Here is a 57671-nt window from a genome sequence, read left to right as displayed (position 1 = left end):
GGCATAGATCCAGGGGCGACCGATGAGAACACCTTGAGCGCCCAGCGCCACGGCCTTGACCACATCAATACCGCTGCGAATACCGCTGTCGATATAGACTTCGCACTGGTCGCCGACGGCCTGAGCAATCGCTGGCAGCTTGGTGATACTGGATGCGACGGAGTCGAGCTGGCGACCGCCATGGTTGGACACCACAACGCCGTCGGCACCGGCGTTGACCGCTGCCTGAGCGTCTTCCACTTCCATCACGCCCTTGATGATCAACTTGCCCGGCCAGATGGACCTCAGCCAGGCGATATCCTCCCAGGTCACACTGGTATCGAACTGGCTGTCGATGAACGCCTTGTACTCATTAAGATCGTCCGGGTCGGGAACCACTTCGCTCAGGTTGCCGATGGTATGCGGCTTGCCCTTGATGCCCACATCCATGATCCAGCGCGGGCTGTAGGCCAGCTGGGCAGTCTTGGACAACTTGCTGCACAGGTTGGTGCCGATCATGCCATTTCGGTAGTCGCGCAGACGCATGCCAGGCAGCGGCAGGTCAACGGTGAAGAGCAGCGTGGTGACACCGGCTGCCTCGGCCCGCTTGAGCAGGGACTGAATAACGTCCCGGTCACGCAGCATATAGAGCTGAAACCAGATCGGCTTGCCGGTGGCGGCCGTAATTTCCTCTACCGAGCAGATGCCAAGCGTTGAGCAGGTAAAGGGAATACCCTGGGCATCAGCGGCGCGGGCACCTTGAGTTTCACCACGCCGGGCATACATGCCGGCCATGCCCACAGGGGCCAGCGCAACCGGCATCGCGGCATCGAAGCCCGCCAGCTTGGTTGATGTATCGATGTTGTCGACGTTACGCATCACTCGCTGCTTGAGTCGGTAGCGGTCAAAGTCGTTGACGTTGGCCGCCAGGGTGGCTTCGGCATTAGCGCCGCCATCCAGATAGTCGAACAGGAAGCGCGGCAATTTGCGTCTGGCAAGGCGTCGGTAGTCGTCGACCGTAACCGGGTTAACGTTGAAAATACTCATAGTGAAAACCTTATCTTGTGGGCTCAGTTGCAGCTGTCCAGCGGTGCACCCTGCTGGATGAAATGGCCGATGTTCATGCACACGCGTTTCGCCATATCGGCGCGACACTCCTGAGTGGCACTGCCGATATGTGGCAGCAGGGTCACGTTATCGAAGGTCATCAGCTCCGGGCTGACGTTGGGCTCGAACTCATAGACATCCAGGCCCGCACCGCCGAGGTGACCGTGCTTCAGCGCTTCGATCAGGGCGGCTTCATCCACCAGCGGGCCACGGCCAGAGTTGATCAGCACCGCGCCGGGCTTCATCTTCGCCAGAGTATCGGCATTGATGATGTGGTGGGTCTGCGGGTTGAGGTCGCAGTTGAGTGAGACGATATCTGCTTCAGCCAGCAGCTCATCAAGGGTTTCACAGTAACGGGCACCGCCCAGGGCTTCTTCGGCCGCAACATTACGGCTGCGGTTGCTGTAGATGACGGTCATGCCGAAGCCCTTGGCGCGTCGGGCAACGGCCTGACCGATGGCGCCCAGGCCGATGATGCCCAGCGTCTTGCTGTGTACGCGAATGCCCAGCTGTCCCATGCCCGCGGCCCAGTTGTCCGCGCGCAGGTAACGCTCGCTGGCGCTGAGCTTGCGGCAGGTGGCCATCAGCAGCGCCAGGGTCAGGTCGGCGGTATCCTCGGTCACTACCGGGGTATTGCTGACCGCAATGCCGCGTTCACGGGCGGCGCGCAGGTCGATATGGTCCAGGCCGATACCGATATTGGCTATCAGGCCCACGGAGGCAGGCAGGCGTGCGAGGGTTTCGCTGCGGATAGGATCCAGCGGAGTGGAAACCACAATATCGCCATTCGGGATGGCAGTGGCGTTCAGATCAATGACCTGTACTTCACCGAACTGACCCAGCGCATCCAGCATGGCCTGGGGCAGAGGGCGGGTAACAAGAAGGATCGGCTTGCTCATGTAATTGGTCCTGTATTGTTATTGGTTTCAAGCCAGGTAGTGAGTCGGTATCGGCCTAGAGCGAGAAAAAGGTGATCATGGCAACCGTGACCAGCACGGGAATCACCACGGTGATCATGCCGATGTCCTTGTAGCCCTGTTTATGCGTCAGGCCACAGATGGTCAGGGTGGCGACCACGGTGCCGCAGTGGGGCAGGGAGTCGAAGCCCCCGCTGGCCATAGCGGCGATGCGGTGCAGAATTTGCGGGTCCAGTCCCATCTCGATATAGGCTGGTGCCATGGTCTGCATGAAAATCTGCAGGCCGCCCGAAGCTGAGCCGGTGATGGCGGCCACCAGACTGACCGAGGTAAAGGCGGATAACAGCGGCGGCAGGTCGGAATTGATCATGGCCGAGGTGAACTCAAGGAATCCGCTGGTGTGAGTCACTATGCCGCCAAAGCCGATCACCGCCGCGGTGTTGATCAGCGGCATGATGGAATCCTGAGTGCCATGTCCCATGACGATCAGGGCATCGCGGCGAATATGGGAGAACAGCAGAGCTGCAAAAACCGAGCCTGTCAGCAGTGCGATGCTGGGCCAGACAATGGGCTGGCTGTTGGCGAAGGTGATCAGAGCTTTCAGCAGGGAATCCTCGGCGAGGGTGCTGATGTCCATCGACATGCTGATCACGCGCGGCAGGATGATCAGGGACAGCACCAATACCATCGGCAGCAAGGCCAGTGCCCAGTGCGGGTAATCGCGCTCGTCGATGGTTGAGATGCGATCATTGGGGCCCGGTTCGAAGCACTCACCGTTCAGGATCGCCAGCTTGCGCTGGCGCTCCAGATACCACATGCCCAACAGAAACATGGCCAGGCCACCGATGATGCCAATCCAGAAACCGGCAAAGAGGTCCGTACCCAGTGCAACCGATGAAATCACGTTGTGGATGGATGGTGTACCGGGGAGCGTGGTCAGGGTAAAGGTGCCGCCGCCTAAGGCAAAGGCGCCCACGAACAGGCGCTTGGGAATGTTGGCTTCCTGCAGCAGTTTTAGCCCCAGCGGGTAGATGGCGAAAATGACCACGAAGGCGACGACACCGCCATAGGTCAGCAGGGCACAGGCAAGGGTGGTAATCCAGAGTGCTCGGTGAGATCCCAGACGCCGAACCAGTGCGATGGCAATACTGGAAGCCGCATGGCTGTCTCCCATGACACGGCCAAAGATGGAGCCGGCGGCAAACAGCAGGAAGAATTTTCCGGCAAAGGTGAAAGCGCCCAGCGGGCCGAAGGCATAGTATTCCGACAGGCTGGGGGCCAGTGGCAGATCATTGGTCAGTACGACCAGAAGGGAGCAGATCAGCGACGACAGGATGATGTTCACCCCGCGCAGGGCCAACCAGATGAGCAGCACGACGCCGCCGATTAATCCAGCATATTCCATGTCTTATTATTCTCCGAGGAGCATGGTTAGAGTGCCGGTCGGCACGGACGGCCGACCGGTTTTCATCTGGGAGCAGGGATCAGGAAATCTGTGCCCGGATCAGTTTCTTGTCGATCTTGCCGACACTGGTCTTGGGAATGTCGTCGACCAGCTTGAATTCTTTCGGAATGGCCCACTTGTTAATGGTGCCGTCGTCGACAAACTGCTGCAGATGTTCGATCAGACTTTCGGTCTCCAGGTCTTCACAGTTAGGTACGACCAGGGCGAAGGGACGTTCGCCCCAGCGCTCGTCCGGCACGCCGACCACGGTTACCGCGGATACACCTGCATGCTTGCTGATCAGGCTTTCCAGCTCGAGCGAGGAGATCCATTCGCCGCCGGTCTTGATTACGTCCTTGATGCGATCTTTGATCTCGACGCTGCCATCAGGGTGGATACAGGCGATATCGCCGGTATGCAACCAGCCGCCTTGCCAGAGTTCATCGCCTTTCTCCGGTTCGTTCAGGTAGCTCTGGGTCAGCCAGGGTGAGCGGGTGACCAGTTCACCGGTGCTCTTGCCATCGTGCGGCAATACCTCGCCTTCCGGGTTCCAGATCTGGATATCCACCAGATCGCTGGGCAGGCCGGCTTTGATGCGCCAGCCGATCTGATCCTCTTCGGCCAGGGCGTGCTCTTCCTTGCCCATGCGGGTGATCGCCAGCAGTGGGCAGGTTTCTGACATGCCGTAGGCGCTGTAGGGCTGAATGCCGCGCTCCATGGCGGCTTTGGCCAGGCCCGAGGTCAGTGCGCTGCCGCCGATGATCACGGTCCAGCCGCGGAAATCGGTATCCGGGGCTTCGCTGGACTGCAGCACCATTTGCAGAATCGTCGGAACGCAGTGGGAGAAGGTGACACCCTCTTCTCGAATCAGACGGGTCAGTTCATCCGGGATGTAACGTCCCGGGTAGACCTGCTTGACGCCCATCATGGTGGCGGCGTAGGGGATGCCCCAGGCATGTACATGGAACATCGGCGTGATCGGCATATAGACGCCGTCGTGGTTCAGCAGCGCGCCCTCACTGCTGCGTGATTGCAGCATGTTGACCATATTCAGTGTGTGCAGCACCAGCTGGCGGTGGGAGAAATAAACGCCCTTGGGGTTGCCGGTGGTGCCGGTGGTGTAGAAGGTCGTGGCGACGGAGTTCTCGTCGAAGTCCGGGAAGTCATAGTGTACGTCGGCCTGTGCCAGCAGCGCCTCGTATTCACCCAGGGTGGGGAATTCACTGCTCGGAGACTGAGATTCGTCGCTTAGGCGGATAAAACCCTTGACCGTCTCCAGCTGGTCCTTGATGCCATCAATAATCGGCACAAAGTCGTCATGCACCAGTACCAGATCGTCTTCGGCATGGTTCATGGTGTAGAGGATCTGTCCCGGCGAAAGGCGAATATTAACGGTGTGAAGGATCGCGCCGATCATGGGGATGGCGAAGAAACACTCCAGATAACGATGGCTATCCCAGTCCATCACGGCGACGGTGTCGCCCGGGCCGATGCCAGCTGCCTTGAGCGCATTGGCCAGCCGGCAGACGCGCTCATTGAACTGGGCGTAGCTGAAACGGTGTGGCCCCGATACGATGGGATTGTTGTTCTCGAAGCGCTGACTGGAGTGCAACAGTTGCTTGATCAGCAACGGATACTGATAGGCAGAGTCACTGGGAGGGAGAATTTTGGTAGCCATCTGCTTGTCTCTTTTCTATTTATTGTCGAAGAATCCGGCGGACATTGTGCGCTACAGGTGTAGGTACCATGCCGTATGTCATCAGCGCGCCGGTGCGGAGGTGGCCGAATGGAGACTGGCCAGGTAATCGGTATGACGCAGAGGAGCCGCCTGAATTGCAGGCATGTCGGCAGGTGAAGGGGATAAACTCCAGCCTTTCATGATGGGTCAGCTCCTGAATTTTATTGTTTGTATGCCAAGGAAGCGTTTTCACTAAGTCGCATAATGCAAACTGGCTGGCGAATGTGCTTGACATATCACGAACGCTATTTGACTTTCGACGACCTTTTTGCTCAGGGAATACCCTGTATCCGTGTTTGATAGTTGCCGCATCGTTTTTTCTTTCCCTGCACCCGCCTGAAACCTGAACGCTCCTTACTCCTGACGCTTTCTGTCAAATTGGGATCATGTACTGTCAAGCTGGTGTCCGGGGGCTCTTTTAGTCTGTCTGCATAAAGAATGGCCAGCATCCATGTCCGGCGTTCCCGAGTCCGACTCCAAGGCAGTGGCTGGAGTTGGCTCTGGGAACCTTGCTGTATTGCTCGGGGCTGCATTGCCGTTCTTATCTACCGTCAACCCGCTGCCGTTCTCATTAGGCGCGTGTTTTGAACCTGATAGAAACAATAAGATTGAGGTCATCATGACGAATGCCGCCCTACAGATGACAGAAGAGCTGAGCCGTATCGATCAGGTCTTTGAAAAGCAACGCCGTGCATCGCGCGAAAAGCCCTACCCGAGCTATCAGGAGCGCATCGATGCTCTGAACAAGATCGATAGAATTCTGATGGATAATCAGGATGCCATCTGTGAAGCGGTCAATGCCGATTACGGCAACCGCAGCCACCAGGAAACTAAGCTGCTGGAAATCGCGCAGATGGTCAGCTCTGTGGCCTATCACAAGAAGCATCTCAAAGCCTGGATGAAGCCTGAAAAGCGCCACGTAGGTATCAGCTTTCTGGGTGCCAAGAACCGGGTTATTCCGCAGCCCAAGGGCGTGGTTGGTGTGGTCAGCCCCTGGAACTACCCGCTGGGACTGGCAATTGGTCCGGCGATCGCGGCTCTGGCAGCCGGCAACCGGGTTATCGTCAAGATGGCGGCCAACTCTCAGAACCTGTGTCGCCTGATGGACAAGCTGATCTCGGCCGAATTCAGTGAGGATCAGTTCGCCTTTATTCCGGGTGTGCGTGCCAGTGCCTTCACTGACCGTCCCTGGGATCATTTCGTATTTACCGGCTCTCCGGCTACCGGCAAGGTGGTAATGGAAACCGTATCCAAGTACCTGACTCCGGTGACCCTGGAGCTGGGTGGCAAGTCTCCCACCATCGTGGCCAAGGATTTTGACCTGCGTGTAGCGGCTGAACGACTGCTGTTCGGCAAGTTCATCAACTGTGGCCAGACCTGCACCGCGCCGGACTACCTGTACCTGCCGCGTGGCTCAGCCGAGGAGTTCATCAGGCATGCGCAGGATGTTCTGAACGAGCGTTATGGCAGTGCCGATTCCGGCGACTTCACCTCGCTGATCGATGATTCCGCTTTCCAGCGCATCTCGCAAACGGTTGAAGACGCAACACAAAAGGGAGCCAAGACCGTTCAGCTGGTGGCCAAGGGGCAGCCCAACGCGGCAAGCCGCAAGTTCCCGCCGACCGCGGTGCTGGATGTGAAAGACGACATGCTGATCATGCGCGACGAGATCTTTGGTCCGCTGCTGCCGATCAAGCTGTACGACAATCTGGATGAGGTGCTTGATTACATCAACGCTGGTGAGCGCCCGCTGGCACTTTATCTATTCACCAACGACAAGCAGACCGAAGACAAGGTGATATACAACACTCTGTCCGGGGGTGTTTCCGTCAACGATACCCTGCTGCACGTGGCTCAGCACGACATGCCCTTTGGTGGCGTAGGCAACTCGGGCATGGGGCATTATCACGGCAGGGAAGGCTTCCTCGAGTTCTCCAAGATCCGACCGGTGTTCAAGCAGGCGAAAAAATCCGGCATTTTGATGCTGGCACCTCCCTATGGTGATCGCTTCGACAAAATGATGAAGCTGATGCTCAAATTCCGCCTCTGATCGGTGACGCAGGTGGACCGCAGCAGTGGTCTGCGGTCCGCGATCGGGCGATGGTTCTCTGTGGCTGTCGCCCTCATCCAGATAATTCGGTCCGAGCTGTCGCGCCACTGGTTCAACTGAGCGCTGGCCGGACCTGCCAGGAGCTATCCCATGTCGGAACAGCAAACCTCAGCAGTTACTCCTCGTTTTTTTCGTACCACTCCGCGCTATATTCAGGCAGCAGGCCTGATCGATAATGCTGCCGAGCCGCTCGCCGCACTCAAGGTAAAGCGTTGTGCCATCCTCTGTACCCCGCGCAGTCAGCGTGGAGAGGCCAAGCGTCTGATCGCTTCGTTGGAAGCTGCCAGTATTGAGACGCTTGTTACCACCTTTGGCGGTGAGTGTTCATTTGCGGAAATAGACGCGCGAACCGCCGAGCTGCGCGAACAGGCCCCGATCGATGCACTGATTTCGCTCGGCGGTGGCAAGCCGCTGGATGCCGGCAAGAGCATCGCCCACCGATTGGGTGTACCGGTGGTGATCATGCCGACCCTGGCGTCAAACGATGCGCCTTGCTCGGCCATCTCGGTCATCTACACCCCGGAAGGCGCGACCGAAACCTTTGAGGTGTTCGACGAGAACCCGGCGCTGGTGATGGTCGATACCGAAATTGTCGCCAAGGCGCCGCCCCGTTACCTGGTGGCGGGCATGGGCGATGCCATGGCCACCTGGTATGAAGCTCGCGCTTGCCACAGAAACCCGACGGGTGTTTCGCCCTATGGCGGACGACCGACCCTGGCAGGTGTGGCGCTGTCTGAAACCTGCGCGAACATTCTCTATGAACACGGTGTTGCTGCGCTTGAAGCGGTGCGCGACCAGCAGGTGACGGACGCGGTTGAGAATGTGGTTGAGGCCAATACGCTGCTCAGCGGTGTCGGTTTTGAGTGTACCGGTGTGGCAGGTGCCCACGCGCTGGCACAGGCGCTGACCTTGTTGCCGGAGGTGGATCACAACTACCTGCATGGCGAGATGGTAGCGATCGGAATTCTGACCCAGTTGATGCTCGAAGGCGACCGGGATGAAGCCGAGCGTTGTGCGCATTTCTTTGCCAGGGTCGGTCTGCCGGTGACCTTCGGTCAATTGGGCCTGTCTCTCGATGATGAAGCCTCAGTGGCAACGGTGATTGCCGCCACCCTGGCGTTCCCGTTCATCGGCAATATGCAGGAGGAGGTCTCGGAAACCACTCTGCGTCAGGCCTTTGCTGAGGTGAATCTTACCGGCGCTGCGCTGTTGGCCGATATGGGGGATGCGCCTTACCAGAGCCTGCACGCCTGATGATTCCGGGGCAGAATCTGGATAACGCTATCCCTGTTCTGCCCTCAGGCTTGATTCAATGTCCCCTCCCTGCGGCGTATCCAGCCCTTATTACCCGAATTTTATAGGCTTGATGAAACCTGCATGGACAAGAATGGATACGGATTATGCAACGCTTGCATGACGGCCCAGTCGGGCCAGAAAAAGCCGACCGGTTTGACATCCCTGAAACTGGCATAACCCGCGCAGACGCTGCAGCAGGCTATGTGGAGGTCGTCGATGAGCCGCGTCACTACCATCGTTTTGAAAATGATTGGGCCCGGGTCTACGACGTGCGCTTTGCGCCAGGAGAAACATCGCTTTATCACCGCCACAGCGTCAATACCCTTTATGTCACCGTTTATGACACTCGTGTTTTTGACCAGGCCTACGGCGAGGATGGAGGCATTACCCATGAACTGCCGTCAGGGCTCTGCGGCTGTCGTCCTCATGGCCGTGAGCCGCTGATTCATCGGGTACGCAATGAGGGTGAGGGCCTGATGCAGATGATCGGTGCCGAGCATCGCGGTTCTCCCAAGCTGGTTGCTGAAGCGCCGCTGGAGGCACCTTTTCACACCCTCGTTGAGGAACCATTCAAAGGGGAGTCTATCCGCTGCTATCAGATCGATCTGCCGCCGGGGCAATCCACGGGCCCGATGGACTATCAATTTTCAGGATTGCTGGTGTCGCTGGCTGAGGCAACGCTGTCCATTGAAGACGATGGCGTCAGTCGTATCGTTAGCATGAGTCCCGGTGCATTCATATGGCATGACGGGCCGGGTCGGCGCGTACTGCGTAATGTCGGCAGCACACGTTTTCGTGCGGTATTGGGAGAGTGGCGCTGAATGGCGCAGTGAAAAACCAATAATAAGTATTACTGAAGGAATAACTATCGTGAAACTTTTACGCTACGGCCTCAAGGGGCAGGAAAAGCCAGGTATCCTGGACGCTCAGGGACAGATTCGAGATTTGTCGGAATATATCGATGACATCGGTGGTCAGGGGCTCTGCCCTGAAAGCCTGGAAAGGCTGAAGGCAATCGATATCAATACTCTGCCGCCAGTTGCAGGAAAACCACGCCTTGGATCCTGTGTCTCCGGCGTTGGCAAGATTATCTGCATCGGCCTGAACTATTTCGACCATGCCGAGGAAACCGGCATGCCGGTGCCTGAGGAGCCGGTAGTGTTTGCCAAGTTTACCAGTTCAATCAGTGGCCCCAATGACGACATTCTGATTCCGCCAGGGTCGGAAACAACCGATTGGGAAGCTGAACTGGCAGTGGTGATCGGCAAGACGGCCAAGCATGTCAGCGAAGACCGGGCACTGGATTATGTGGCAGGCTATTGTGTGGCCAATGATCTGTCCGAGCGATCGTTTCAGGTCGAGCGGGGTGGTCAGTGGGTCAAGGGGAAAAGCTATGACAGTTTTGCACCTCTGGGGCCCTGGCTGGTGACCGCCGATGAAGTGGGAGACGCCCAGGCACTGGATATCTGGCTGGAGGTGGATGGCACCTGTTACCAGAGTGGTAATACACGCACCATGATCTTCAGTGTTCCCTCGCTGATCAGCTACCTTAGCCAGTTTTTCAGCTTGCATCCGGGGGATGTCATTCTTACCGGAACCCCGGCAGGGGTGGGTTTGGGGCAGAAGCCAACGCCTGTGTTTTTACGCCCAGGGCAGACACTGAAGGTTGGTATTGAAAAGCTGGGGATGCAGCAGCAGCGAACACGCGCCGACGATGGTTAAGCTGACCAAACTATTGGTTGTGTAGGGAACACTGCTAGTGTCTATGAGTGTTTAAACTGAAACATCAGGTGGCAGATTCGGGGGGCGATTGCTTGTTTGCCCCCCAGCCAGGTATTGCAGATAAATGTCCTATTGGGCCTGTCGAATAAGGTCTGCGCCTTTCTCACCGATCATAATAGACGGTGCATTAGTATTGCCGCTGACCAGGAAGGGCATGATCGAGGCATCGATGACACGCAATGAGTCGATCCCTTTCACTTTCAGCTGGGCATCGACGACAGCCATAGGATCAGAGTCAGGTCCCATCTTGCACGTACCTACAGGGTGATACTCTGTATCGGCTCGCTCGCGGCAGAAGTCTTTCAATTGCTGCAAGTTATTACGATCCAGCGGATGCAGCATTTTGCCTCTTACAGCATCAAAGGGTTTGGATTCCAGAATTCCCAGCGCCAGTTGCAATCCCCTGGCCAGTCGATCCAGATCATCTTCGTTATCAAAGAAGTTGGGATCAATAAGCGGGGACACAAGGGGGTCTGCAGATTTGCAATGCACGCTGCCAATACTTTTGGGGCGTAACAGGGTGGCGTGGGCGCAATAGCCATGTCCCAGGTGCTGTTTGCGTGCGTGGTCATCGACAATGCCGGGCAGGAACTCCAGTTCGATATCAGCACAGGGCTCACTCGGATCCATGTGAACAAAGGCGACAGACTCAGCAAAGTTACTGGTGAGAATGCCTTTTCGTTTTCTGGACCACTCAAAAATACCTTTCATCATATCCCAGCCACCCCGAAGGGATATGCCAAAAGTGCCTGCGTTGTGCCTGGAGCGGTATACAGGTACGGCGGTTATATGGTCCTGAAGGTTTTCACCCACACCTGGCAATTCATGCTGAACGCTCAGGCCCAGCCTTTCCAGGTGGGTTTTGCTGCCGATTCCGCTCAGCTCCAGTATTTGTGGCGAGCCATAGGCTCCCGCACTCAGTACGACCTCTTTTCTGGCGTGTATATCCACGCTGCGGTCTTTTTGCAGGACGCTAACGCCGGTTGCCGTTTTGCCGTTAAGGATGATGCGCTGAACGTGTGCCTGAGTGATGACTGTGAGGTTGGGACGGTGCAGGTTGGGCGTGATGTAACCTTTCGCCGCACTGCAGCGTTCGCCATTTTTTTGGGTTAGCTGATTCAGGCGGCAGCCAACCTGATGTTCACCATTTATATCCTGGTTATGGGGAATGCCGTTTAACTGGCAGGCCTCAAGGAAAAGATCATTAAATGGGCTGGGTTTTCTTGGTTCGGCAACATTTAGCGGCCCGCCGGTGCCGTGATAAGCATCATTGGTGAAGGTTTCATTATTCTCGGCTTTTTTAAAATAGGGTAAAACGTCATCAAAGCTCCAGCCCTCGTTACCCTGAGCCGCCCAGTTGTCATAGTCCCACTTATTGCCACGTATATACATCATGGCGTTTATCGAGCTGGAGCCTCCCAGTGTTTTTCCTCTAGGCTGAAAACCTTTGCGTCGATCATGAAAACCTTTTTGTGGCACGGTGTCATAATGCCAACTGTTAATACCCTTAGGTACCATTGCGGCGAGGCCCGCCGGTGCATGGATCAAGACGCTGTTATCAGGTTTGCCCGCTTCCAGCAGGCAGACACTGATATTGGGGTCTTCACTCAGGCGGCTCGCTACGACACAACCCGCGCTTCCGCCTCCAATTACAATATAATCAAACTCCGTAATCATAATACTGCCGCTCTTTTCTTATTATGCGCTGAGGCAGGACGCCGTCTTAGTAGCCACCACGGGCAACCGGCGCATCCTCATTATCTTCACCTCGAGCAGTACTGAGTGCCTGCAGGGCTCCGGTGCGGATAAAGCTGATATCGGTACCGATAGACGCAAAGTTGAAGCCGTTCTGAATAGAGCTTGCTGCCATTTCGGCGTTATAACCGAACATGCCGCTGGCCAGACCGTTTTGCTCACAGGCCTTGAGAATATTTGCAATGGCAGCGCTAAAAGCCGGATCGGTAAAGCTGCCGGGTGCCAGACCAAGTCCGTAACAGAGGTCCATTGGGCCGACAAAGAGCCCATCCACGCCTGCCACAGCGGCAATTTCATCCAGGTTACGCAGCCCTTCCTCGGTTTCGATCATCACCAGGCAGGCAACCTGTTCATTTGCGGTTGCCAGGTAACCAGGACCTTCCAGCATGGCATCACGCATGGGGCCACAGGAACGGCTGCCCTGTGGCGGATAACGGCAGGCTGAGACGGCACGTCTGGCATCTTCGGCCGTGTTCACCATAGGGACGATGACACCCTGGGCGCCGGCATCCAGCGCCTTGCCAATCTGGTCTGGCTGATTGGCCGCTACACGCACGATAGGTGTTGTCGCTACGCCCGTGACAGCGGGCAGCAGTCGGGTCAGGTCGCTGTAGTCCATCAGGCCGTGTTGCAGGTCGAAACAGATCCAGTCGACATCCATCCGGCATAACATTTCGGCCATATGGATATCAGGCAAGTTGGACCAGATCCCCAGGCTGGGCTCTTTGGCGCGCCATTTTTTCAGTGCGAGGTTAATCATGGGGTTTTTCTCGTTATGGTTGTTATTTCAGTGGTGAATTTGACAAGTGCCCCCGGATGCGGCCAGCTGCTGTATGTGGGCTTCGCGTCAAGCGCTGGCAGTGTGTCCGGGGGGGCATTTGAACCTCGGGGGGTTAATCGAACAGCTCTTCGAGCATTTCACGGTTTCGTACACCGCCCTTGTCGGCACTGGTGGCCAGAAGGCCGAAGGCTTTCAGTGACAGGCTGATCTTGCGGGCGCGCGGTGCAGACGGTTTCCAGGCCTTGTTGCCACGGGCTTCCATCTGCTGGCGGCGTTCGGCCAGTACCTCATCCGACAGATCCACACGGATACTGCGGTTGGGAATATCCAGTTCGATGATGTCGCCATCCTCAATCAGGCCGATGACACCGCCATTGGCAGCTTCCGGTGAGGTATGACCGATCGACAGGCCCGAGGTGGCACCGGAGAAGCGACCGTCGGTGAGCAGGGCGCAGGAATCCGCCAGTCCCTTGGCCTTGATCAGGCTGGTGGGCAGCAGCATTTCCTGCATGCCGGGTCCGCCCCTGGGACCTTCGTAGCGAATGATGATGCAGGTGCCGGGCTGAATCTCATCGGCATTGAGTGCCGCCAACGCCTTGTCCTGATCGTCAAACACGCGCGCGACACCTTCGAATTCAAGCATGTGCGGCAGTACGCTGGCGGTCTTCACGATACAGCCGTCCTCGGCGAGGTTGCCAAACAGCACGGCCAGACCACCCTCGGTGCTATAGGCATTGTCCAGACTGCGTATGCAACCGTTTTCGCGATCACGGTCCAGGCTGTCCCAGCGGCAGTCCTGGCTGAAGGCTTCGGTGGTGCGGATACCGGCGGGACCGGCGCGGAAGAACAGCTCCACCTCGGGTTTGTCGGTACGGCAGATGTCCCATTGCTCCAGTGCATCGCCCAGCGTAGCGCTGTGCACGGTACTGACCTTGGTGTTGAGCAATTTTGCCCGGTCAAGCTCGCCCAGAATGGCAAACACGCCACCGGCGCGGTGCACATCCTCCATGTAGTACTGGTTGGTCGCTGGCGATACCTTGCACAGGTGTGGCACTTCACGGGACAGGCGGTCGATATCGGCCATGGTGAAGTCGATCTGGCCTTCCTGCGCTGCAGCCAGCAGGTGCAGAATGGTGTTGGTGGAGCCGCCCATGGCGATATCCATGGTCATGGCGTTATGGAATGCGTCACGGTTGGCAACATTGCGCGGCAGTACGGTCTGATCACCCTGTTCGTAATGACGTTTGGTGATCTCGACAATACGGCGACTGGCTTCCAGAAACAGCTCGCGGCGGTCGGCGTGGGTCGCCAGCATGCTGCCGTTGCCCGGCAGGGCCAGGCCCAGGGCTTCGTTGAGGCAGTTCATGGAGTTGGCGGTAAACATGCCGGAGCAGGAACCGCAGGTCGGGCAGGCGCTCTGTTCGACCTTCAGGGCTTCGTCCGGATCCGTTGCCGGGTTAACGCCGGCCACGTAGGCGTCGACCGGGTCGATGCGCAGCACCTGTTCTTTCAGCTGAACGCGACCGGCTTCCATCGGGCCGCCGGAGACAAAGATCGTCGGGATGTTGAGGCGCATGGCGGCCATCAGCATTCCAGGGGTGATCTTGTCGCAGTTGGAGATGCAGATCAGGGCGTCGGCACAGTGGCCATTGACCATATATTCGACAGAATCGGCGATGATGTCGCGGCTGGGCAGCGAGTAGAGCATACCGTCGTGGCCCTGCGCGATACCGTCATCGATGGCGATGGTGTTGAATTCCTTGGCGATGCCGCCGGCCTTCTCGATCTCACGGCAGACCAGCTGGCCGATATCCTTCAGATGCACATGACCGGGCACGAACTGGGTGAAGGAGTTGGCCACGGCAATGATCGGCTTGCCGAAATCCTCGTCGCACACGCCGGTGGCGCGCCAGAGGGCGCGGGCGCCGGCGGCCTGGCGGCCTTCAGTAGTGATTTTGGAGCGGTAGTTGGACATGTTGGTCACCTCACTTGAAGGTCAGATTGACGTCGCCCAGTCCCTTGTCGAAACGGGCGGTGACGCTGTCGCCTGCCTGAACGGGCAGAGCGCGGACGCAGGAGCCGGAAAAGATCACATCACCCGGTTCGAAGGCGACGCCGAATTCGGACAGCTTGTTTACCAGCCAAACCACCGCGGTGACCGGGTTGCCGAGCACGGCCGAGGAGTGACCGGATTCGCGGACTTCTCCGTTGATCAGCAGCTCGGCGTTGATATCGCGCACATCGATCGCATCCAGGCGTACCGGGTTGCCACCCAGGGCGACCTTACCGACGGCAGCCAGATCCGGAATGGTATCGCGCACATTGATGCCCGGTGCTGGCGCCACACGGAAGTCCACCACTTCAATTGACGGCAGAATAAAATCGGTGGCCTGGATCACCTCGGCCGCGTTGACGAACGGGCCCTGCAGGCGCTTTTTCATCACGAAGGCGATCTCGATCTCGACCATTGGGGTGGCGAGGCTGTCACGGCTCAGTTCGGCACCTTCATCGACGAACATGTCATCCAGTACAGAGCTGTAATCCGGTTCGGTGGCGCCGATCATGTCCTGCATCGCCTTGGAGGTCAGGCCGATCTTGTAACCCTTAACCTTGCGGCCCTCAGCAATAAACTTGCTGACTACTTTTTCCTGGATGCGGTAGGCATCTTCCATATCAAGCTCGGGGTGAGACTTGGTCAGCAATGGCAGCTGCTCTCGGGTTTTAAAGCAGCTGAAAATCTGCCCGGCGATGGCTTCGCGGGTGGTGTCGTTCAACATGGGACTGTCCTTTTTGTTTTTGTCTTTCAGGAGCCCCTGAGAAGATTTCAGGGGCTCCAGTCAGGCGACGGTATGGCTCAGGCGCCTTGTGCCAGCTTGTGCATGGCACGGTCGGCCATCACCATGATGGGAATCATGGTGTGGGTAGACGCAGTCGTGGGCATGACTGAACCATCGACCACGTAGATGTTGTCCAGGTTGTGCAGCTGAAGGTTCTGGTCGACGACGCCAACATCGGCATTCAGGCCGATGCGGCAGCTGCCCTGAACATGGGCCGAAGTCAGGGCGACCATGCCCGGCTCGAGCGGGAAGTCATCCACGCGTGACAGCTGGTCGGGGCTGGTGATAGGACCGAACACGGGGCTGTTGCAGTTGATCTCCTTGGCTCCTGCTTCAAACAGGAATTCGGCGGCGGTCTTGTAACCGCGCTTGAAGCGCTGTTTCCACTCGTCGGTGAGCGTGTACTGAATTTTGGGTTTGACCTTGCCATCCGGTCCCCACTCCCAGTCCATGGTGCCGCTGGGCTGATCGGGTACCAGCAGCGCCGAGAAATGGGTATGCGGGTACTGCTCCATGATCCGTTTATGGTCATGACCGATGCTGTTGGAGAACTGCGCGAAGACACCGGCCATGCCGCCAACACCTTCCATGCGGAAGCCACCCAGACCATGTTCTGCACGGTTATCATCGAACTCGCTCATGTAGATGGACTGGGGCGCGCCGCGCCAGGAGGTCATCTTGTCGCTGTCCGGGAAGATGGCTGACAGGCCGATCTGGGGCTGCAGGGAGATGTTCTTGCCCAGCTGCGGCAGGCCCTTGTCGAAGCCGGAACGCTTCAGAATGGCCGGTGTATGAACGGTGCCGGCTGCCATGATGATACGCTCGCAGTCGATCTCGACCGGATGGCGGGCCTTACGGCTGCCGCGAGCGACGACAGTGCCATGCACGCGATATTGCTTGCCCGAAAGGCGCTCAATACGGTCGACACGGACATCGGTGTAGATACGGGCACCCAGCTCTGAAGCTTTAGGCAGGTAGGTCAGGTTGGTACCCTGCTTGGCGTCATAGGCACAACCCTGAAAACAGTAGCCGCTGCCGATACAGTTCTTGCGATTGGAATTGAACACGCCCGCCTTGTAGCCCAGGCGGTTGGCGGTTTCGAGCAGTACCTTGTTGTTGCGGTTGAGAATTTTCTCTTCCAGCCGGTGGACGTTCAGCATCTTGTAAACGCGTTCGTAGGACGCTGCCAGGTTGTCCTCGGTCAGCTCGCTCAGGCCAAATTTCTGCTGCCAGTGGTGCAGTACTTCGGCCTCGATGGGCGTCGCGTCTGCCGTGTTGATAACGGTAGAGCCGCCAAAGGTGGAGCCCTGCCAGACATAGATCATGCCATCGGTCGTCGTTTGTCGACCGGCACCGCGATACAGCGCCGGCATCATGTCTTCTTCGCGCTGGTTGAAATCCTTGGCCTGGAAGTAGCCGCCTTCTTCCAGTACGACCGTTTCGAAACCGGCCGATGCCATGTGATAGGCGGCGACGCCGCCACCCGCGCCGGATCCGACCACGACCGAATGGGTGTTGAGCTTCAGCGGTGCAAAAATTTCGTGACCTTGAATAATCATATTAACCCCTTACCTGCGGATAGACGGGGCGGCTGCGTTTAACCAGCGGGCCCTCGTAGCCGATGTTGGGCCAGGCCTGTTCATCGGTGTAGAAGTAGAAGAAACAGAGGCTGCGCAGGGCAACAAAGACCGCCGTGGCGTCACCACCGGCATCTCTGAGCGTGAGCAGCAGCGTTTCTCGGTCAGCCGCTGGCAGGGCGCTAAAGTTACTCTGCTGGGCGATAAGGGCAGGGGCCTTGTGTTCAAGGAACACCAGGGCGCCGCGCAAGCCTTGCATCAGCTCGGCATCTTCAGGGTCAAGGTAGGCGTCGATACGGGCGGCAAGGTCGATATCAAGTGCGCCCAGCGGGAAGGCGCCGCCGCGTGGAATCAGGGTATCGGTGACGACGGACAGGGTGTGGTAGTCCTCGGCCGTCAACACAACCAGTTTGGGTGTTGCCATGGCGGTAGAGGCGGTGCTGGCAAGCGCCTGAGTGCTCAGAGCAGGGGCGGCAGCGACCGCTCCCAACGCCAGCAGGGTGCGCTGCAGGAACAATCGGCGTGTGGCCGATGGAAGTTTGTTGTTATTACCCATCTTTCTTAGCCTTGTTTTAGTGATGGTCTAAGCGACAGGTCGATTCTGATAGCCGGATGGCATGCCTGGTATGACCCGTCGTTTTCAAGAGGGCTTAGCCCTGCCGGAAGGCACATTGCCAGTGGGCAGTCATTAAGCGGTTAAGCAAATCTCTGTATCACATGCTAGGTGGGCGAGGGCGGTGCATCTTGACAATTGATGTCTTGGTATTGACACAAAGCGACAGGGTGTTTCCGGCCGGAAAAACGGGCAGGGCCGTCCGCTCGAGAGGGGAGCAGACAATGGCAAACGAGCGGCCTGAGCCGCTCGTTCACGTGATTTTTTGGTGGTGCTGGTTGGGTGCTGCCGGGGTTAATCGAAGATCTTGCCCGGGTTCAGCAGTCGCTTGGGATCCAGCGCCTGCTTGAGGATGCGCATCAGCTCGAGCTCCGCTTCCGAGCGGCTGTGCTGCAGGTAGGCTTTCTTTTCCAGGCCGATACCGTGTTCGGCCGAAATGGAGCCGCCCAGTTGAGCCAGGCCGCGATAGACCACCTCGTTAAGCGCCTCCTTGTCTTCCATGGGGATCTGGCCAATGACTACGTGCAGGTTGCCATCGCCCAGATGGCCAAAGGCGACCAGGCGGCCATCCGGCCACTTTTTGAGCAGGTTGTGTTTCAGCTTTTCCAGATAGTCCTGCATGGCTGGAATTGGCAGGCTGATATCGAAACCATGGATAGGCACCATGCTGAACAGTGCCTCGACATCGTCGCGGATGGCCCAGACCTTTTCTCGCTCGCTGACCGACTGGGTTAGTACGGCATCGCTGATCAGCTCCTGCTCCAGTGCCTCGCCCAGTAGTGCTTCGAGTCGCGCCTGTTCGGATTCGTTGCTGCTGCCCTGGGTTTCCAGAATCACGTAGAAGGGTGAGCTGGAGGGCAGCGGCGCCCGGTGGCGTTCGAAGCTGGTAACCAGGGAGTAGAAATCGTTCCACATCACTTCGAAGGAACTCAGGCTGCCGCTCAAGGCGCTTTCCGCCAGGCTCAGCAGTTTGCTCAGCTGGTTGAAATCCTCGACCGCGACCAGCGCAGTGGCCTCGCCTCTTGGCTTGGCGCGCAATCGCAGCACCGCCTTGGTGACAATCCCGAGTGTACCTTCGCTGCCGATGAACAGCTGGCGCAGGTCGTAGCCGGTGTTGTTCTTGATCACCTTGGACAGGGACGAGATAACCGTGCCATCCGCCAGTACCGCTTCCAGGCCAAGTACCGACTCGCGGGTCATGCCGTAGCGCAGGACACGGTTGCCGCCGGCATTGGTGGAAATGTTGCCGCCGATGGTGGCGCTGCCACGGGCGCCCAGATCGACCGGGTAAAAAAGGTCAGCGCTGTCAGCCGCTTCCTGGATGGCCTGCAGGGTTACGCCGGCTTCGGCGGTCAGAGTCCGGTTCTCGGCGTCGACTTCGACGATGGTGCGCATCCGCTCGAGCGACACCACGATGTCTTCGCTGCTGCTGATGGCGCCGCCGACCAGTCCGGTCATGCCGCCGTGGGTGGTGACCCTCTGGTCATAATGATGGCAAAGTGCCATGACGGCCGAGAGCTCTTCAGTATTGGCTGGGCGGACAATTGCCTTGGCGCTGCACTGGGGAGCGCCTATCCAGCCCTCCAGGCGTTGTGTCACATCCGTTCCGGTCAGAATGCCCTTGTCACCGACGATGCCGGTCAGTGCTTCAATGATTTGTGATTCCATAAATGTGTCCGTTTTTCTTATTGGAGGGTGTCATCGGGCCGACCGAACCGGCACTGGAACCCGAAGGTCATGCTCTAGGATAAAAAATAGAGTGATGCGGCAAGTGGGGCTTGACCATAAGCGACCGCCATTGAGCACTTTGTGACAGGTGCCTGGCTGGCTGAACGGAGTAGGTAGGGTTAAAAGGCTGGGACAGGCTGCAGCCGTTGGGGGCCGGCTGCAGTGGGGTCAGAATGTTGGGGGGTGACTGACCTGCCGCCACTGTTGCGGCGGGACGCCCGACCAGCGTTTGAAGGCGCGTGAGAAAGCGCTGAGCTCCGAGTAGCCAAGGTTAAGTGCCACATCGGTGATGGAATGATTCTGTTCCAGGGCGCCGCGTGCGATCTCGAAGCGTACCTCATCCAGCAGTCTGCGGAATTCGGTGCCATTCTGGCGCAGCTCGCGCTGCAGGGTGCGTACGTTCATGCCCAGCATGGGGGCGATGGTGGTCAGGGTGGCTTCTCCGGTGGGGATAAGCTCATAGATCAGCCTGGATACCTTGTATTGCAGTGGTTGCTCATGCCCTTTGGATTCCTGGGCCAGGAAGGCTTCAAGGTAGTTTCTGACCTCCTCCGGTGCCGGGCTGGGCGGACGGCTGAGCAGGCAGGCGGGAAATACCAGCGCGTCCTTTTCCTGGCCAAAACAAAGCCTGGCCTTGGTCAAGGCCTGATATTGCTCCGAAGACGCCATACGTTCATGTCGGAAATGGATCTCGGTGGCAGTGGCGAACTCGGGTGCCAGGTCTGACAGAATGTTGTAACCGAACACCAGGCTCATTTCGAGCAGCTGTTCCTGGCTGATGGATGGGGCCAGATGAATTTCGATGTTGACGTGGGTGCGTTGCTCCTTGTCGGGCGGCAGCAGATTGATACTGGCGCCATAGGCGTGGAAGTGGAAGTATTTCTGTATGACCTCCAGGCTCTCTGCGACGGTATGGGTCTGAGCGGCCAGCAAGCCGAGTGGTCCGAAGGTTTTCAAGTCCTGATAACGGGCCATTGCGAGGCCGAACAGGGGGTAGTCAGCTGTATCAGCGGCGTGGTTGAGGACATGTGCCAGGCTTTCGTAGGCGATCATCAGGTCTGGTGATCTCAGAACCGCACTGGATAAGCCTTCGGCGGCGAGGATCTTGACCGGGTTGATCTTCAACTCGCGGCACAAGGGATAGAAGCCCATCAGGGCACTGCTTTTGACCTTGGAGGCCATTTTGCTGTGTGTCATGGCGTGCGCTTTATTATTGTTTTGCGTTGTCATGAATAATCAAAGTCAGGCCGCTATTTGTCAAATAGGACCACCACGCCTTGAATAGGGCAAACCCCCGAAGTGATGGGGGCTCGAGCCGATTTTGCTGCCGCTTCATGGCGTAATTTGTCAATCGTATGTCGCAAATAATCAAACGGCTCGACCGAGATTCAGCCCGCCTCAGCAGTGACAGCCTGCGCATGCTCTTCGCGCCAGCGCAGCGGTGACCGTCCGCTCCAGCGCTTGAAGGCCCGTGAAAAGGCGCTGAGTTCCGAATAGCCCAGTTGCAGGGCCAGGTCTGTCAACGGGGTGTCCGGTTGGCGCAGGGCATCCTGTGCCAACTCGTAGCGCACCTCTTCCAGCAGGGTTCTGAAGTCCGTATCGATCAACTTGAGCTGACGTTGCAGGCTGCGGGTATGCATGCCCAGCAGGCGTGCAACGGAGTCGGCGGAGGCCTCCCCGGTAGGAATCAGCTCATGGATCAGGCGGATCACCTGCTGTTTCAGGGGGCGGCTATGGTTGTGACCGGCCTGTTTCAGGAAGGATTCGAAATAGCCTCTGACCCGTTCAGAGGCCGGAGCGGGCGGCAATTTGAGATAGGGCGCCGGGAAGCTGACGGAATTTATGTCGGCGTTGAAGCGGGGCTCTACCCCCAGCAGCTCGGTGTAGGTCTCGAGGTTGGTCAGCGGCACATGACGGAAGCTGACCGCCGTAATCGGCATGCCCGGTGCCCCTAATGCCTTGACGACGTTGTAGATCCGACCAATGCCGATCTCCATCAGCTGAGTGAGCTCGATATCGAGCTCCATGTGGACGTCGTACACCAGCCGGGCTTCCTTGCCGTGCAGCTCCAGTTTCAGGTCCACGCCCTGGGCATAGCAGTCCATGTATTTCTGTACGATGGCCAGGCTGTCGCCCAGGGTGCTGCACTGGCTTGCCATCAGTCCCAGTGGGCCGAGTGCTTCAATGCCGTGGCGTAGGGACAGGGTGAGTGAGAACAGCGGGTAACCGGACTCAGCTGCGGCGCGGTGCAGAACTCGCACGAAGTTCTCATAGGGGATCTGCAGGTCGGATGACCGGAGAACGGCTGGCGCCAGATTTTCACTGGCCAGCAGATGCATGGGGTTGACCTGATGACGTCGGCAATGCTCGGTAAAGCCGGTCAGGACACTGCTGCGTGCCTTGAGTATTCTGTTATGGCTGTTCATGGTTTTTATCGTCCTCGAGGCAGGCTGCCTGAACAGGTCCTGTCATCTGAACCGCCAGGCCGCCGTCATTCCGTTTTCCAGTTTACGCCTGGCAGCCGGCCCCGCCCAGTATGCCCACAGTGCAGGGCAGGGTCGGGGCACATCAGAAGCCGGCAATACGCTCAATCGTCCAGAAGGCCGCCAGTGAACCTGTGCCGTAGATCATCAGTTGCTGCAGTTTTGCCAGCGGGAAACGGCGCCACTGCCTGAGCAAGTAAAACAGCGTCATGACGACCAGCACAAACATCACCTGACCGATCTCCACGCCGATGTTGAAGAACAGCAGTGCCGTGGTCAGCTCTGTTTGTGGCAAGCCGATATTCTGCAGCACGGACGCAAAACCGAAGCCATGGATCAGGCCAAACAGGACGGAGACCGCGACCGGGAAGCGCCATGCCAGCGTCTGTCGGCGGTCACGGATGATTTCGGCGGCCAGGAACAGGATGCTCAGCGCGATCACTGCTTCCACGGGGGCGATCGGCAGGCGGATGATGCCCAGGGTGGTCAGTACCAGCGTCAATGAATGCGCCAGCGTGAAACCTGAAATCGTGATCAGCGTGCGCTTGACCGTGCCCGAGATCATCAGCAGGCAGAGCAGGAACAGCAGGTGGTCCCAGCCGATCAGGATATGCTCGATCCCCAGCACCGTATAATCGCTGATCACCTGCGACTTGCTGGCGGCAGTTGGCAGCTGCCACTGGCTTTCACTGGGCGAGAGCAGAGCCTGTGACTGTTCTCCGTTCAGGAAGGAAGCCCTGATCAGTGTGGTGATCGACGGGTTGAATTCCGGGTAGTCGATGCCTATAGTCTGGCCGCTCAGCGTGGTTGAGCAGGCCAGTTGTACGATCATCCCCAGGCGTTCATGCCGGCAGCTCTCCGGCAGGGTGACATAGGGGCGGTTGTTCGCTTCGACAGAGGGCGGCACCTGCATCTTCAGCGTGTACTGGTACTGCTCAGGCTGAACGCTGTTGATCTCGTTGATCTGCAGATAGAGCGGGCGTGCATCATGTGCCAGCAAGGGTCCCGGGGCCAGCAGTACCAATGCCAGCAAGAGTTTAGAGGCGGTATTCAACATCGTACTGCTCCACGATCTGCTGGATGGCCAGCTCCTGCTTTTGCTGTTCCAGCCAGCGGCGGAAGTCCTGCTCAACACGCGAACGTATCTCGGCGAACTCGGGTACACGGCCCGGTCGATACTCGCTCAGCATCACCAGATGCTGGCCGTGGCTGGAGGCAATGGGGCCCTGCCAGTGCAGGTTGTCAGCGGACAGCTGTGCCAGCTGATCCTTGAACGCCTCCCCGAAATGGCTGGCGATGAAGTCCGGTGTACGCTCCACATAGTTGCGATGGTAGAGGAAACGATCGCCAAAGCGGGTAGCGTCCGCAAAATCGACCTGCTCCGCGTTCAACTGTGCCAGCAGAGTGTCGGTGCGCTGCTGGACCGATTTCGCGTGGGCCGGGTTGGCCTTGATGAACACATGCGTGAAGGTGTAGGACGGCTCTTCGTAATAGTCCTGGCGATGGCTGTCAAACCATGCTTTCGCCGCTTCGGCTTCTACTGTTACCACCTGCTCGGCTATGCCCTGGGCGATGAATTCCAGTTTCTGTACTGAACGGCGGCGAATGATGTAGTCGTTCTCGCTCATGCCCAGCGCCTGAGCTTCACGATAGAGGGCCTCTTCGCGTACAAAATCGCGCACCAGCTGCTCACGTTCCTGTTCAGCCATATTGTCCAGTCGCTGGCTGGCCTGCTCGGGCTGAAACGCCTTGGAGCGGTACTGCATGAAGGTCAGCAGGGCATCGCGATCGACCACGATGGTACTTGCACTCATGTCTTCATTAGGGCTGCCGACCAGATCGTAGGCGCCGAACAGGGCGGCGCCGATCAGAGTGAAGTGCAGCAGGGGGTCTTTAATGAGTTTGCCAATCATCGTTCAACCCTCCAGCGCCGGGGTGTACCAGATGGGTGAGGTGTAGGCGCGTTCCTGAATGCTGTCAGGGGTATCGTTATCCCGCTGCTGGTCAAAATAATGTTCGTCATAAGCGGTCCAGCGTGGCGTGGGAATCTGCAGCACACGGACGTAATAGAAGGCACGCTCGGACGGGCCGAAATCCGGGTCGGTCCAGACGCCGGTCAGCTCGGCTGAACCGATGCTGTTGGACCAGGTGGCGTCATCAACATTGACCGTATTGCCCACGGTTGGCAGCTTCCCCGCGTCATTCGGCTGACGGTTATCGCTCCAGGCGACATCGTAGACCTTCTCCTGCAGATTGCCGTCGCCGTCGTGCCAGCCCTTGACGATCTGTACGCGGTCCAGGTTGGCCCCCTCGGGGTCGCGGCTGGCCGCCACCATGAAGGTTGGCGCTTGGTCCGCCGGTGCCTGGGTCAGGTCGCCGCCCATGGGTACACCCTTGGCATAGCCGCGATCCACATAGTCGGGATAGCTGACTTCGTCAGTGGCGAAATCCCATCCGCCGAAAAAGCGTACCGTCATGCGCGGGCCGGTAGTGGCATAGGTTTCACGGCGCTTGATGGCGTCGAACAGGGCGTCGCGGGTATTCTCCGTGGCCCAGACAGCGGCATAACCGGATGCTGACATTTCTTCTCCCCGGAGCGAGAACACCTTGCCATTCTCGCCTTTGACATAGGGAACGTGCGCGGCGCGTTCTGCACTGGGTTCATAGACCGAAAATTTGCCCCAGAAGTTGTTTTCTTCCACGGCTGACAGGCTGGTATGGGCATCGCTGGAGCCAATCATGCCAAGCTTGAACGGGTTGACGCCCAGTTCAGCTTCCTGCTGCAGGCCCAGCTTGAGTGCGGAACGGGCATATTCGTACGGCAGCATGTCGTCGGTCTTGAGTTCCAGACCGATCAGATTGCCCTTGTCCCAGGTCTCAAAGTCGGCGAACTCGTCGTCGGGTGACAGTTTGGGGTGAGTTTCGCCATCCCCCTTGATCTGGGTAACTTCCATCACGGGTTCCCAGCGACTGCGGGTCTCGGCATATTGCCGAGTCAGCGGCTGGCCCTTGCGGTCGGTCAGCGCGAACATCAGGCCGTTGCTGACATTACCGTTGTGCGGAATGGCCAGGACACGGCCGCCGGTTTTGTCTTCGTAGGTTTGCAGAAATTTCCACAGCTCTTCCGGGTCTTCGCTGTCGAAGGACGAAAAGGGCAACATCTGGCCCGCCTTACTGGCATCGTCGGCAAACATCACCACGCGGTGCAGGTTGTTGCCGCCGGGCATGGTGGTCCACTCGTAACCGATAAAGGCGGTGAACTTGCCGGGCTCGTTGTAGCGATCGGCGGCAGCGGTGATCGCATCCCAGGCACTGCGCTCGACCTCGGCATTGGCCAGGCTCTTGTGGTTGTTGTTGATGTCGTGATGAATCTCGAACATCGCCTTGAGTGATTCCTGACCGCCGGCCTTGAGCATCTCGGCCCAGCGTTGTCCGACGGGTTCACTGAGCAGCAGATCATTTCCGGCACCCAGCATTGGCACCAGACCCAGGTATTCGGCGTGGTCCGACACCATCAGGAAGTCCAGTGGTCTGTTCAGTTTGGCAATCATGCCGTTGTGAGCACGGATCTCCTCGCCACGGGCAAACCGATAGGCATCTTCAGGTGGCAGGCCCTTGTTACCCATCATGGCGGCGTCAAAGGAGTAAGAGGTGTGCAGATGGGTATCACCCCAGAACACCTGCTGTGGGTAGTCCTTGCCCGCCATCGGCGAGTAGGACGTCTCCCCCGCCTGAGCGGCGGAGGAGAGCAGGGTGGCTGAAATGATGACCGAGAGTGTTGTTTTTTTCATGTTCGGCTCGTCATGGTTGGGGGCTTGATCAGGTCAGGGGGTGTACCAGATTGGCGAAGAGTAGGCGCGTTCCTGAATCACGGCCGGGAAGTTGACCTTGTCATGGGGCCGGCCCAATGCCACGGCATCCAGCATGGTGTGACGTGCGGTCAGGATCTGCAGCACACGCAGGTAGTAGAAGGCGCGCTGGCTGGCATCGAATTCCGGGTCCTGCCAGACGGTCACCAGCTCCTCGTCACCGATGCTGTTGCTGAAATAGCCCGTTTTCAGATCCACGGTGTTGCCGACCGGTTGAGTGTCGGCGCCGCGATCTTCACGACCGTCGGAAAGTGCCACGTTGTATACTTTCTCCTGACTCTTGCCCTCGGCGTCCAGCCAGCCTTTGACCACCTGTACGCGGTCCAGGTTGGCGCCTTCAGGATCCTTGACGGCTTGAATCAGGAAGGAGGGGGCCTTGCCTGCTGGCGCCTGCTTCAGGTCGCCGCCCATGGGGACGCCTTTGGTGTAGCCGGTCGCGGCCAGATCATTCTGGTCGGCATCGCTACTGACAAAGTCGAAGCCGCCGAACAGGCGCACCTGCATGCGCGGGCCGCTGGTGGCATAGACTTCCTTGCGCTTGAACGCGGCAAACAGGGACTCACGGGTGTTCTCTTCGGCCCAGACCGCCACCATACCGGCGGCTGACATGCTCCAGCCATCCGCGTGGGGTGTGGTTTCCTTGTCCATGTTTTCCGGAATGGAGTCGAGGCCGAACTTGCCCCAGAAGTTGGGTTCGCTCGCCGTGCTCAGACCGGTGTGGGAGTCGGTAGAACCGATCATGCCGAACTTGAACGGGTTGGCACCTGTATTCTGCTCGATTTCCAGACCACGCTTAAGGCCGCTGCGGGCATAGTTGCTGACCTGATCCGACTGTGCCTCGGCCTCACTGTTGAACGCCATAACATGTTCGAAGGTTTCAAAGTCGGCGAATTCATCGTCCGGTGACAGCTCCGGATGAGTTTCCGAATCGCCCTTGATCTGGGTAACTTCGGCGACCGGCTCCCAGCGCATGCGGGTACGGGCGTAGCTGGCACTGATTGGGTGGCCGTTGCTGTCCACGTCATTGAACATCAGGCCGTTGCTGATGTTGGAGTTATGCGGGATCGCGACGAAGTCGGCACCGGTCTCGCCGGAGGTTTTCTCCAGCCAGTGCCAGAAATCTTCAGGGCGATCGCTGTCCGCGGATGAGTAGGGCAGGAACTGCTTGGCTGCCTCGCCACCCTGGTCGGTGAATACTATGCGGTGCAGGTTTGCGCCGCCGGGCATGGAGGACCACTCCCAGCCGATGAACGTGGTGAACTTGCCGGGCTCATTGTTGGTTTCGGCGGCTTCGATGATCTTGTCCCAGATCGGCTGGCGAATTGCCTGGGTCAGAAGATCTTCATAGGGTTTGCCCTTGACCAGCGCGCCGGCGGCATCATAGTAGACCGCCTTGGATCCTTTTTCGTCCCACATGCGGATCAGCTTTTGGCCGTTCTGCGCCTTGTCCAGCAGAGGGCTTTTGTCGCGTACCAGCTGCATCAGGCCCATATACTCGGCATGATCGGCCACCACCAGAAAATCCAGTGGGCGGTTGAGCTGCACCCGCACTCGGTTATAGGGGTGGATCACTGGCTGGCCCCTGGCGAAGCGGTAGGCGGTGTCTGGGTCAGCGGTCTCATCGCCCATGGCAAATGCGTCGCCGGAGTAGGAGGTGTGGAGGTGGGTATCGCCCCAGTAGAGTTGAGTGGGGGCGGCGCTGGCCTGAAAAGCGGAACAGCCGGCAAGTGCCAGCATGCTGACAAGCAGTTTCTTCTTCATCGGGATTGGCCTCATGCGGATGCTCGGAGCACACCCATTCTTATTTTGTTACAGCGTAAAAAATCCCGAGGCGCAGCGATTGATATTTTACGAAGGATGCTTGACCAAATACGACTCCGATGCGACGGGCAAGTCGGTAGGGGGCAAATGCATTACAATGGCCAGGCATCACCCAGACCCCAGGAGTATTGATGGTCGAGACACGCGGTTACAACAATTGGCTTCAGCTATTACCTGAGCACGTTATCCAGGATGTACAGGTACATATGACGCGGCGTCGTTTCAAGGACGGGGAATCCATTTACCGTTACGGAGAACGCTCGACCACACAGTATCAGGTGGTAACAGGGTCCGTGCGGGTGCGCTCCCTGTCCGATACCGGCAAGGAAGTCACCTATGTGATCTATGGTCCCGGGGAATGTATCGGCTATCTCTCGGCGATTGATGGTGACGTTCGGCCGCAGGATGCGGTTGCCATGGGTGATGTGGAGCTGGATAGCCTGGCGATCAGCGATTTCGAGCAACTGCGGGAGCGTCATCGCGAAATTGACCGTGCCATGACGCTGCACCTGTCACGACGCCTGCGTGAGCTGTTTAAGTCCTACGAGGCGGGCAAGTTCTTTGGCCTTGATCGCCGTCTGGCACATCAGATCTGTTTTCTGCTTGAAGTTGCCGATCACTCCGCAACCGGAGAGCAGAGCAATGAACTGGATTTGACCCAGGAATTGCTTGCGTCTGCCGTGAGCGCTTCACGTCAGGCAATCCACAAGATTCTGAAGGAGTGGGCGGATGCCGGGATTGTCGAGCACCGTTATGGCCGGATCTGCATACTGGATCGGGAGCGCCTGAAAGCGATCGCCGAGGGTGTCGACGGTTAACCAGGGATAAGGTACCAGCTGACAAGCTGCCAGCCGGTACCCGGTGTTATCAGCCTGCCTTATAGAACAGGGGCTCCCTGTCGCTGGCGATACGGTTGTGTGCCTGGGCGAAGGCTTCCAGCAACTGCTTCTGCTGGGCTTCCGCCTTCTCGATGGCCGCTTCCTTGACGTGACCGTAGCCACGGATTTCGGTAGGCAGCTCGGCGATTTTTACTGCAACGTCGTGATTGGCCTCACTCAGCTGATCAAGCAGGGACTCGATGGTGCTGCGATAATCGACAATCATCTGACGTTCCTTCTTGCGTTCGGCGGTGTAGCCGAAAAGATCGAAGGCGGTGCCACGCAGCCCCTTGAGCTTGGCCATCAGGCCGAATGCCTTGAACACCCAGGGTCCGAACTCCTGCTTGCGCAGGTGGCCGGTCTGAGGATCGCGCTTGTTCAGGATCGGCGGCGCCAGATTGAAGCGTAGTTTGAAATTACCCTCGAACTGCTGGTTCAGCTTTTTCAGGAAGCTGCCGTCGGTGTAGAGACGTGCCACTTCGTACTCGTCCTTGTACGCCATCAGCTTGAAGTAGTTGCGGGTCACCGCTTCGGTCAGGCCGTTCTGGCCCGGTGTCTTCTGCTGCTCCACTTGACGAACCCGGTTGATCAGTTCCAGATAACGGTCGGCATAGGCCTCATTCTGGTAGGCGGTCAGGTGGTCGATACGGCGTTGCAGCGCCTGCTCAGAGGTTTCCGCCACGTCCGGCTTGCTGGCCTGCAGCTGCTCTTCGATCAGCGGCAGAATGCGGTTCATGTCATGGGCAGCGACACGGCCCAGGCGGAAGGCGTTCTGGTTGAACTCGATGGACACCTTGTTGATCTCGATTGCTTTCAGAATCGCCTCCTCGCTCAGCGGCAGCCAGCCTTTCTGGAAGGCGTAGCCGACCATGAACATGTTGGAGGCGATGCTGTTGCCGGTGAGGGCGTTGGCGATCTTGGTGGCATCGATGCTGGCCAGGTTGGCGCCCAGTGTTTTCTGCAGACCACCCAAAAGCGGCTGAGTCGGCAGTTCGAAGTCGCGCATCAGTTGCAGCACTGAGGTCGCAACGGGATCACTGTTGACGACACACTTGGTGTGATTGGCACGAATCGATTTCATCGAGCTTTCGCTGGCGGTGACCACCAGGTCACAGCCGATGATCAGATCGGCGTCCGCCGGACCGATCGGCAGGCTGGTGATATCGCTCTGCTGGTGACCGATGCGCAGATGGCTCTGTACCGCACCGCCTTTCTGGGCGAAGCCGGTCATGTCGTAGATGGAGATCGACTTGTCTTCCAGATGCGCAGCCATGCCCAACACCGCACCGATGGTCACCACGCCGGTGCCGCCGATGCCGTTGATCATCACCGCATAGCAGCTGTCGAACTGCGGCAGGGTCGGCTGCGGCAGGTTCTTGAACAGACTGTCACCCAGATTGGCCGTTTCCGCCTTGCGTAGCTTGCCACCCAGAACGGTGACGAAGGACGGGCAGAAACCATCGACACAGCGGTAGTCCTTGTTACAGGTGGACTGGTCGATGACACGCTTGTTGCCGAACTCGGTCTTGCGTGTCTGCAGGCTGACGCAGTTGGCCTGTACCGAGCAGTCACCGCAGGCCTCGCAGACCTGATCGTTGATGAACATGCGCTTGTCCGGATCCGGGAACTGGCCACGCTTGCGACGGCGACGTTTCTCGGCGGCACAGGTCTGGTCGTGGATCAGTACGGTCACGCCCTTGATGTCACGCAGCTCACGCTGGAGGCGATCCAGTTCCTCTCGGTGGTGGATGGTCACGCCCTTGGCGAATGACGGCTGGCGATGGTACTTGTCCGGGTCATCGGTAGTCACGACCACACGCTTGGCGCCCAGTGCAGTCACCTGTTCACTGATCTGCTGCGGCGTCAGTTGACCTTCGGCCGGCTGGCCACCGGTCATCGCCACGGCATCGTTGTACAGGATCTTGTAGGTGATGTTGGCTTTCTGCACTACGGCCGCATGTATCGCCAGCAGGCCCGAGTGGGTATAGGTGCCGTCACCCAGGTTCTGGAATTTGTGCGGGGTATCGACAAAGTGGGACAGGCCGACCCAGTTATGGCCCTCGCCGCCCATTTGTGTGGGGAAGGAGGTGTTGCGGTTCATGAAGCCGGCCATGGCATGACAGCCGATACCGCCCATCGCCTTGGAACCCTCGGGTACCTTGGTGGAGGTGTTGTGCGGGCAGCCAGAGCAGAAGTAGGGGATGCGCACCAGCTGCGGAATGATCGCACCACAGGCACCGGTAATGGAGGCCAGATAGTCGTCGCAGGCGCTGCTGATGCTGTCATCCAGCAGGTTATTGGCTGCCAGGCGGTCACGCAACAAGGCGACCACTTCGTGCGGGTAGAGGCCGCCGTAGGTTTTCTGGATAGACAGGCCGTGTTCGTCTTTCTTGCCGATCAGGCGCGGGCGCTTGCTGTCGGGCCAGTTGAACAACTGGTCGGCGATCTGCGGCTCCATGATCGGCATCTTTTCTTCCATCACCAGCAGCTCGTCATGGCCTTCTGCGAACTCGGCCATGCCCTGGTCTTCCAGCGGCCAGGTCATGGCCACCTTGTAGATGCTGATACCGAGCGATTTGGCCTTGTCTTCGTCGATGCCCATCAGCTGGAAGGCGCGCAGCACGTCCTGATACACCTTGCCGGCACAAACGATACCCAGTTTGCGCTGCGGCGCTGCCAGAGTAATACGGTCCAGCTTGTTCAGGCGGGCAAAGGCCTTGATCAGCGGAATACGGCCACTGTAAGCCATGCGTTCGGCTGTGGCAGCCGGGCCAAGACCGCCACTGGGCGGCACAAAGTGCGCCTCGGGTGGAATTTCCAGCCCTTCCGGGTTGCGGGTGATGGAAGTGGTCGGGTCAAGCTCGACGGTGGCCGTGCCTTCGATGGTTTCGTTGACTACTTTCAGGGTGACCCAGGCACCGGAATAGCGCGACAGCGCCCAACCGATCAGGCCATAGTCAATCACTTCCTGAATATCGGAGGGGTACAGAATAGGAGAGCCATGCGCCAGCATCTCCGGTTCGGAGTAGTGGGCGATGGTGGAAGACTTGGCTACATGGTCATCACCGGCGATCAGCAGTACGCCGCCATGGTGAGAGGCGCCAAAAAAGCTGCCGTGCTTGATGGCATCGCCGGAACGGAAAACGCCTGGACCCTTGCCGTACCATATGGAAAATACGCCATCGAATTTTTTCGCTTCTTCGGATTCGATTTGCTGAGTGCCCCAGACCGAGGTAACGGCCAGATCTTCATTGACGCCCGGCTGAAAAACGATGTCATGGGCATCGAGCAGCTTCTTGTTGCGGCTCAACTCCATGTCGTAGGTGCCGATCGGCGAGCCGCGATAACCGGTGATATAGCCTGCGGTATTGAGTCCTGCTGCCATATCGCGCTGCTTTTGCAGCAGCGGGAGTCGGACCAGGGCCTGGTTGCCGGTCATGTAGACCTTGCCCTTTTCCTTGGTGTATTTGTCGTCCAGAGAAACCTGTTTCAGCGTCATGGTCGGTACTCACATATTCTATTTATTGTAATCCTGGGGGCCTTGGCGGCTTGCAGGTTCCGGGTGCCGGCTGGACTGCTGGCACCCGGGTATCGAGATCATGCGATGCATTTTTGCTATTGCTGAGTCCCATAGTGGGGCGGATGACTCCCGAGCACTGTCAAGCAGATTACAATTGGGCAGAATTTCCTGATTCTGTTGGCGTCCAAAGCCGCCGTTCAGGTATCAGACCTGTACACATTCCCTTCTGTGCTATGACTCTGGACGCTGTAATGGACTGTCAGGCTTCGTGGGTCGGCGGGATTACCAGCACGTCGACATCCGCGCGTTCCAGTACCTGTTCGGCTGTATTGCCCAGCAGAACGCCGCGCAGCCCGGTGCGAGCCACCGTCCCCAGAACCAGCAGTTGCGCACCCAGTGCCTTGGCCTGGTCAGCGATCAGCAGTTCGGCGGGGCCGGATCCGACATGGACCTGCGCTGCCGGAATCCCGTAACGGTCACCCAGTGCGATGCAGGCTTCACGGTAGGCCTGGGTTTGCTGCTCGGTATGTTGTTCAGTATGGGCGGGATCTTGCATTGGTGCCGGCGCCGCGCTGAACAGGTGCAGCGGGCGACTCAGCCGGTCAGCCAGGGTCCGTGACTGTTCCAGAATCAGGTTGCTCAGCCGCAGGTGTTCCTGATCAGACGGCTGGGCTTCAACGGCCGCAAGGATGGGAGCGTCCGGGCCCCTCATAACCGAGCGCACCATCAATACCGGTGTTCTGTTGGTGCGCAGCAGTTTCCAGTCCACTGAGGTAAACAGTGAATCGGTCAGGCTGGCCTTGTGAGGCTCTTTCAGCGTCAGGTCGAAGCCGTGCTGGTGCTGGCACAGCAGCACCGCACGCAAGAGGTCAGTTTCCTCGCTGATTTCCAGCTTCACATCGATCCCCTGGGTTTTCAGCTGCAGCAGTCGCTGGTCCAGTTTTGTGCGGAACTCGCCTTTAACCTGGTTGGCCAGCAGCAGGGCGGTAATCTGGATATCCATCTTGCCGGCGATCCGGATCGCCTTGTTGAGTGCAACCTGTTCGTCGCTGGTGGGGTTCAGGACTACCAGCAGTTTATTGAAATTATGCATGAGACACCTTCCTGTCTGTCTGTTCGCATGTCTGGCTGACTGACGGGGCTGCCTGCTTTGAAGTGGCAGGCTGGCGCTTGATCAGGAAGCTGGCCAGTGCTGGCAGAAATACCAGTGCCCCCACCATGTTCCACACGAACATAAACGTCAGCAGGATACCCATATCGGCCTGGAACTTGATCGGTGACCAGAACCAGGTGCCCACGCCGATGCCCAGGGTCAGGCCGGTGAAGGCAACCGCCTTGCCGGTGGTCTTCAGCGTGTTGAAGTAGGCGTCACGCAGGTTCATGCCGGATTTAAGGTAGGTTTCCAGCTTGCTGTAAATGTAGATGCCATAGTCGACACCAATCCCCACACCCAGCGCGATCACCGGCAGGGTTGCTACCTTGACGCCTATACCCAGACGCGCCATCAGTGCCTGACACAGTAGCGAGGTCAGCGCCAGTGGCAGCAGGATGCAGGCCACGGTGCGGATGGAACGGAAGGTAATCAGGCAGAGGAAGCCGACGACTGAATAGACCCAGATCAGCATTTCATATTGGGCCTTCTCGATGACGATATTGGTCGCCGCTTCGATACCGGCATTACCGGCCGCCAGCTTGATGGTCAGGGCATCGCTGTTGAACCGGGCTGCGAAGGCTTCGGTTTCCTGCACCACGCTGGCCAGGGTTTCAGCCTTGTGGTCGTTCAGGTAGATGAACACCGGCATCAGGCTGCAGTCGGCGTTGAAGCTGCCACGCGGCGCGGTAATGGAGGCCTGGTTCAGCAGCGCCTGGTTGCGGTTCAGCGCCATCCACTTGATGTTACCTTCGTTGTAGCCGGTCATGGCGCGCTTGGCCACGTTGACCATGGAGGTGGCGGATTGCACGCCCGGCAACTGCTGCAGACGCCACTGCAGTTGGTCCACCACATCCAGGGTGTGGTAGTCGGAGCACTTGTCCTTCGCGGTTTGCACCATGATCACGAAGATATCGGTGCTGGTGGAGTAGTTCTCGTTGATGAAGGCGTTATCCAGGTTGTAGCGTGAGTCCGGACGCAACTCCGGTGCACCGGCATCCAGGTCACCGACCTTCAGATCCTGGCTCTGGTAAACGCCCAAACTGGCGAGGCCCAGGGCGATGAGGATCATCAGTGCGGCCTGAGGGCGCTGGGTAAAGCTGGACAACAGCTTCCAGATCGGGTGCTTGCCGTGCTCTTCGACGTGCTGCTGCTTCTTCACCGAGGCCTGGCTGACACCGGCATAGGACATCAGGATCGGCAGCAGGATCAGATTGGTCAGGATGATCACGGCGACACCCACACTGGCGGCCACGGCCAGATCCTTGATCACGGCGATATCGATCACCATCAGGGTGGCGAAGCCGACACCATCACTGATCAGGGCGATGATGCCCGGCACGTACAGGGCGCGGAACGCCAGACGTGCGGCCAGTTCCTTGCCGGCGCCGTTGGCGCTTTCATGGCCGATGGCGTTGATGATCTGTACACCGTGGCTGACGCCGATGGCGAACACCAGGAAGGGTACCAGCATGGAGTACGGGTCGAGGCCGTAACCCAGGGTTTTCAGCAGGCCCAGCTGCCAGATCACGGCGATCACCGAGCACAGCAGCGGTACGATGGAACTGCGCAGGCAGCGCGAGTAGAGGTAAAGCAGCACGAAGGTGATGCCCAGCGCCATGGCAAAGAAGATCGCCACCTGGCTGGCGCCATCGATCAAGTCGCCCACTACCTTGGCGAAGCCGGTGATGTGGATCTTGACGCTGTCGCTCTCGTACTTGTCACGGATCAGATCCTCCAGCTGGCTGGAGAACTGCTGGTAATCGATCGGTTCGCCGGTTTCCGGGTTGAAGTCCATCAGCGGTGCGTAGATGATCGCCGACTTGAAGTCGTTGGCCACCAGCGAGCCGATGCGGCCGGACTTGAGGATGTTGGTCTTAAGCTTTTCCAGCTCGGCCGGCGAACCGTCATAGGTATCGGCGATCACCGGACCACCGGTCAAACCTTCCTCGGTCACTTCCGACCAGCGCACACCCGAGGCCCAGATCGACATCAAACTGGCGCGGGCCACGCCCGGAATGTAGAACACCTCGTCGTGGATCTTCTGCAGGGTCTCCTGAAAGTCCTTGTCGAAGATATCCCCTTGCGTATGCTCCACTGAGATACGGATGGCGTTGCCCAGGCCCGCCATATCATCCTTGTGCTGGAGGTAATTGGCGATGTAGGGGTGTGACGCCGGAATCATCTTCTCGAAGCTGGCTTCGGGCTTGATGCTGCTGGCCTGGTAGGCGAAAAATGCCGTCGCCGCCAGCATCAGCAGAATGATCAGCGGACGCTGATGAAAGAAAATGCGTTCGATAATGGATTCGGAGCCGGACAGGCCCGATGTTGTCGATGGATGAGTCTTATTCATTATTCTTTACCTCCGGAGACGGTCGCGGCATGAACGCCGTGTGCACCGGCAATCAGCAGTCCCTTGTGTTCACTGACCAGTACCTTGCTCTGTGGCAAACGGGCCGGATGGCGATCGGTCGCGATCACCGCGCCGCTGGCATCAAGGTGCAGGGAGATCCCGGCCGCGCCCACCAGCACCACCGAACCGTCGTCAAGCAGGGTGCCGCTGAATAAGGTGGAATCGACACCAGTATCGATTTGATGCCAGCTGTTGCCCCAGTCCTCGGACTGGAAGGCGTTACCACGCAGGCCGTAGGCGATCAGACGACCCTGTTCGGTGCCGACAATGCCGAAGAAGGAACCGTCGTAGGGGCTGTCCAGCATCTCCCAATTCTGGCCCCAGTCGGAGGAGCGGTAGAGTGTGCCGGCTTCCGCGGCGATAAACAGCTGGTCACCGATCTGCGTGATGGCGTTGAGGTGGAACTGGGACGGGTTGTCCATGTGATCGAACCAGGCTGACCAGGTCTCGCCACCATCAGTGGTGTGAAGGATCAGGCCAAAGCCGCCGACAACCAGGCCCTCGTTGCGGTCCTTGAACCAGACATCCAGGAAGGGGCGGCTGGCGCCCTCATCGGAGAAGGTTTCGGCATCCTCAGCCATGTAAGTACGGTCTTCAAGCTGAGCTTCCAGTTCTTCGAGCTGCTCTTCCGGCGCGCTTTCGATGGCCGCCTCAAGTTCAGCCAGCTGAGACTGGGCATGTTCCAGCATCAGGGCGTTGGCTCGGTTGCCGTCCATCACCTTGCGCCAGCTGTTGCCGCCATCCTCGGTTTTGAGTACCACGCCATCATGGCCTACGGTCCAGCCAAAGCGATCATCAACGAAGAAGGTGTTAGTCAGGGTTACGCGGACAGGTGCAGGTGCCTGCTGCCAGCTATTGGCTTCATCCGTGGAGATGAGGATATGGCCACGCTCGCCGACGGCGACCAGGTTACTGCCGGCCCGTTCAATGTCCAACAGCAGGCTTTGGGCGGCCAGTGGTGACGGCAGTGATGACTCTTCAAGCGCATCACCGGCCAGAACGCTTCCCGAAAGCGCCAGGCCTATCAACACACACAGGCTGGATCGCGTGCGAGGCGGTTGTATCAGGGATTGAGGTTTGTTGTTCTTTCTCATGGGCTTATTCTTTTTGTAGGTAGTGTGCAGCGGGCCTGGCTTGGCAATTTGCTACAGGAACACTCAGGGCCTTCTGGTTTGGCGCTATTACGGCAGCACGCTCGTGTGGAACGTGCTTCCGGAATAGCGAGGAAATGAAACCGGCGCGGCTACACCGGTTTCATTTTTACCGCTTTAGCGGCGAGACATCTGACGTACCTTCTGCGGGGTGTAGAAGCTGTCTTCCTTTGTTGCAGTCGTGGAGTACGGAATAACGTCATATTCCTGCATGGCGTAATCACCTGACTGCAGATCGTAGTTGGTGATGGCACGCGCAATGATGTTGCCATCGGCGTACAGCGCAACCGGGTGAGAGTGACCGTAACGCCACAGCTCGCCACGCCCGTCGTACATGTCGGCCATCACGATGAACCAGGAGTCCTCATCAAGGTAGAAGCGACGCTTGCCATAGATATGACGGCTGTCTTCACGCAGTGTTGCCTCGACAACCCAGACGCGATGTTTCTCCCAACGCTCAAGGTCAGTGTTGGTGTGGTTGGCCTGAGCGATCTCATCCATCGCTGTACCGTTGCTGTGGGCGGTCAGGAACTTGTACGAGTTGTACGGCACCAGCATTTCACGCTTGCCAACCAACTCCCAGTTGAATCGCTCGGGAGAGCCGTTGAACATGAACGCCTGGTCATAGGTGGTAAGGCCGTTGGAACCGGGATCCGGCGTATCGAACGCGATGGTCGGAGCGCGACGCACGCGACGCTGCCCGGGAATGTACTGCCAGGCCTGACGCGGTTCCTTGTTGGCGTTGACCGGGTCTCGAACCAAGGTGACCTCACCCTTTCGGCGTGTGGGCAGTGAATACTGCAGCATCAGGTGAATAATGTTGCCATTGAACGTTTCGAGGTTGCCGTCCTTGTAGTAGTACGGGTAGCTCTCGATCAGCTGGCCTGCAGTGATGGTGCGGGAACCGTTGGTGTAGACGGTTGCGCTCTCGTAGGTCGCATCCTTGCCTTCACCGTACCAGCGCAAGGTGTGGTTCCAGATCGCCTCATTGCCGTTTTGCGGGATCGGGAAGGGGATGCCGCCGTAGGCATTGACTACGCCATTGCCATCGGGAGTGGTTTCTGCGTTCAACGCGTTGTTATAGGTGTTCTTGGCGACCCAGTCCGGAATCGGAGCGGTACGATGCGTCGGGTAGACGTTCATCTTGAAGGTCGGCTTCTTCTCGAACAGCGCTTTCTGACCGTCTGACAGCAGATCGGAGTACTCTTTGTAGTTCTGTGCGGTAACGGTGTACAACGGCTTTTCATCGGCGAAGGGGTCGACCAGATTGCCGCCCTTGGTGTAACCGGCGGGCGCTGTGGTCAGTCCACCGGTCCACTCGGGAATATCGCTGCCATTTCCGGCTTTTTCAGCACCAAAGGGGGTGAGTTCCTTGCCCAGTTTGGCGGCTTCTTCGGCGCTGACAGCAGCCAGTGCAGAACCTGCGTTGAGGGCGATCGCCGCAATGCTGGCGGTGAGAAGTGTGCGTTTCAAGTTCATCATTCATCTCCTCGGGCCGGAGCCCGATTTTTATTATAAGTTTATGATTTAGAACGTGTATTTGTAGTAGGCCGCAACGTAGTCGCGGTCGGCATTGAGGTGGCCGAATGCCAGACTGCCGCGATCGTCTATGATGTCGTCGGTGTCAGTCAGGAACCAGACGTAGCTGGCGCCGAACTTGTGGCTGCCCAGATAGGTGAAGTCGGTCTTGAGGGCAAACTGCTCAGTACCTTCATTAAAGCTGAACTCAACTGAAGAGCGGCCATCGAAATCGTTGCGGTAGGTACCGGTGATATCCATATCGAGACCGCCGGCGAGGTTCAGGTAGCTGGCCTTCAGGCTCAGCACGGCGCTGGAGGCGCTGCGATCCTTTTTCAGACTGTCTACACCGCCGGCATAGTCAACATCAAGAATACGGTTGTGGGCGATCTCGCCGGTGAAACTCAGCGTGTCAGCCAGTGGGTTCTGCGGGAAGATATAGATCCCGGACACCTGCGCCTGTACGGCTTCACCGCGCGCATACTGGAATCCCGGTCCTGGAGTGCCGCCCGGACCGTAGTTCACGCTGACCGGAATACCGTCACGGTAGGAGATTTCCCCGCTGACGTTCATATCACCGAAGACGGTGCCGAAGCTCAGGCCGTAAAGGTCGATATCCTCATAGTAGTGCTGATTCAGGTTCATTGAGTCGCCTGAGAGGAACTCCAGGGCCGGAGTGAAATCGGTGTAGTTGATGTAGTACAGACCGAACTCGGTGCTGTTCAGGTTCTCGGCCAGATAACGCAGTGCAATACCATACTGACCCTTGTCCGGATCGCTTTCAGTTACGGGCATACCTGCGAAGGAATCGCCAACAGACTCCTGACCCAGGCCATTCAGGATGTTGAAATAGGTGCCCGGAGCATCGATACGGGTTTCTTGCCAGTCGTACTGGTAGTAGGCACCCAGAGACAGGGCATCACTGATTGTCAGTTCACCGTAAACCTGACCGATCGGCATGAAGATATCTTTCAGTGCGGTACCCGGAGCGTTTGCTTTGGTTGCATCCAGAGGCCCCATGGCAGTGGAGATGCCGCCCTGGATAAACAGGCTCTCACCCCAGTTGACCACCTGCTCACCGACACGCAGGCTCAGGTACTGGTCACCCAGATCGAAGCCGTGGTACCAGAACAGATCCTGCAGTTCGATCTTGGACTTGTGTTCGTCAATACCATCCTGCTGGTATTCGGCTGTGGCCAGGCCGTTATCATCGTAGACTTCGTCGTACCAGCCACGGGCACGGGCGAAAACACCCCCGTTACCGTAGTTGATATCCAGGTCAGTACTGAAGTTGACCTGGTTCTGGGTCATATCACCCTTGTCGAAGTTGTTGTTGCCATCGTTTACAAGGAAGCCAAGGCCGCCGAAATCCTGAATATTCGGATCCTGGCTCTCGCGACGCCACTGGGCGTTGTAGCCGACGGTGGTATCCACATCGACGGTGACACCGTTGTCCATTTCGAAACTCAGTGCCTGCGCCTGGCCTGTAGCTGCAGCGAATGCGGCTGCCAGCGTGGCCTGAGCGATCATCTTGCTGAGCGGTGTGCGCTTGAAGCGGTCTCTCGGTTGTACAGCGTGAGGTGTTCTCATTGTTGTTTCCTCGTGTGTTGTTTTTATAAAGGAATATGTTGAGATCAGGCGTGCTGTGGGGATGCCTGGGGGTTCACTACTAGCGAGCAGAAGACTGGTTGCTCTGGGGAATAGAGCCGCCATCCCTCCGTTGGGGAAAACAGGGAAGCACAAGCGTTGGTATACTTCGGCGTTGTGTAGGTCATGGTCTGGTCACGTCTTATTATTGTGTGTGGGACCGGGCTCGCACTGAGGACTTAGCCTGTAATGCGACTTTTGGTATGCTCCGGTCCTTCATCACTTGCTACTGGAGCAAGGGAAGCTGTTGCGACTTGCTTAAAACTCTATGATTGATGGGGAATTGTCGCTTGATAATTTGCGATCATCAGTTGACATATTGCGAACCGGGGGCGTTGCCGGAGTCGGCAGGATGTGATGAAGAGGAATGGTGATTGCGGGCTTACAGGCAGCGAGTTGCCTTAGCCATGCTGGCCGGGATGGAGCAGAACCTGCCAGGCCACAATACCCGAGCCGTTGCCTGGAGATCAGATCTCAAGCGATATCGCTATGGCGGTTGGATCGCTCGCAACAGGGGGAGCTGAACCTCTTCATGATGCTGGCTGGTAGCGTCGCTCTGGGCGCCCGACACTGCCATAACTGACGCCTGCTTCCAGCTCTCGGGTACTGACCAGATATTCCAGATAACGGCGTGCCGTGGTTCGGCTGGCTCCGATTGAAATGCCGACTTCTTCTGCGCTCAGCGGCTGCTCCTGATCCGCGAACACAGCACGTACCTTCTCCAGTGTCAGGGCATCGATCCCCTTGGGCAGGCGTTCCTCCTGAGTCGACTGGGTGGTGTTCAGGGTGTTATCGGCCGTGGTCGCTGTACGACGGGGCAGCATGCTGTCCACGTCGGCTTGTGCCAGCGAGTCCAGTGCATGCAGGCGATCAAGATGATCCCGGTATTGCTGCAGCGCTTCCTGCAGGCGTTCGAACACCAGCGGCTTGAGGATGTAGTCGAAAACGCCGCCGCGCAGCGCTTCCTTCAGGGTGTCGACCTCCCGTGCGGCGGTGATCAGGATGACATCCGTCGCGCTGTTACCGATACGCAGCTCGCGCAGCAGCTCAAGGCCGGTACCGGTCGGGAATTGGATGTCGAGCAGCAGCAGTTCCGGTTGCAGTACTTCAACAAGATCACGCGCCGTCTCCAGGCTGTGAGCGATGCCGACCAGTTCGAAGCCGGGTATGCGATCGAGGAATCGCTGTTGAATTTCCGCGATCTTTGGGTCATCTTCGGCAATTACGACGTGAATAGTCTCAATCATGCATGCCTCCTGGGTGTTTGGGAATATAGATGGTGATGCGGCTGCCCGAGGGGGTGCCGGGTTCGATGGTGATGGTGCCACCAAGCTGCTGCAGCTGGGTGCTGACAAGATGTAGCCCCAGTCCGTGACCGGGTTCGCTCTTGCTGGTGGTGCCCTTGGCGAAGATGCGTTGTTGGTCCTCGGGTGAAATGCCGGGGCCCCGGTCTTCAATTTCGAAAATCAGGTCGTTGCCCAGGTCGGTCATGCTCAATGTAACGGCTTGCTGAGGGCCGCCATGATTCAGCGTTGCTTCAAAGGCGTTATCGAGCAGGTTGCCGATGATGCTGACCAGCTTCTCGCGTGGCAGCTCCGGCGGCAGGTCGACCATCTGGCTGTCCGGGTCGATGGTCAGCATCAGGCCCAGCTCACGTGCGCGGTTGTACTTGCCCAGCAGGCAACCGGCCAGAATCGGGTCTGGGACTGCCTCCACCAGCAGGTGGATCAGGGCTTGATGGTCGCGGGTTTCCTGGCCGATCAGGTTGAGAGCCTCATCAGTGGCCCCGATCTGGATCAGACCTGCGATGGTGTGTAGCTTGTTGGAGTATTCATGGGCCTGGCTGCGCAGGCTGTCGGCATACTGGCGGATGCGGGTCAGCTGACGGCTGAGCAGGTCCAGCTCATCCTTGCGCCGGAAGCTGGAGACAACCCCGGTGATCCTGTCGCCCTGGTGCAGGGGCAGGCGGTTGACGATGAACTGAAGTTCACCGACACGTACCTCCTGGTCAAACTGGGGGGTGTCATTGGTCAGGACTTCGAGCATCCGGGTATCGGGAAACAGATGCTGGATTGGAGTTCCGGTAAGTGTGCTGTCCCTGGGCAGCCCCAGCATCCGACAGGCGGCATGGTTGACGGTGGTGATCAGGCCTTCGGCATTGATGGCGATGATCCCTTCGCGAACCGACTGCAGGGTAGCGTCACGTTCCTGGAACAGACGCCCGATCTGTTCGGGTTCGAGGCCGAAGATCGCCTTCTTGAAGTGCCCGGCAAACCAGATGGCGGTTAGCACACTGAAACCAAAGGCGCCCAGGATGACCAGTGCCAGTGTCAGGCGATAACGGTCTACGAGAGTTTCGACTCTGTCCAGCAGGTAACCTACAGAGACGATGCCGATGATTTTGTTGCCATCAGTGTCGAAAATGGGGGCGCGGGCACGCATGGAACGGCCCAGACTGCCCTCGGCGCGGGTGACCTGAGCCAGGCCCTGCACCAGAGTGGGCGACAGGTCGTCGTCATCGTCCTCCGACATCGACAGGCCCAGCCGTTCCTGATTCGGATGCGCGAGGCGAAGGCCATTGGAGTCGCCAATAACCACAAAGCGCGCCTGGGTTTTTTCGGCCAGAGACTGTGCAATAGGCTGCAATACAGCAGAGTTGCGTGTTTCAACCGCCTCAATAATCTGTGGGATAGCCGCAATGGTCTTGGCAACATGCAGGGCACGTTCACCCATCTGTTCCTGCAGCGAACTGCTCAGGTAGTGCAGGGCAAAGAGACCCAGCGCGCCGGTCTGTAATAGCGCGATCAGGCCCAGAATCAGGACCATTCGCGTCTTGAGCGGAAAATGCCGGATGGAAAATCGCATAGGCGCTATTATCGTTGTCGTTCGCCGATGATATTTGACCGATGATACCTGAAGCTTATGCCAAAACCCCGTGAACAGTATGAATAAAATGCCTTTTAAGCACTAAAAGCTCTTTAGTTTCATAAGCTTTCGGAGAACTTTAAGGCTGCATACGCTTACCTCAAGGCTCAGGCCCATACAACAATAAAAGAGGTAAACACTATGCTCTCTAAACTGATTTCTCGTCGTCGCTCCGCCGTTATGGCAACCGCACTGGTGGCCTGTCTTGGTTCCGGTATGAGTTCCGGTATGGCCCAGGCTGCCGTGGACAGTGTTCACTTTCTGATTCCCGGCGGCGCCGGCGGTGGCTGGGACGGTACTGCACGGGGTACTGGTGAAGCCCTGTCCAAGTCCGGCCTGGTAGAGACGGTTTCCTATGAAAACCTCTCCGGAGGCGGTGGCGGCAAGGCGATTGCTCACCTGATTGAGATTGCTGACCAGTCTCAGGACACCCTGATGGTCAATTCTACCCCGATCGTCATTCGTTCCCTGTCGAAGATGTTTCCCCAGTCTTTTCGTGATTTGACTCCGGTCGCCGCGACGGTTGGCGACTTCGGCGCTTTCGTGGTCAAGGCGGACTCCAAATACACCAGCTTTAACCAGCTCGCCGACGCCTATCTGGAGAACCCCCGTGCGGTCACCGTCGTGGGTGGTTCAGCACGTGGCAGCATGGATCACCTGGTTGCGGCGATGGCGTTCAAGGCGGCCGGCGGTGATCCGCGTCGGGTGAAATACCTGGCCTACGATGCCGGCGGCAAGGCGATGGCAGGCCTGCTCTCCGGTGAGGCCGATGTACTCTCTACCGGCTTCAGCGAAGCCTTGGTGCTGGCCGAAGCCGGTGAAGTACGCATTCTGGCGATGACCGGTCACGAGCGTTCGTCTGCCGCACCTGAAGTACCAACACTGCAGGAACTGGGTTATGACGCCAGCTTCGTCAACTGGCGTGGTTTCTTCGCTGCACCGGGGTTGCCGCAGAGCAAGCGTGACGAGTTCATCGGCGTGCTGGAAAAGATGTATGCCACTCCCGAGTGGGAAGCGGTACGCGACCGTAACGGCTGGGCCGAGGATTTCCGCCCCGGCGACGAGTTCGTGACCTTCCTGGAGCAGCAGGAGCAGGAGATCGGCACGTTGATGCGTGAGCTTGGCTTTCTGAAGTAATCCGCTGTACCTGCCCGGGGATATTCCCCGGGCCTGATTGGGAAGGGCTGTGGTGTTTGCTCTTCCTGTCCAGTTCGAGGAGTTTTCTCATGTTTATTACCAAAGACCATATCGGTGGCCTGGTATTTCTCTGCCTTTCGGTAGCCTATGGCTACTACGCAGGTCAGATCCCGCTGTTGCCGGGCGACGAATACGAGCCGTTCAATGCCCAGTCGTTGCCCAATGCACTGGCGATCATCGGCGGAGTACTGTCAATCGCGCTGCTGGTGACCGCTGAGTGCTCTACCGAGGGCCGTCTGAAACTGGCTGGCTACGATTTCTGGCTGGTCGCCAAACTCTTAATGCTGGTGTCGCTGTTTGCGCTGGCGCTGCCCTGGCTTGGTTTCACCCTGTCTACCATCCTGTTTCTGGTTGGTGGCTACTGGCTGTTGGGTGTGCGCCGTATCAAGACCCTGCTGCTGGCGTCTGTGCCTTTCGCGGTCGTGCTCTGGTTCCTGTTGTCCCAGCTGCTGGATATCTATCTGGCACCGGGTCGTTTGTTCAGCGTGCTGATGGGAGGCTGATGCCATGTGGGATGGAATACTGACTGGCCTGACCACTGCGGTCATGCCCTTTAACCTGCTGATGGTCGTGGTCGGCTGCTTTGCCGGCACCTTCATCGGCATGCTGCCGGGGCTGGGCCCCATTTCAGCCGTGGCGCTGATGATTCCGATCACCTACGGTCTGGACCCTGCGTCCGGCATTATTCTGATGGCGGGTGTCTACTATGGTGCCGTCTTCGGAGGCTCCACTTCCTCTATCCTGATCAACGCGCCCGGTTGCGCCAGTACCGTAGTCACCGCGTTTGACGGCTATCCATTGGCCCAGCAGAAGCAGGCGGGCAAGGCGCTGGCACTGGCGGCATACTCCTCGTTCACGGGGGGTACCATCGGTGCCATCATCCTGCTGTTTGCCGCACCGGCGCTGGCTTCGGTTTCGCTGAGCTTTCAGTCCGGTGATTATTTCGCGCTGATGCTGCTGGGCCTGACCGCCGTGGCGGCGTTCTCCGGCAAGGGTCAGGTGATCAAGGCGCTGCTGATGACAGTGTTTGGTCTGATGATTGCGACTGTGGGCACGGATATTACTTCAGGTACCACACGCTTTACCTTCGGCAGTGTCGACTTGATCGACGGGGTGAGCTTCCTGCTGCTGGCGATGGCCACCTTTGCGCTCACCGAAGTGGTGATGACCGTCATGCGTGGCCAGCACACTGAAGAGGAGTCCGAGATGGATATGGCCGCTCTCGGCAGCATGAAACTGAGCAGGGAGGAAGTGAAGGAAGTGGCACCGACCATCGGTCGTTCTTCCGTGTTTGGTTTCATTGTCGGTGTTTTGCCTGGGGCGGGCGCTACTATCGCATCCTTCCTGGCCTATGGTCTGGAACGTAACCTGGCATCCGCCAAGGAAAAGCTGAAATTCGGCAAGGGCTCACTGCGTGGTTTGGCGGCACCGGAATCCGCCAACAATGCCGCGTCCACAGGCTCTTTTGTACCCTTGCTGACGCTGGGTATTCCGGGTTCGGGCACCACCGCCATTATGCTCGGTGCGTTGATCGCCTATGGCATTCAGCCGGGTCCGCGCCTGTTCATGGACAACCCCGATGTGTTCTGGTCGGTGATCATCTCCATGTATTTCGGCAACCTGGTGCTGCTGATTCTTAACCTGCCGCTGATTCCATACATTTCGCGCCTGCTGGCGATTCCGCGGCCGATCCTGATTCCACTGATCCTGTTCTTCTCGATCACCGGTGTCTACCTGGTCAGTTTCAACACCTTCGATATTCAGATGATGGTGCTGATCACGGTGATCGCCATTTTCCTCAAGCTGCTGGCGTTTCCGATGGCGCCGATGCTGCTGGGCTTTATCCTCGGCGGCATCATGGAAAAGAACCTGGGGCGTGCGCTGACCATGACTGACGGCAGCTTCTCTTTCCTCTGGGATCGTCCTTTGACGTTGACCATCACTCTGATTGCCGTTGCTGTGTTGCTGTTCCCGCTGCTGTCAGCCTTGCTGGGCAAGGTGCGCACGCGGGGTGCGGAGGTGGCGGTTAACGAAGGCGAAGGTTAAGCATTACTCTGCGAGCGTGTCGGATAGCCGGGGCAGGCCAGGATGGTCAGACGCCTCGAGTCTATCCGCTTCAGATACCGGCTTATGCCGGTATCTTTTTTTCTGCCTGGTGGACAGGGGATGGATAGATCTCGCATCGGTTGCGGCCATTTCCCTTGGCCTTGTACAACGCCTTGTCAGCGTACTTGAGTACCTGCGCCGGCTCATGGGCCTGAAGAGGCCATTCGGCAATACCGATGGAAATGGTGATGCGCCCAACGTCCGGCATTTCAGTATTGGCCACCTGTTGACGTAAACGCTCGGCCAGCTCTTTGGCGGTATTCAACTGGGCGTTGGGTAACAGAATGATGAACTCCTCGCCACCGGTTCGGCAGGGCAGGTCTTCCTTGCGGGTGCAGGCGCGCATCAGCTGGGCTAAAGCCTGGAGCACAAGATCGCCTGAATCATGACCGTAGGTATCGTTGACGCGTTTGAAGTGGTCAATATCGATCGCCAGTACGCTGAAGGGGGTGCACTCATGCTCGAGCATCTCCAGGGCCATTTCGCTGCCGCGGCGGTTGTTCAGCCCGGTTAACGGGTCAGTCGCGGCGTCATTCTTGAGCTGTCCGATCCGTGTATGCAACAGGTTGACGCCCAGTAGCATGGCGCGTTTGAGCTCGGCACTTTCAAAATACCAGGAGCGCACTCTTTGAATGCGTTTTGCGGTGCAGGGGTGATCCAGGGTCTGTGCATTATCCGCTAATTGCCACAGGGGGCGTGAAATCAGTCGAGCCAGCCACCAGATCAGCAGCAGCGTGATCAGTGCCAAAGGTAGCGTATGACGGATTACGATCTGCATCTGGCTGTTCAGGGGAGCCAAGGTTGCTTCCAGGGGGCGCTGGGCGACAATCCCCCAGCTGGCAACCTTGATAGGTGCATAGCCGGCGAGCATCTTGGTGCCCTGGCTGTTCCGGACCTGTTGGGTACCGTCTTCACCGCTGATAACGGCTTCAATCACGGAGTTGCCGGTTACCTGTGATCCGATGCGACCCGCATCCGGGTGATAGAGCAGGCGTCGGTTCTGATCAACAACATACAGATAGGAACCATCTTCGTAATAATGCTTGCCGAGCAGATCGTTGAGGATGCTGCGTTCTTTCAAATAGAGTGAGCCGCCGACATAGCCAAGGTACTGCCCAGACGGTGAAAAGACGGGGTGTGAGATAAACACCAGCAAGTTGTTGGCGGCCGAGATATAAGGCGCACTGATCAGCGGTTTCTGTTCCCGCAACGCCTGAACGGCACCGGGGGATGCCAGCTGTTCTCCCAGGATCTGCAGCGTTTCGGGTGAAGTTGCCAGCACTTGTCCGGTTTGGTCGACGATGACGACCGAGTTAAAGCTGTTGGTCTGGTTAAGCAAACGGTCAGCGGTATGTTGCAGCAGTTTTCGGTTATCCATCTGGGCCGAGAGTTCAACTGCGCTGAAGGCAAACTGCTGTTGAGCAGCGCGCAGAAAATTCTCGGTTGAGGTGGCCAGCTTGCTGGCGTAAACATGATTGCTTTCAAGTGTTTGATCGATCAGCAGCTGGCGTTGGACTTGATAGCTGGCATTGAGTCCATTGATTAGGGTGACAGCTGCGGAGGCAAAAGCGAGGAGCAGGATTAACCGTCTCAGATCGAGCCGGAAAAAGTTTTTGATAAACACGTCATACTTTCCCTGAACTACGTGGGGGCAACTTCACAGCGAAAGTTGGTGAAATTAGGTGTCCTGTCTTCCGGTCAGCGGAGCGGCTTCACGGCGGCTCAGGTCTGAAAACGAACCTGGCAGAGGGTAGCAGTTATACCTTGGTCGATAAAGAACTCCATCCAGAGTCGCTGATGATCCTGCAGTCGATCGTTGGGGCCTTTGACTTCAATCAGTTGATAGCTGTTATGTGCCGGAGACAGGCAAATCAGATCCGGCATGCCTCGGCGGTGATGGCGCAGGTCGAGCAGCAGGTGCCTGAAGATGGCGCTGAGGTGTTCAGCTGGAATGCATGCCAGGACCTGCTCAACCAGGGTCGTCTCCAGAGTGGGCCAGTGGATCAGGCTGCATCGGGTACCGCGTTTCTGTTCCAGAGTCTGCAATATCGCGGTGCGGTATTGCCCATCTGCGAGCTGACGAAACCCTGCGTCAATCAAAGGCTGGCGTTTCAGAACGAAGTCGGGGTGATACAGGTCCGCCGGGCCGGACTGAAAGGGATGAAAGAAAGCGCCCTTGACAGGTGCGTAGAGCGCCGGCCAGAACAGCAGGGCAAAGAGTCCGGTGAACAACTGGTTTTCGACATGCCAGGCCCGCCAGCCTTGTGTCTGCAGGTCATCGATGACCAATGTTTCGACCCTGAGGGAGTCGGAGGGCTCAAGTGTCAGTTCGAGCTGCGGGATGGCTGTTTTGGATTGGGGTTTGATGGGTCGCCCCGACTTTTTGGCACTGCGCTGCTGGATGCGCTGGATGCGTATACGGGCTTCTGGCTGAGAGACCTGGTCCAACGCCTCCTCTGCCGCCAGGCAGGTTGCTTCGGCGGTGGCGCTCTTCTCCATCAGGCGAAGGTAGCGAATACGAGCCTCTCGGTGGGGGTTGTCACGATACAACGCCAAAGCGGTTGTCAGATCACCGCTACGTTCGACTGCATGCCCCAGTGCAAACGCCAGTTTCTGGCGGCGGTTCTCAAGCCAGTCGGTAGGGCAGGCGGCTGGAAGCAGGGCATGCAGTGGCTCAAGCTCGTTTCCATCCTCGAGTTTCTGTCTCAGCTGGTGTAGTTGCAGGTAGAGATCAACTTCGCTCCGCTGGCTGAAGGCCCGGTTGTGTGTGTCCATCGATACCGGTTCATAGCGCTGGTGGCCAAGCTCGGTCAACACGAACTCCGACCAGTCCTGATGCAAGTTGCCAAAAAACATCAGCCGCATGCGGTCCATCAGCGGCATACAACTTAGCCGAAGCAGTGTGAAAGGGGCCTGGGGCCACCAGTCAGCAAGTGGCTGTGCCGGCAGGTCGTAAGCGGGCAACAGGACTTGCAGATCGCGCTTGCGCAGCTTGCTGTCGAGCGACTGCTCCGGCCAAAGCGATTGGCACACTTGCAGCAGTTCATGCTTGCGGCACAGGCTGGACAGGGTTTTGGCATCGCAGTGGGCGCTATAGTCAATCAGACCTGCCTGCGCAAGCTGATTGAGGGACTCAGTCGGCTGCGGTATTTCAGCATAGTTAAGCTGGTCACTACGGAACCACTCTCCTTTGCGCATCACCATGCGAAACAGCAGCGCCTGGGCTTCGTCTGGTAGACTGAGCAGCTGCTTCAGTTGCTGGTGTTCATCGGTCAGCAGCAGGTCTGGATGAACCTGCATGACCCAGTTGAGCAGCGTACGGGCATTGTGCAGATAGTAAAACGGCTCCGAAAGGTCGGCCGGGCGGATGGCTGAAAGAGGCTGAGTGTCCACTGTATGTCGGGCAGTATCGACAGCTGCTGTGCTGCTGTTCGGGGTCAGGAGTAAATAATGACCATACAGAAAAAGATATTCTATCGCCAGGGACCGGACCATCGTGCCGGGCAGGCGGTAGACTTCGTCGATATACGGCGTCGTTTCGATTTTCGCGCCATTCAGCTGGGGCGCTGGGTCACGGCTGTCGAGCGGGAGAGGGCGGCGGGCCTGTTCTACGATGCGCTCTGTGATCTGATGCAGATCCTGCAGGGGCCGGAGGTGCTGATCTCGCTGCGTGGTACCCTGAGTCTGCAGTATGGCACCGGTGGGCGGCCGGGGGTATCCGCACACTATGACCCGGCACAACGTACCTTTTCCCTGGCCAAGAACGCCGGCCCGGGCAGTATTGCTCATGAATGGTTTCACGCGCTGGATCACTATCTGGCCGACAAAGTGTTCAGCGACGCCCCTTCAGGGATGTTTGCGTCTACAGCCTGGCTGGAAGATGCGACTCCGGTGGTGCATCCCCTGAACGATCACTTTATCCGCTGCCTTCAGGCGGTTCTTCTGGCGCCGGGGGGGCAGGAACCCAGCGAGCTCTTTCGTCGCTCGGTCGAGATGGATCGGCGTCTTGGCGTCAGCTATTACAGCCGTCCAGAGGAGCTTTGTGCTCGGTCATTCGAGGCATTTGTGCAGGATAGTCGTATCAAAAATAACTTTCTGGTCAAGGGCACACGGCAGTCCGAGGAGGCCAAGGCGGGTTTATACCCGAATGGCGAGCAACGTGACAGGGTCAATAGGACCTTTGAAGAGTATTTTTCCGGGCTGGGACGTGCACTGAATAAAATGTCCTGTTAAATGCAACAGAATGTAGCCATATTAGCCTAAATGTTCATTGTTTTCCGGTAGTTAGGTCCCTAGAATCGCGCGCTCTTCAAATCCACCAACAAGAGCGTTTATGTCTAAGGCACACTCTTCTAGCTACCAGGGACGGCGAAAGCCACGTGCGGAATTTGCCACGCGTGCCGACTATTTGGATCACGAACTACAGATCATGGAGCCCAAGCGCTGGCGTCCTAACCTGCCGTTTCGCGATTACCGCTTTGAAGTCGAGGATTGGGTACCGGCCATGGCCGCCACCATCGGTAAAATCGTGATGGTGGCGGCGATTGTCGCTGCATTTGCAACTCAGTTGGGTCTGTCCAACGAGTTTGTGATCGAAAACGTACGTTACGAGCTGCTGATTGCAGCTGTACTCTTCGTAATTCTGGTGTCGGGCTTTCTTAACCCGACGGCCAACCTGGCGGGAACCCACGGACCACTGATTCCCTTGATCCCGCTGATTGTAGCCTCCGGTGGCCATCCGATGGCGCTGGGTCTGCTGATCGGTGTGTTCGGTTTTATCCTTGGTATCACCAAGGGGGGCAGCCTGCTGGCCAAGCTGACCAGTAACGGGGTCTGTGGCGGCCTGCTGCTGTATCTGGGCTTTATCGGTGTAACCGGCCAGATCAAGAAGCTGTTTGCCTGGGCGGAAGGCTTTGATATGGCCTATCTGGCCTTTATCGTCATTCTCGGCACCATCATCATGTATGCGTATCTGGAGCACATCCAGAAGCGCTGGCTCGCGGTGCCGCTGGGCGCGGTGCTGGCGGCGGGTATCTCCTTTGCACTGGGCGCTCCCTTTGAGTTCACCACTGAGCCGGGCATGCCCAACCTGAACCCCATGTACTGGTGGGGTGAGGATACCGGTTGGCAGCTGGGTCTGCCGCAGCTGCATCACTTTATCGCCGTGGCGCCCTTTGCCATTCTGGCCGTGGCCATGTGGTCACCGGACTTCCTGGGTCATCGCGTGTTCCAGCAGATCAACTATCCGCCGAAAACGGAGAAGGTGCTGATGGACATCGACGATACCATGGTGTCGGCATCTGCTCGTCAGGTCACCGGCAGCCTGCTCGGTGGCGGCAACATTGCGTCCTCCTGGGGTACCTACATCGTACCGGCGGCGATTGCGCGTCGTCCTATTGCGGCAGGTGCCATCCTGACTGGTCTGCTCTGCATCGTTGCGGCGATCTGGGGTTACCCGATGGACCTGGCGATCTGGCAGCCGGTATTGAGTGTGGCGCTGATCGTAGGTGTTTATCTGCCGTTGCTGGAAGCCGGCATGCAGATGACCCGTGAAGGCAAGACCACTCAGTCTGCTGCTGTAGTGATCTTCTCCTCGGCGCTGGTGAACCCGGTATTCGGCTGGTCGCTGACCGTGCTGCTGGATAACCTGGGCCTGATCGGCTGCAAGGAGCGTGGCAAGGAGCTGGGACACGTGGGCCGTTGGGTGGTACCCGGAATCGTGTTCATCATCCTCTGTGGCCTGATGGCCGGCATCGGCATGTTCCCGGGCCTGCCGCCACTGCTGGAATCCTTCCGCACGCTGCACTAAAACTGCATTACATCGGGCCGGCTGCATGCCGGCCCGATCATTTCCTGTTCTCTGCTCTTTTTTTCCGCTTTCCTGTTCGTATTCGCAATTGGCCAGTTATCCTGGCAGGTCGTTGTGGGTCATTGCCTGTCACAAATGTCATGCTTTATTGAAAAGTCCTGTGATAGAATTGTTCTGAACCGGTTTTAATGAATCGAGATCCAGCACTTTTTCTCGTTCAATGAGAAATGACGATCAGAGGGAAGCAACTCTTGGCAGTAACCGATACGACCAATCAACGACACACCATCCTGATTGTTGACGATGCGGCCGAAAACCTGCTGCTGCTCGGGGAGCTGTTACAGGTCGACTATCGTGTACGGGCTGCCAACTCCGGTCAGCGCGCTTTGCAGGTGGCCAACAGTGAGCCGCGCCCGGATCTGATTCTGCTTGATGTGATGATGCCGGGGATGGACGGTTATGAGGTGCTCAGCCGGTTGCGTGAACAGGAGGAAACCCGCGCCATCCCGGTGATTTTCATAACCGCGATGAATGGTTCTGAAGATGAGGAAAAGGGGCTGAGGCTCGGTGCAATGGACTACATTACCAAGCCGTTCAGTCCGCCGATCGTGCAGGCACGCGTCAAAACGCAGCTGGAGTTGAAAGCGGCACGTGACCGGCTGTCTGGACAGAACCAGTGGCTGGAGTGTGAAGTGAATCGGCGCATGCAGGAGAACATGCTGGTTCGTGATCTTAGCGTGCGAGCCTTGGCGTGTCTGGCAGAAGTGCGTGATCAGGAGACCGGGCTTCATATTGCCCGTACTCAAACCTACGTTGAGATTCTGGCGCGGCAGCTGGCCAGTCATCCCCGTTTCCGTTCAGCGCTGGAAGGCAGCAAGCTGGAGGAGATTGTGCGGGCTGCGCCGTTGCACGATATCGGCAAAATCGGCATTCCAGACTCCATTCTGCTCAAGCCCGGAAAGCTGACAGCGGCAGAGTTCGAGGTTATGAAAACGCACTCAGAGGTCGGCGCCCAGGCGATCGAAAGTGCGATTCAACAGGCCCTCTCGGCGATGGGCGATAGCACGGCGCTGCAGGTGAAAGATGCCGCGCATTTCTTGCATGTGGCCAGTGAAATAGCGCGCTACCATCATGAAAAATGGGATGGAAGTGGTTACCCGAAAGGGTTGGTCGGTGAGGAGATTCCAGTCGCGGCCCGTTTAATGGCGCTGGCGGACGTATTCGATGCGCTCACCAGTCACCGGGTTTATAAGGACGCCATGGCATTCGATGCCACCGTTGAAATCATCAGGGCTGGCAAGGGAACACACTTTGATCCGGATGTCGTCGACGGTTTCCTGTCCTGCCGGGAACGCTTTTTCGATATTTCCTGCGCCTTGCGTGACGCCTGAATGATCCTGCATGCGGTTGTGCCGGAGGGCTAATGTTGATGAAGTTATTACGGCTGAAAGCAGGCCTGTTTCTGTTGGCGGCGATCCTCGTGATTTCACTGCTGATTCTCAGAGATGGCCTGGCGCCCGAGCAGGAAGGGAGCCTCTCGCCTCTGCGCGTGGTCGTGGCCGATGCCCAGCCTCCCTTCGCCTACCGAGACGAAGAGGGCGTGCTGCAGGGACTGATCGTTGACCGCTGGACACTATGGCAGGACAAAACCGGCCGCCTGGTCGATATGAATGGGATGCCCTGGGCCGATGCCCAAGCCGCCATTCTGAACGGAGATGCGGATGTCATCGACGGCATGACGATTACGCCGGAGCGATTGCATACCTTCCTCTTCTCGGAGCCATGGATCGAGATCGATGTGGTGCTGTTTTATGACCAGAGTATCCGCGGTATCACCGATGCGGAGTCGGCGCGGGGGTTTCTGGTGGGTGTTCGTAAGGGGGATGCCTGCGAGGGGTTCTTGCATGGTAAGGGCGTCGACAACCAGGCGCGATTTGTCAATTACCCGGATATGGTGGCCGCTGCGGGTCAAGGCGGGATCAATGTTTTTTGCGGTCATGATCCCCTGGTCAATTTCTACCTTGGGCAGCAGGGCCTGGAGAAGCAATTTCGTCATACTGAGCCACTGTATACCTCGACAGGGCGTTGGGCGGTGCCAGTGGGGGATGCCCGGCTAAGGGATGAAATTGCAGCGGGCTTTGGCCGGATCCGTTCGGCAGAGAGCGAAGCTCTGTGGGACAAATGGCTGGGCATAACGTTCAAGGCAGCTGACGTACCTGCATGGGTATCCTGGGTGCTCTATGCGTCCATGTTTTTGCTGCTTGCCCTGTTTGCGGCACTGGTCTGGCTCAGGTTGTTGCGACGGTCGGTGGAGCAGCGTACGGCGGAGCTGGCAGAAAGCGAAGAACGCTTTCGCATGCTGTTCGAAAATACCCGTCAGGCGATTGCATTAATGGAAGATGGACGCTTCATTGCAGCAAATCAGGCAACCCTGGACATGCTCAATATGCGGGATTTTTCACAGTTGAAAGGGAAAACGCCACTGGATATCTCGCCAGAAAATCAGCCGGACGGAGAGCGTTCAGCCGTGGCTTTGCTCAAGGTGCTGGGTGCTGTCGCGGCCCAGGGCAGCGTGCGTACCGAGTGGCAGAGCCTGAGAGCTAACGGGGACGATTTCCCGGCAGAGATCATGCTGACCGCCATACGCCGTGATGACAGAGATATCCTGCACATTGTCTGGAATGACATTTCGATCCGCAAACAGGCTGAAGCAGAGTTGCAACAGCATCGCTTGCACCTGGAGGAACTCGTCGCAGAGCGTACTCAGGAGCTTAGTCAGCTGGCTGAAAGCCTGCAGGAGGCCAATAGTCAGCAGCAGGCGCTGTTCGATGCGGCGATGGCCGGCATTCTGTTTGTGCGTGACCGCCGGGTGCTGCGCTGCAACCGTGGTCTGGAGCAGATGCTTGGCTATGATTCCGGTGAGCTGCTGGGGCAATCCACCCGTTGCTGGTATCCCGATGAAGAAACTTTCGTGGCGATTGGTGAGCACCTGGTCAGTGCGCATCAACGACAGGGGTACTTTAGTGAAGAACATGAGCTGGTGCGCAAGGATGGCTCACGTTTCTGGGGGCGGATGCAGGCCCGGGCCATTGATCCCGACGATTTGAGTAAAGGGATGGTCGGCATGTTGATCGACATTACCGCTGAAAGAGCGGCGATGGCCCAAATGGAACAGGCCCGGCGGCTGGCCGAGGAGGCTGCGCGTACCAAGGCGGATTTCCTGGCCAACATGAGCCATGAGATTCGCACACCGATGAACGCCATCATCGGTATGACGCACCTGCTGCAACGGACCGAACTGGATGAACGTCAGCATAACTTTCTGACCAAGGTCGAGCGTTCCAGCAGGCACCTGCTCAGTGTTATCAACGATATTCTGGATTTCTCCAAAATTGAAGCCGGCAAGATGCCGCTTGAGCAGGTCGAGTTCAGTCTGGAAGACCTGGTTACCGAAGTGAGTGACGTTCTGGCTGCACGCGTGGCCGAGAAAGGCCTGGAACTGATTGTCGGCATCGATGCTCGCTTGCCGGACAGGTTGATCGGCGACCCCCTGAGGCTGCAGCAGATTTTGCTCAATTTCGCCAATAATGCAGTCAAGTTTACCGACAGTGGCGAGATTGAGATTCGTGCTGAGTATGTCAGCCGCCAGGGGCGGCAGGTTGAACTGCGGTTAAGCGTGAGGGACACGGGAATAGGCATGTCGCAAGAGCAGCAGAACAAACTGTTCCGCAGCTTTTCTCAGGCTGACGGCTCAACTACACGCAAGTATGGCGGAAGCGGCTTGGGACTGGTGATTTCGAAGCGCCTGGCAGAGTTGATGGGGGGGCAGGTCAATGTGGACAGCACCTTGGGTGAGGGCGCCTGTTTCCAACTGTCACTCTTGCTGGAAGCGGCCGCTGAGCAGCCGGGCAACCGTTTGCTGCCGATGCCTGATCTGAGAGGGTTGCGGGTTCTGGTGGTGGATGACAACCGTTGTGCCCGCGATGCAATTGGCGACATGCTGACGCTGATGCAGTTCCAGCCGGATGCCGTGGCCAGCGGGAGGGAAGCGCTGGAGCGGCTGGCGGCTGCCCAGGCGGAAGGCAAACCCTACCAGCTCGTGCTGCTGGATTGGCAGATGCCTGGTCAGGACGGGCTGGAAACCGCCCGGTGCATACGCAGTCTTTACCCGAAAACGCCCCCCCGATTGGCACTGCTGACCCCCTTTGGTATAGAACCGCCGAATCAGCTTCGTGTGAAACTGGATGCGGTGCTGACCAAACCGGTACAGCCTTCACAGTTGTTCGATACCCTGATCCAGCTGTTGCAGCAGGACTCGGCACCCCGTAGCAATAGCGAGGAGTGTCGTTCGAGCGCCAAGGATCGGAACATCGGGTTGCAGCGTCACTTGCCAGCTGGCCGGGTCCTTCTGGTTGAGGATAATGTGCTCAACCAGGAGGTCGCCGTTGAGTTGTTGCGCCAGGGCGGGCTGGCCGTGGATGTGGCAAGTAACGGTGCTCAGGCGCTGGAGAGAGTGTCCAGCCAGCAGTACGACCTGGTGCTGATGGACATGCAGATGCCTGTTATGGATGGGCTGACCGCGACGCGTCGGCTGCGTGCCCAGAAGGATTATAAGAACCTGCCCATTGTAGCCATGACCGCCAATGTAATGGCCGATGACCGTGAAGCGTGCATCGCGGCCGGTATGGACGATTACCTGGCCAAGCCGATCGATCCAGAGAAACTCTGGGCCGCCTTGAGGCGATGGATCAAACCTGAGAAGAGTGCCCATAACGGCGATATCATGCCGGCGACGGGTAGCTCGTCTGAGTCAGAGTGTCGGTTGCCCGACATCGACGGGCTGGATATGACAACAGGACTGCGTCTTGCTTTGCACGATTCCGGGTTGTATCGCCAGTTGCTGCAGCGCTTTCTCAGTGGTCAGCAAAAGTGTGATGACGCGGTCAGAGAGGCGCTATCCCGGCAGGATGTCGAAACTGCACTGCGTCTGGTTCATACCCTGAAAGGTAATGCCAGTCAGATTGGGGCGGCCAGGCTGGCAGAACAGGCTGCAGCCTATGAGCAAAAACTGAAAGAGGCTGTGGCTACACCCGCCGAGTCGCTGCCGCAGCCGCCTGAAGAGTTGTTTGTTTGCCTGAAGCAGCTGCTGCAGTCGCTCCATGAAGGGCTGTCCGAAAATGACTTGGCACCGGCAGTCGCCGTGGCAGCTGATGTGAAAGGGGCTGAACACCTCTGTGCGCAGTTGGAGCAATTACTGGCAGCGGATGACTTTGGCGCTGGGCAGCTGCTGCATGATGAATCCAGAGTGTTCAGACAGGTATTGGGGCGTCGCTATGAGCCTCTGTGTAAGGCGATAGACAATTTCGAGTACGGGCAGGCACTTATGATTATCAGAGGTGAGGCGGGCAGAGATTGACGGGGCGCAAGCCTTGGTGACTTAAGATAGATGTCTCAAATGTCATGTTAGCCTTAAGTGCGGGGGGCTGCTACTATCGTTTGGGATTGTAGCGAGGATGAAGA

General features: G+C 58.0%; 40 protein-coding genes (2 of these 40 cut by a window edge). 13 read left to right on the top strand and 27 right to left on the bottom strand.

All coding sequences use genetic code 11. The features are described from left to right. The 4 genes from ABD013_RS06380 to ABD013_RS06365 all read right to left on the bottom strand — a co-directional run. Positions 1-1026, bottom strand: partial view of an L-lactate dehydrogenase gene (locus tag ABD013_RS06380; RefSeq protein WP_343803884.1) — the 5' portion only. It extends 132 nt beyond the left edge of the window; 1026 of the gene's 1158 nt are visible here — the first part of the coding sequence; it begins with the start codon at positions 1024-1026; the stop codon falls past the left edge of the window. 23 nt (positions 1027-1049) lie between these two features. Then, the gene (locus ABD013_RS06375; RefSeq protein WP_343803881.1) at positions 1050-1985 is read right to left on the bottom strand and encodes a 2-hydroxyacid dehydrogenase; all 936 of its coding nucleotides are present in this window, start codon (positions 1983-1985) and stop codon (positions 1050-1052) included. Positions 1986-2040: 55 nt separating this feature from the next. After that, on the bottom strand, positions 2041-3408 hold the full coding sequence (locus tag ABD013_RS06370) for a GntP family permease (RefSeq protein WP_343803878.1): 1368 nt from the start codon (positions 3406-3408) through the stop codon (positions 2041-2043). A gap of 79 nt (positions 3409-3487) precedes the next feature. Next, positions 3488-5125, bottom strand: coding sequence for a fatty acid--CoA ligase (locus ABD013_RS06365; protein ID WP_343803875.1), 1638 nt, complete (start codon positions 5123-5125; stop codon positions 3488-3490). A gap of 679 nt (positions 5126-5804) precedes the next feature. On the opposite strand from ABD013_RS06365, the gene ABD013_RS06360 reads away from it, so the two are divergent. The 4 genes from ABD013_RS06360 to ABD013_RS06345 all read left to right on the top strand — a co-directional run bounded on the left by ABD013_RS06360 (position 5805) and on the right by ABD013_RS06345 (position 10313). Further along, positions 5805-7235, top strand: a complete 1431-nt coding sequence (locus ABD013_RS06360) for a coniferyl aldehyde dehydrogenase (RefSeq protein ID WP_343803872.1) — start codon at positions 5805-5807, stop codon at positions 7233-7235. A gap of 150 nt (positions 7236-7385) precedes the next feature. Continuing rightward, complete coding sequence (locus ABD013_RS06355; RefSeq protein ID WP_343803870.1) at positions 7386-8549, top strand: glycerol dehydrogenase; 1164 nt, start codon at positions 7386-7388, stop codon at positions 8547-8549. A 146-nt stretch (positions 8550-8695) separates the two neighbouring features. After that, positions 8696-9412, top strand: a complete 717-nt coding sequence (locus ABD013_RS06350) for a hypothetical protein (protein ID WP_343803866.1) — start codon at positions 8696-8698, stop codon at positions 9410-9412. A 49-nt stretch (positions 9413-9461) separates the two neighbouring features. Next, positions 9462-10313 (top strand): fumarylacetoacetate hydrolase family protein, encoded by an 852-nt coding sequence (locus ABD013_RS06345; RefSeq protein ID WP_343803863.1) that lies wholly within the window; start codon positions 9462-9464, stop codon positions 10311-10313. 129 nt (positions 10314-10442) lie between these two features. Here the strand turns inward: ABD013_RS06345 and ABD013_RS06340 are convergent, their stop codons facing one another. The 13 genes from ABD013_RS06340 to ABD013_RS06280 form a co-directional block, all read right to left on the bottom strand. Then, complete coding sequence (locus ABD013_RS06340; protein WP_343803860.1) at positions 10443-12050, bottom strand: GMC family oxidoreductase; 1608 nt, start codon at positions 12048-12050, stop codon at positions 10443-10445. Between the two features lie 46 nt (positions 12051-12096). Continuing rightward, positions 12097-12888, bottom strand: a complete 792-nt coding sequence (locus ABD013_RS06335) for an HpcH/HpaI aldolase family protein (RefSeq protein ID WP_343803857.1) — start codon at positions 12886-12888, stop codon at positions 12097-12099. 133 nt (positions 12889-13021) lie between these two features. Beyond that, entirely contained in the window at positions 13022-14884 is a 1863-nt protein-coding gene (gene ilvD, locus ABD013_RS06330; RefSeq protein WP_343803854.1) for a dihydroxy-acid dehydratase, read from the bottom strand. A 10-nt stretch (positions 14885-14894) separates the two neighbouring features. Continuing rightward, a complete protein-coding gene (locus ABD013_RS06325) occupies positions 14895-15686 on the bottom strand; it encodes a 2-keto-4-pentenoate hydratase (protein WP_343803851.1) in 792 nt (263 codons plus the stop codon). Between the two features lie 77 nt (positions 15687-15763). Then, complete coding sequence (locus tag ABD013_RS06320) at positions 15764-17305, bottom strand: GMC family oxidoreductase N-terminal domain-containing protein (protein ID WP_343803849.1); 1542 nt, start codon at positions 17303-17305, stop codon at positions 15764-15766. 1 nt (position 17306) lies between these two features. Beyond that, positions 17307-17879 (bottom strand): gluconate 2-dehydrogenase subunit 3 family protein, encoded by a 573-nt coding sequence (locus ABD013_RS06315; RefSeq protein WP_343803846.1) that lies wholly within the window; start codon positions 17877-17879, stop codon positions 17307-17309. Positions 17880-18230: 351 nt separating this feature from the next. After that, entirely contained in the window at positions 18231-19604 is a 1374-nt protein-coding gene (locus ABD013_RS06310; protein WP_343803843.1) for an FAD-binding oxidoreductase, read from the bottom strand. Between the two features lie 228 nt (positions 19605-19832). Next, complete coding sequence (locus ABD013_RS06305; protein WP_343803840.1) at positions 19833-20861, bottom strand: AraC family transcriptional regulator; 1029 nt, start codon at positions 20859-20861, stop codon at positions 19833-19835. Between the two features lie 191 nt (positions 20862-21052). Further along, complete coding sequence (gene qhpR, locus ABD013_RS06300) at positions 21053-22090, bottom strand: AraC-like transcriptional regulator QhpR (RefSeq protein WP_343803837.1); 1038 nt, start codon at positions 22088-22090, stop codon at positions 21053-21055. A 142-nt stretch (positions 22091-22232) separates the two neighbouring features. Then, positions 22233-23204, bottom strand: coding sequence for a HupE/UreJ family protein (locus ABD013_RS06295; RefSeq protein ID WP_343803834.1), 972 nt, complete (start codon positions 23202-23204; stop codon positions 22233-22235). Then, on the bottom strand, positions 23185-24060 hold the full coding sequence (locus tag ABD013_RS06290) for a peptidyl-prolyl cis-trans isomerase (RefSeq protein ID WP_343803831.1): 876 nt from the start codon (positions 24058-24060) through the stop codon (positions 23185-23187). Before ABD013_RS06290 ends, ABD013_RS06295 begins: the two co-directional genes overlap by 20 nt. Before the next feature lie 3 nt (positions 24061-24063). Continuing rightward, entirely contained in the window at positions 24064-25938 is a 1875-nt protein-coding gene (locus tag ABD013_RS06285) for a DUF3604 domain-containing protein (protein ID WP_343803828.1), read from the bottom strand. A 33-nt stretch (positions 25939-25971) separates the two neighbouring features. Continuing rightward, complete coding sequence (locus tag ABD013_RS06280) at positions 25972-27777, bottom strand: DUF3604 domain-containing protein (RefSeq protein WP_343803825.1); 1806 nt, start codon at positions 27775-27777, stop codon at positions 25972-25974. 191 nt (positions 27778-27968) lie between these two features. On the opposite strand from ABD013_RS06280, the gene ABD013_RS06275 reads away from it, so the two are divergent. After that, the gene (locus ABD013_RS06275; RefSeq protein ID WP_343803822.1) at positions 27969-28655 is read left to right on the top strand and encodes a Crp/Fnr family transcriptional regulator; all 687 of its coding nucleotides are present in this window, start codon (positions 27969-27971) and stop codon (positions 28653-28655) included. A 49-nt stretch (positions 28656-28704) separates the two neighbouring features. Here the strand turns inward: ABD013_RS06275 and ABD013_RS06270 are convergent, their stop codons facing one another. The 8 genes from ABD013_RS06270 to ABD013_RS06235 form a co-directional block, all read right to left on the bottom strand. Further along, positions 28705-32214: an indolepyruvate ferredoxin oxidoreductase family protein gene (locus ABD013_RS06270; RefSeq protein WP_343803819.1), complete on the bottom strand. Its 3510-nt coding sequence runs from the start codon at positions 32212-32214 to the stop codon at positions 28705-28707. Between the two features lie 280 nt (positions 32215-32494). Then, the gene (locus ABD013_RS06265; RefSeq protein ID WP_343803816.1) at positions 32495-33328 is read right to left on the bottom strand and encodes a universal stress protein; all 834 of its coding nucleotides are present in this window, start codon (positions 33326-33328) and stop codon (positions 32495-32497) included. After that, complete coding sequence (locus ABD013_RS06260; protein WP_343803813.1) at positions 33321-35738, bottom strand: efflux RND transporter permease subunit; 2418 nt, start codon at positions 35736-35738, stop codon at positions 33321-33323. Before ABD013_RS06260 ends, ABD013_RS06265 begins: the two co-directional genes overlap by 8 nt. Then, positions 35738-36892 carry a WD40/YVTN/BNR-like repeat-containing protein gene (locus tag ABD013_RS06255; RefSeq protein ID WP_343803810.1) on the bottom strand — a complete coding sequence of 385 codons (1155 nt, stop codon included), beginning with the start codon at positions 36890-36892 and terminating at the stop codon, positions 35738-35740. Before ABD013_RS06255 ends, ABD013_RS06260 begins: the two co-directional genes overlap by 1 nt. 174 nt (positions 36893-37066) lie before the next feature. Then, positions 37067-38428 (bottom strand): DUF1329 domain-containing protein, encoded by a 1362-nt coding sequence (locus ABD013_RS06250; protein WP_343803807.1) that lies wholly within the window; start codon positions 38426-38428, stop codon positions 37067-37069. Positions 38429-38476: 48 nt separating this feature from the next. Further along, positions 38477-40057 carry a DUF1302 domain-containing protein gene (locus tag ABD013_RS06245; RefSeq protein WP_343803804.1) on the bottom strand — a complete coding sequence of 527 codons (1581 nt, stop codon included), beginning with the start codon at positions 40055-40057 and terminating at the stop codon, positions 38477-38479. Positions 40058-40644: 587 nt separating this feature from the next. Continuing rightward, complete coding sequence (locus ABD013_RS06240; RefSeq protein WP_343803801.1) at positions 40645-41361, bottom strand: response regulator; 717 nt, start codon at positions 41359-41361, stop codon at positions 40645-40647. After that, entirely contained in the window at positions 41354-42979 is a 1626-nt protein-coding gene (locus ABD013_RS06235; RefSeq protein ID WP_343803799.1) for an ATP-binding protein, read from the bottom strand. Before ABD013_RS06235 ends, ABD013_RS06240 begins: the two co-directional genes overlap by 8 nt. A gap of 201 nt (positions 42980-43180) precedes the next feature. On the opposite strand from ABD013_RS06235, the gene ABD013_RS06230 reads away from it, so the two are divergent. From ABD013_RS06230 to ABD013_RS06220, 3 genes are all read left to right on the top strand, one after another. Beyond that, positions 43181-44176, top strand: coding sequence for a tripartite tricarboxylate transporter substrate binding protein (locus ABD013_RS06230; protein ID WP_343803796.1), 996 nt, complete (start codon positions 43181-43183; stop codon positions 44174-44176). 89 nt (positions 44177-44265) lie between these two features. After that, the gene (locus ABD013_RS06225) at positions 44266-44739 is read left to right on the top strand and encodes a tripartite tricarboxylate transporter TctB family protein (protein ID WP_343803793.1); all 474 of its coding nucleotides are present in this window, start codon (positions 44266-44268) and stop codon (positions 44737-44739) included. Between the two features lie 4 nt (positions 44740-44743). Continuing rightward, positions 44744-46282, top strand: coding sequence for a tripartite tricarboxylate transporter permease (locus ABD013_RS06220; protein WP_343803790.1), 1539 nt, complete (start codon positions 44744-44746; stop codon positions 46280-46282). An 82-nt stretch (positions 46283-46364) separates the two neighbouring features. On the opposite strand, the gene ABD013_RS06215 is transcribed toward ABD013_RS06220, so the two are convergent. Then, on the bottom strand, positions 46365-47966 hold the full coding sequence (locus ABD013_RS06215; RefSeq protein WP_343803788.1) for a sensor domain-containing diguanylate cyclase: 1602 nt from the start codon (positions 47964-47966) through the stop codon (positions 46365-46367). 98 nt (positions 47967-48064) lie between these two features. After that, positions 48065-49735 (bottom strand): VRR-NUC domain-containing protein, encoded by a 1671-nt coding sequence (locus ABD013_RS06210; RefSeq protein WP_343803786.1) that lies wholly within the window; start codon positions 49733-49735, stop codon positions 48065-48067. Positions 49736-49792: 57 nt separating this feature from the next. On the opposite strand from ABD013_RS06210, the gene ABD013_RS06205 reads away from it, so the two are divergent. The 5 genes from ABD013_RS06205 to ABD013_RS06185 all read left to right on the top strand — a co-directional run. Then, complete coding sequence (locus ABD013_RS06205; RefSeq protein ID WP_343803784.1) at positions 49793-50575, top strand: CLCA_X family protein; 783 nt, start codon at positions 49793-49795, stop codon at positions 50573-50575. Between the two features lie 100 nt (positions 50576-50675). Then, positions 50676-52151: a DUF3360 family protein gene (locus ABD013_RS06200; protein ID WP_343803781.1), complete on the top strand. Its 1476-nt coding sequence runs from the start codon at positions 50676-50678 to the stop codon at positions 52149-52151. Positions 52152-52402: 251 nt separating this feature from the next. Further along, positions 52403-53542 (top strand): HD-GYP domain-containing protein, encoded by a 1140-nt coding sequence (locus ABD013_RS06195; RefSeq protein WP_343803778.1) that lies wholly within the window; start codon positions 52403-52405, stop codon positions 53540-53542. 38 nt (positions 53543-53580) lie between these two features. After that, on the top strand, positions 53581-57567 hold the full coding sequence (locus ABD013_RS06190; protein WP_343803775.1) for a response regulator: 3987 nt from the start codon (positions 53581-53583) through the stop codon (positions 57565-57567). Positions 57568-57670: 103 nt separating this feature from the next. Then, position 57671, top strand: partial view of a response regulator gene (locus ABD013_RS06185; protein ID WP_343803772.1) — a 1-nt sliver only. It continues 590 nt past the right edge of the window; only 1 of the gene's 591 nt is visible here; the start codon is cut by the window's right edge — 1 of its three bases falls inside, at position 57671; its stop codon lies beyond the right edge, outside the window.

The sequence above is a fragment of the Marinobacterium maritimum genome (genome assembly GCF_039523155.1).
In the GTDB taxonomy this organism is placed as follows: domain Bacteria; phylum Pseudomonadota; class Gammaproteobacteria; order Pseudomonadales; family Balneatricaceae; genus Marinobacterium; species Marinobacterium maritimum.
This window is presented reverse-complemented; position numbering and strand designations above follow the sequence as displayed.

What these genes read in the sequence shown, in the direction of transcription:
- ABD013_RS06225 (WP_343803793.1), top strand. Translation starts at nt 44,266, where the DNA reads ATGTTTATTACCAAAGACCATATCGGTGGCCTGGTATTTCTCTGCCTT.
- ABD013_RS06375 (WP_343803881.1), bottom strand. Translation starts at nt 1,985, where the DNA reads ATGAGCAAGCCGATCCTTCTTGTTACCCGCCCTCTGCCCCAGGCCATG.
- ABD013_RS06355 (WP_343803870.1), top strand. Translation starts at nt 7,386, where the DNA reads ATGTCGGAACAGCAAACCTCAGCAGTTACTCCTCGTTTTTTTCGTACC.
- ABD013_RS06250 (WP_343803807.1), bottom strand. Translation starts at nt 38,428, where the DNA reads ATGAACTTGAAACGCACACTTCTCACCGCCAGCATTGCGGCGATCGCC.
- ABD013_RS06340 (WP_343803860.1), bottom strand. Translation starts at nt 12,050, where the DNA reads ATGATTACGGAGTTTGATTATATTGTAATTGGAGGCGGAAGCGCGGGT.
- ABD013_RS06240 (WP_343803801.1), bottom strand. Translation starts at nt 41,361, where the DNA reads ATGATTGAGACTATTCACGTCGTAATTGCCGAAGATGACCCAAAGATC.
- ABD013_RS06325 (WP_343803851.1), bottom strand. Translation starts at nt 15,686, where the DNA reads ATGTTGAACGACACCACCCGCGAAGCCATCGCCGGGCAGATTTTCAGC.
- ABD013_RS06370 (WP_343803878.1), bottom strand. Translation starts at nt 3,408, where the DNA reads ATGGAATATGCTGGATTAATCGGCGGCGTCGTGCTGCTCATCTGGTTG.
- ABD013_RS06335 (WP_343803857.1), bottom strand. Translation starts at nt 12,888, where the DNA reads ATGATTAACCTCGCACTGAAAAAATGGCGCGCCAAAGAGCCCAGCCTG.
- ABD013_RS06365 (WP_343803875.1), bottom strand. Translation starts at nt 5,125, where the DNA reads ATGGCTACCAAAATTCTCCCTCCCAGTGACTCTGCCTATCAGTATCCG.
- ABD013_RS06270 (WP_343803819.1), bottom strand. Translation starts at nt 32,214, where the DNA reads ATGACGCTGAAACAGGTTTCTCTGGACGACAAATACACCAAGGAAAAG.
- qhpR (WP_343803837.1), bottom strand. Translation starts at nt 22,090, where the DNA reads ATGAACAGCCATAACAGAATACTCAAGGCACGCAGCAGTGTCCTGACC.
- ABD013_RS06190 (WP_343803775.1), top strand. Translation starts at nt 53,581, where the DNA reads ATGAAGTTATTACGGCTGAAAGCAGGCCTGTTTCTGTTGGCGGCGATC.
- ilvD (WP_343803854.1), bottom strand. Translation starts at nt 14,884, where the DNA reads ATGTCCAACTACCGCTCCAAAATCACTACTGAAGGCCGCCAGGCCGCC.
- ABD013_RS06265 (WP_343803816.1), bottom strand. Translation starts at nt 33,328, where the DNA reads ATGCATAATTTCAATAAACTGCTGGTAGTCCTGAACCCCACCAGCGAC.
- ABD013_RS06280 (WP_343803825.1), bottom strand. Translation starts at nt 27,777, where the DNA reads ATGAAGAAGAAACTGCTTGTCAGCATGCTGGCACTTGCCGGCTGTTCC.
- ABD013_RS06255 (WP_343803810.1), bottom strand. Translation starts at nt 36,892, where the DNA reads ATGAGAAAGAACAACAAACCTCAATCCCTGATACAACCGCCTCGCACG.
- ABD013_RS06305 (WP_343803840.1), bottom strand. Translation starts at nt 20,861, where the DNA reads ATGACACACAGCAAAATGGCCTCCAAGGTCAAAAGCAGTGCCCTGATG.
- ABD013_RS06245 (WP_343803804.1), bottom strand. Translation starts at nt 40,057, where the DNA reads ATGAGAACACCTCACGCTGTACAACCGAGAGACCGCTTCAAGCGCACA.
- ABD013_RS06360 (WP_343803872.1), top strand. Translation starts at nt 5,805, where the DNA reads ATGACGAATGCCGCCCTACAGATGACAGAAGAGCTGAGCCGTATCGAT.
- ABD013_RS06205 (WP_343803784.1), top strand. Translation starts at nt 49,793, where the DNA reads ATGACCATACAGAAAAAGATATTCTATCGCCAGGGACCGGACCATCGT.
- ABD013_RS06350 (WP_343803866.1), top strand. Translation starts at nt 8,696, where the DNA reads ATGCAACGCTTGCATGACGGCCCAGTCGGGCCAGAAAAAGCCGACCGG.
- ABD013_RS06285 (WP_343803828.1), bottom strand. Translation starts at nt 25,938, where the DNA reads ATGAAAAAAACAACACTCTCGGTCATCATTTCAGCCACCCTGCTCTCC.
- ABD013_RS06295 (WP_343803834.1), bottom strand. Translation starts at nt 23,204, where the DNA reads ATGTTGAATACCGCCTCTAAACTCTTGCTGGCATTGGTACTGCTGGCC.
- ABD013_RS06315 (WP_343803846.1), bottom strand. Translation starts at nt 17,879, where the DNA reads ATGGGTAATAACAACAAACTTCCATCGGCCACACGCCGATTGTTCCTG.
- ABD013_RS06260 (WP_343803813.1), bottom strand. Translation starts at nt 35,738, where the DNA reads ATGAATAAGACTCATCCATCGACAACATCGGGCCTGTCCGGCTCCGAA.
- ABD013_RS06235 (WP_343803799.1), bottom strand. Translation starts at nt 42,979, where the DNA reads ATGCGATTTTCCATCCGGCATTTTCCGCTCAAGACGCGAATGGTCCTG.
- ABD013_RS06310 (WP_343803843.1), bottom strand. Translation starts at nt 19,604, where the DNA reads ATGGAATCACAAATCATTGAAGCACTGACCGGCATCGTCGGTGACAAG.
- ABD013_RS06230 (WP_343803796.1), top strand. Translation starts at nt 43,181, where the DNA reads ATGCTCTCTAAACTGATTTCTCGTCGTCGCTCCGCCGTTATGGCAACC.
- ABD013_RS06275 (WP_343803822.1), top strand. Translation starts at nt 27,969, where the DNA reads ATGGTCGAGACACGCGGTTACAACAATTGGCTTCAGCTATTACCTGAG.
- ABD013_RS06220 (WP_343803790.1), top strand. Translation starts at nt 44,744, where the DNA reads ATGTGGGATGGAATACTGACTGGCCTGACCACTGCGGTCATGCCCTTT.
- ABD013_RS06200 (WP_343803781.1), top strand. Translation starts at nt 50,676, where the DNA reads ATGTCTAAGGCACACTCTTCTAGCTACCAGGGACGGCGAAAGCCACGT.
- ABD013_RS06290 (WP_343803831.1), bottom strand. Translation starts at nt 24,060, where the DNA reads ATGATTGGCAAACTCATTAAAGACCCCCTGCTGCACTTCACTCTGATC.
- ABD013_RS06320 (WP_343803849.1), bottom strand. Translation starts at nt 17,305, where the DNA reads ATGATTATTCAAGGTCACGAAATTTTTGCACCGCTGAAGCTCAACACC.